Raw genomic sequence first — 57,671 nt, forward strand, 5'->3', positions numbered from 1 at the left:
CACAGCACTGGTGGCCACTCCTGCGGCGCCAGTCACCAACACTGCCTGGCAGTCCGGCACTTGATTGTACGAGGTCCCGCGAATTTGACGCACGCCCTCGAGGATCAAGTTGAATCCGTGCACATATGCTTCAGAGAGCCCGCCTCCGGACGTCAGAACGGGCAACTCTCCCCCAATTTCGATCCTTCCTCCTTCGGTAAACGGCCCGCCTTCGCCGCGGGCACAGAAGCCGTAGTCCTCGAGACCCATGACGACTAACGGCGTGAAGGCATCGTAAATTTGAGCGCAGTCGATGTCGCGAGGGGTTAACTCCGCACGCTGCCAAAGGAGTTGTGCACAAAAGGCGGCGGTGGAGAGCATCTCTTTGGTGTTGTTGTAGTTGGCCAGGTGCACCGGGTTGGGTCCAGACGCTTGGGCTACCGAGTGAACAAGCACGGGCTTTTGGCGTAAATCTCGCGCGCGTTCGACCGACGTCACAACGCAGGCTAGGGCACCGTCGGTTTCGAGACAGCAGTCATATAAGCAGAGCGGGTAGCTGATCATTCGCGCGCCCAGGTAAGTGTCTAAATCGAGCGGTCGGCCACGCATCATAGCGAAGGGGTTATTTTGGGCATGCTTCCGGGCAGCGATCGCGACGTTCGCAAAATGTTCGCGTTTCGTCCCGTACAGGTGCATGTGGCGATGCGCGTACAAACCAATGATGTCCACCGGCCGGATCAGTCCCCACGGCAGGTAAAGCGATTTGTCGTCTCGTGCGATGCCACGTTCCTGTGCCCAGGGACGCGAAGACTTCGCTCCCCGGTTTCGCGCACGGTGACATACGACCACCGAGGCTAGGCCGGTGGCGATCGCCGCGGCAGCGTGCATGATTGTTGCCGCCGAAGCCCCGCCTCCGTAAGAGATTTTGTCCCACCAGCGGAGATTGTCCACACCGAGCCTGCGAGCAATCGTGACCTCGTGGGTCGCTTCCATCTCGAACATGCTCATCCCGTCGACGTCGCGCGCCGATAGACCAGCGTCCTCTAAGGCGAGCTGAATGGCTTCGACGGCGGTGTCGGCGATGGGTCGACCAATGTCCTTGGAAAATGGCAGGTGACCGATCCCGACGATAGCTATGCGGTCCCGAATCCGGCGGAACAGATCACGATCGAGCGGGTCGACAGCGATCGCAGCCACGGCTCGGCATCCCTTGGTTTTCAGCCTGCCGCTCGCGCAACCTCAATCAGTTGAGGGATCTTGGAATCGCGGCGCACGCTTCTCCAAATTCGCTTGAACTGCTTCGATTTGATTCGCGCGGCCGATCAGCGACAACTGCAGCCGCTCCTCCAACGCAAGGCCTTCAGAAACCGTCCCCATCGTTGCCTCGTTCCACAGTCGCTTCGCGGCGCGGACGGCATCGGGCGATCGCGCCGCAATCTCCCGTGCCAAAGTGAGCGAGGCCTCGAAGGGATCGGACGCAGTGCGCGTAGCGAGCCCTAGTTGTACTGCCTCTTCTCCACTCACGATCCTGCCTGTGAAGGTGAGCTCCTTCGCAATATCCAAGCGGACCAACCGCCTCAGCGTCTGGGTGCCAGCCATGTCGGGGATCAGGCCCCATTTGATTTCCATGATGGAGAGTTGGCAGTCGGGAGCGACAATGCGGAGGTCCGCCCCGAGGGCAATCTGTAATCCTCCTCCGAACGCGACACCGTGGACTGCGGCGATGACCGGCACGGGGATCTCTTGCCACACCCAAGCCACCCGCTGGGCAAAGTTGCCGACCTTACCCTGCTCTCGCGTCAGGAGATTTGCCCCGCCGCCACCTGCCATTGCGGCAAAAGATGCAACGTCGAGTCCGGCACAAAATGCGCGTCCTGCCCCACGCAGCACGACGGCGCGAATCTGTGGTTGGTCCGCTAGCGCGGCCGCGGATCGAGTGAGCGCCTCGAACATGGGCAAGTCCAATGCGTTCAGCTTCTCCGGTCGATTCAACGTCACAACGGCAACACCACCTTCGATTTCGGTTTGAACGCGCTCCTCCACGGTCTCTCCTTTCCTCGATCACGTGCTGGCATAGTCCGTGCCCAAAGGAAAGTATGCTCTCGGCTGCCTCCTGTCGTGGTGTCCCGACCCTTACTTGACGAACAAACGTTCATTGGCTTAGGCAACGAAGCCATGACCAACAAGAGAAGAGTGCCGATTAAACCCGGCTATTTTACCATTCCAGAAGATCCTCAGGAGCCACCGCGGTTGTTGGGCAGTCGCTGCCAGCGGTGTGGCGAGCATTACTTTCCGCGGCGCGCCATCTGTGCGAAGGCCGAGTGCTTGTCCGACGATTTAGTTGACGTCGAACTGGGCCCACAGGGAACATTGTATAGTTTCACGTTTGTGCACATGCCGTTGTTTGGATCGAGCAACTTAGAACATATGGACGGCTATGGGGTGGGCCAAATCGACCTTCCCGAAGGTCCAAGGGTGCAGTTGCCGTTGGCTGGCCGCAGGGAGGACTACTACATCGGGCAGCCACTTGTGGCTGAGCTCGATAAGATGCGCGAAGAGGGGGACGCGGAGGTGGTCATTGTGCGATTTCGCCCAACGGGAGAGGCGCGATGAGAGACGTAGCCGTTCTTGGTGTCGGCATGTATCGCTTCGGCATGTGGGATGTGCCGAATGCGGTGATGGCGCGGGAGGCGGGCCTTGCGGCGTTGCGCGATGCCAACTTGTCGTTTCGCGATGTGCAAGCCGCATATGTCGGGCACATTTTTGCTCCGGTCATGAGCGCTGTCCGGGTGATGAAAGAATTCGGGCTAACCGGACTCCCCGTTCAGCATGTAGAGAATGCCTCGGCTACCGGCTCCGCCGCGTTCCGCGAAGCTTGTTTGCAGGTCGCCGCGGGGACGTACGACGTCGTGATGGTTCTCGGTTTCGACAAGATGACGAGTATGATCCAGCAATCGACGCAGGGCACGGCCCCGGAAAATATGGAGGATGCAATCCTACCTGCTGCCTTCTTTGCCTTGTGGGCAACGCGGCGGATGCATGAGCGGGGCATGAAGCCAGAGCACCTGGCGAAAATTGCTGCCAAAAACTGGAATAACGGGGCCCTGAATCCCATGGCTCAACGGCAAGCGCAGGAGGTAACCACACCGGAGCGAGTACTGCGCTCGCGGATGGTGGCCTGGCCTCTGACAACGATGATGTCTTGTCCCATGGGGGACGGTGCAGCATGTGCGATCGTTGGTCGGGCGGACCTTGCAAAGCGGCTGCGACCGGAACGGCCGGTGGTGCGCGTGGTGGCTTCAGCCTTACAAACGGAAAAGTACGCGCCAGGGCACCTCTTCATGGGCCCGGTTGTGGGCCCTCCGCAAATGACCGTGGATACCGCTGCACAGGCGTACAACGAAGCTGGTGTCGGCCCGGAAGACTTGGATCTTGTGCAGGTTCATGACGCCTTCGCGATCGAGGAGCTCGAATACTACGAGCTCCTCGGTTTGTGCAGGCCTGGGGATGCGGAGAAGTGCATTGAAGAGGGAGACTTCGAGCTGCACGGGCGCCTGCCTGTTTCTACCGATGGCGGCCTGATCGCGCGTGGCCACCCAGGAGGGCCGACGGGGCTAGCGCAAATTTGGGAGACGACCTTGCAGCTTCGCGGAGAAGCGGGAAAACGCCAAGTCGAGGGCGCAAGAATAGGGCTTTGCCACATGATGGGCGGTGGCAGTGTTTGCGTGATCCATATTTTGCAGCGCGACTGAGTGATGCCGGCCTTTTGGGGAGTGCGACCTGACGAACGACCGGTGCGTCGGGAACATTTGGTACAGGCCCAACGGACGCTACCCCCGGAGGTGTGGCGGCGGCCTCATGCCCCTCTCGTGCGCGCTGGGATTACGGGATGCGGGGAAGAGTTGCTCGTGTTGGCGTGGTCGGTCCCGATGCTCGCGGCTGAGAAGGCCGCCGGTGTTCGCTTGCTGCGACGGGTGGGCCTTGGACGTGGCTCTCGGGTCGCAAATACGTTGCCCGGTGCGCTGGTTACGCCTGGCAGCCTCTTGGTTGGAGACGTCGTTGAGGAGCTTGGCGCGCTCGACGTTCCCCTCGGTGCGATTGTGTCGGAACAAGCTGCAGCCTCTGCGTGGGAACTCGTGCGTTTGGTTGAGCCGAATGCCTTGGTTCTCGAGACTGCAACCGCAACGCAATTCTGGCGGGCACGGCCGCACGAAACGTGCTTGCCGCTCGACGCGGTGGTTTGGCTTCATCGGCAGATGCCGGCGGCTTGGCCAGAGTTGCCGGAGGAGGTGACCGCAAAAATCCAACTGCACTGGTTTAGCGTGCCAGAGGTGCAGTGCTTTTTCGCACACTCTTGTGGGGATCACTTTCACGTGGATGAGTTGCTGAGGGCCACCGTCGTCGATCCTGCGACCCTCGAAGCGGCTCGATCAGGCTCTCTGCTTGTGGAATGGATCGATGAGGAACAAGGGCCGGTGAGCTACCTCGTACCATGGCAAGCGCGGGCTCTTGATCGATCCTGCTCTGACGGCAAGGGATTGGTGCTTCAGTGGATCGAGGCTCCGCCTTTGCAAGACGGGCAACAGCGGTAAAGGGGGATCGGGAGGAACATTGCGATGGACCTACGCTTGTCGCCTTCGGAAGAGGTATTTCGCCGTGAGGTGCGGGCCTGGCTTGAGCGCAACTTACCTCCCGGATGGGGCACGGCTGACTACCGTCCCCCTCGGACTGCTGAAGAACAGGTCGCGTTCGCGCGGAGCTGGCAACGAAAGCTGTATGACGGTGGTTGGGCCGGCATTACCTGGCCGAAGGAGTACGGTGGCCGGGGAGCAAGTGTTATTGAACAGCTAATTTACAACGAAGAATATGCGCGCCTGGCGGCACCAGATATTTTGTGCCTCAAAATCGGTCTGAGTCTCGTTGGGCCAACACTGATGGCATGTGGCACCGAACAGCAGAAGCGGCGCTTCCTTGGCCCCATCCTCCGCGGCGAAGAAATTTGGTGTCAGGGGTTTTCAGAGCCCAACGCAGGTTCCGACTTGGCTTCGGTGCGTACCCGCGCAGAGCGCTCGGGTGATGAATTGGTGGTGACCGGCCAAAAGATCTGGACGAGCGTTGCTCGCTACGCTGACTGGTGCATGCTCGTCACGCGTACCCGTGCTGACGGGCCGAAACATCATGGGCTCACGTTCCTTTTGGTGGATATGAAAAGCCCCGGCATTACCGTGCGGCCGCTTCGGGAGATGACCGGCGAGGCATGGTTTAACGAGGTGTTCTTCGACCAGGTCAGAGTTCCGTTGGAAAATGTAGTCGGGGAGATCGACCGCGGTTGGGACGTTGTCATGGCGACCTTGGGACACGAACGCGCCGGCACGACGCCCCACGTACGCCTGCAGGCTGAAGCCCGACGCCTCGCGAATCTTGTGAAGACAACACCCTTTGGGCGCGGCAGCGCGGCTGACGATCCGGTCGTTCGCCAGAAAGTGGCACAATCATGGATCGAGACGAGCATCTTGCGCTTCAGCGCCTACCGCAATGTAACCCGTTTGTCCCGCACCGGTGTCCCGGGACCGGAGGGGTCAATCTTGAAGCTGTTTTGGAGTGAGTTGGAACAGAGGCTGAAGGATACGGCGTTTGAAGTACTTGGCTTACGAGGTATGTTGACGTCTGAGGACCGGGGCTGTGCCGACGGAGGCTTCTGGTGTCACGAGCTGTTGTGGTCGCGCTCCGCCACCATTTATGCCGGCACTTCGGAGATTCAGCGGAACATCATCGCGCAGCGTGTGTTGGGCCTGCCTAGGGGCTAGCATGGCCCTGTGGTGGTGCACTAACGCGCCTGGATCGTTCAGCTACGAGATCGTCGATGGCCGTTATGGCGAGCGTGTGGCGCTTCTGTCCGTTTTGTGGAGGAGAATTGGCGGCGGGGCCGCGTTCACCGCATTGGCATTGTTCCCTTTGCGGGCTCACTCACTACCGGAATCCCGCAGTCGGCGTTGCAGTGATTTTGATGGAATCGAATCAAGTTTTGCTCACGTGCCGGTCGCGGGGGCGCTACGCTGGGCTTTGGTGTGTGCCATGCGGCTACGTCGAATGGGATGAAGATGTTCGCCGCGCGGCACAACGTGAAGTCAAGGAAGAAACCGGCCTCGAGATCGTCGTTCTCGATGTATGTGACGTGAGGTCAAACTTCCACGACAGAGACCGTCAGACTGTCGGGATTTGGTTTTGGGGCAAGCGCATTGGAGGCGAGCTCAAGCCAGGAGACGATGCCTCCGATGCCAGGTTTTTCCCACTCGATGCCCTCCCTCCCCTAGCCTTTCCAACTGATTCTGCCGTGCTTGCGGACATCCGGCGCGGTACTTTGGTAGCGCCAACAAGCGGTGAGCATTGACAGCGAAAGAGCGCTTGCGCGTTAGAGCCCTCGCTCGAGTGCTCGCTGGGTGAACTCTTCGTCGCTGAGGTTCGAGTCGTACGAGACTTTTAAGAAGTCCACAATTGTCCGGCTCCCGGTCGATTCGTTCCGCATTTCCATGTGGAACGGGGTCGGGATCGCGCCCACCGGGCGGATGTCGCCGACTAGCAGCGTTTTGGCCACTTGTCCGTTTTTGTCGATCATCTCGTACTTCCGAACGATCAATTCTTTCGCGTCTACCCATGCACGTACCTTGGCGTAACTGATCTCCTTGCCGGTGGGAGTGAATTCCAACACGTGGCAAGCGGCACCGTCGAGGGTCTCCTCCCGCAGATATTCGGCTCGGGCTTCGGTGTCTTCCCAGTCCAGGATTTGCGTGATCACCGCTAAGTCTTCGTAACTGAAGTCCGTACCGACAAAGCTCTCACGCTTTGCCGCCCCGCTGATTTGGCGAGTCTTGCCAAGTTCGGGAAGATACAGCCACTGTTCATCCTTGCCCTTTGGATCTGCCCATTGCAGCATGCCCACGCCGCGGACGTCCTCTGGTGCTGAAAAAAACACGATCGAGCGAGTGCGATCATTGTCATACTTCTTGACCTTGATCAGCAGTTCCCGCGATCGCTCCCCGCCGCGGCGGTCAACGATGCGAAGCTTCAGCTCCTGGGTGCGATCGTTCCACTTCCGCTCACCGTCGGCGAGGCGCCGCGCAGCCTCGAGGATGGAGCGTGCGCGGCTCCCGTCCTGAGCACTCGACCGGAAAGCAACGGTGAACAGGGTCAAAAGCACTGAAACACATGCCAAGGACAAAAGCCTTTTAAGCTGCATGTTTCTTCACCGCGATTCAGCTTGTTTGCCCGTATGGCTGCCATAGCCCTGGACCCACAGCAAGCCGGTGTAAACGTAATGTAAGCCAGAAACGGCAGTGGTTGTGGCCGTGACGTACCAGAGGATCGGGTTCACAACCCCCATGGGCAGATCAGGTCGCGCTAGAGTGAGGAGTGCAAAGCCAATGGTAAGCATACCGAAAAACGTGTTCACCTTGCTGATCATTGAAGGTGCAACCTCGATCGGCTCTGCAAAGAAGTACAACACGATGTAGCCCACGAGGATGACGACATCCCGCGTGGCGACGAGGATGAAGAGCCAGACGGGAAGTATTCCGTACCACGTCAGACTTAGAAAGGAACTTACCACCAAAAGCTTATCGGCAAGCGGGTCGAGGCTCGCGCCGATGCTGCTTTTGCTCTCCATGACGCGTGCGAGTGCCCCGTCGACTGCGTCGGTGATTCCGGCAAGAAGAAATAATGCCAAAGCAGCTGCATAATGCCCACTCGTGAGCGCGATCAAGAAGACCGGTACCGCAGCAATCCGTAGGAGCGTGAGGAAGTTTGGTAGAGTGAGCATGCCGTAGCCTCGTGCGTCTACCCTCCCACCACGACGGAGGCAAGCTAGCGACGGTTGGCCGCTTGCTCTCGGATGTGATGTCTTCGCGGCAGATTCAGGAGCCGCACGCACTTGCAAGCGCTTACCGCCACCTGGCAGGCCCTCGGGCAAAGATCTACAAAGGCGCTAGCTCATGGCGGACGAAAGGACTTCGCAGTTGGCTCGCCCTGCGAGAATTCTGCTCGTCGAGGACAACCCCGACGATGTGGAGCTTGTGAAACGGGCATTGCGTCGAGGTCACGTGGACAACCCGCTGACGGTTATCGGGAACGGGCGAGATGCCCTGGATCTTCTAGTGAGGGAGGCAAATCGCTTCGATCGTGCTCCCTTTGACCTGGTCTTGTTAGACCTCACGCTGCCTGGGCTGGATGGGCGGGTACTTCTTCAGGAAATCCAGGCAGACAAGCGTTTGCGGCGCATGCCGGTGTTGGTGCTTACCGGGTCGGCGCGGGAAGAGGACTGGATCAGCTCTTACAAGTCGGGAGCAGTCGCGTTTCTACGGAAGCCGTTCGATCTGCACGGGTTTCTGTCGACAATTGGCGATCTTTATGGCTATCGGATCGTCATCGTGAGAGACGAAGCCTAGGTTGGAGCGCATCCCCTAGAAGCTGTAGACCGAAGAAAAGCCACCGCTGGCGGTGGTTGGAGTTTAGCGCTCTTCAGCTCAACCCTCTGACCAAGCCACTCGGTTGCATCGGCCCCAAAAAGCAAGGGCGAACTGGAGGCATTCGGCGTATCGTTGGAAGTCGGTTGGCTTGCTCACGAATGCATTGGCGCCGGCAGAATAAGCAGCGCGGATATCCTCAGGGTCCGTTGACGAGCTCAGAATGACCACCGGTAGATGCTCCAGGGCTGGTTCTTCGCGGAGTTTGCGTACGAAGGAGACCCCATCCAGCAACGGCATGCGTAAGTCCACGAACACAGCGGCTGGTAGACGCTTCCACGCAGTCGGACCGGCTGAGGCCAGTTCGCGGAGCCGGTGGAGAGCTGCGCGGCTATCGCGGTGCCATTCTAGCCGTTCCTCTAGGCCCGTGTCCTCGACGATGAGTCTCATCAACTCCCATTCCGCCAGCTCGTCATCAACAAGGAAAATCCGTGTGCCATAGTCCGATGCAACCGCACTTGCTTCCGGCGAAGTGGTCGCGGCATGCCCAAGGTTATTCTCGACGGCGGCGGATGCTGGCAACACAAGTGCACTTGATTCGGCTTGTACCGCTGCGCGGCTTAGGGTGATGGTCAGGCGGTATGGGCTCTGGATTTCAAGCCGCGCGGCCGGATAGTGACGCAAACTTGCCCGGAGAATTCCTAGTTCGACAGCAGGAGCTCCGCGCTGCCGCGGAGTTGCGATCGGGCTTGTGGGTTCGTACGGCTCGATCAGGACCTCGATTCGGTCCTCACCGTCAGTTCGGGAGCAATGTAGGTGCACAGTTCGGGCTGACTCGTCCCGAGGCTCCAATTCCCCCGCGTACCGCCGGAGGGAATCGATGAGCAAGTGAAAGTGTCGGACGTCCCAACCGGTGAGGTGCAACCCATTTGTGGCGACCTGAAGTTGCACTCTTCGCAGGTGACTGGCTTGCGGGATGGGCAGTGCAAGAAGCGCAGCGTTGGTGTCGAAGGATTCCCGTGTTCGAGGCGGGGATAGCGCTTGCGCGAGGCGATGGAGGCACTCGCTCAAGTAGCCGAGCTGTTCTGCATTGGTGGCAATCCGTTCGAGGTGGCGCCGGTGCTCAGGAGGAAGAGAGCCAGACGCTTCTTCAGCGACGGCCGCGGTAAAACCGGCAATTGCCCGAATTGGGGCGCGGAAGGAATGCACGAGCTCATAGAGGAGGTCGGCCAAATCCGATTCTTGCATGACGTCGTTTTGTGGCAGAATTGTCGCAGTTTGACTCCAGTTCTGTGACAAGAACTGCCGCCGTTTTTGTCGGCAAGCAACCGGTTTTTAGCCGCATTCCTGCAGGAGCTGCTATTCCACCGCTTCGCCGACAGCGCTCCTCCGAAGCTGACCCGCGAGCCGGGCCGGAACCAACGCACGGAGCTGGATCGCCTCGGGCGAGTAGTGTTCTTCGATCACTCTTCCAAGTTGGCGCGCTCGAGCGACGAGATCCCCTCGGCTGAAAGGTAATCGCACGCGCACCTCCTCGAACAGTGTTAGCAGTTGCTCTTCGACAATAGAGAGGAGTTGCTTGAGTCCGCTGCCGGTGCGGCCAGAGACCAAGCAGGTCCTGATATCCGGAGGTACAAATGGGGGGCAGGATACAACGTCCATCTTATTGAACACGAGTACCCGTGGTTTCTGGTCAGCACCGAGCTCGCGCAAAACAGCCTCGACCACGGTCTGCTGGTGTTCTGCCTGCGGATGGCTGGCATCGACGACATGGAGCAAGAGATCCGCGGTTTGCACTTCCTCGAGAGTACTTTTGAAAGCGTCGATGAATCCGTGCGGTAGCTTGTGGATAAAACCAACCGTGTCAGCGAGCAGTGCGTTCAGTCCGCTCGGAAGCCGGAATACTCTTACCATAGGGTCGAGCGTTGCGAACAGTTGGTCTGCGACCAGAGCGTGCGCTGCCGTGAGTCGATTCATCAGCGTGGACTTGCCTGCGTTCGTGTATCCAACCAAGGCGACCACGGGCAGTGGTACGTCGGCGCGACTGCGGCGGTGAAGGTGGCGTGTCCGGGCGACTTCACGCAACCGCCGTCGCAGTACGGCTACCCGTTCACGGACCTTGCGGCGGTCGACCTCGAGCTGCGTTTCGCCCGGGCCGCGCGTGCCGACCCCTCCACCGAGGCGCGACAAGTGCTGCCACTGCCTGGTCAACCTCGGCAGCAGATATTGGAGCTGCGCAAGCTCCACCTGAAGCTTCCCTTCCAGGCTACGCGCGCGCTGGGCAAAAATGTCGAGAATCAGCTGACTGCGGTCGATGACTTTGAGACCGATCGACTGCTCGAGGTTACGCTGTTGCGCCGGCGCCAAAGGCTCATCGAAAATGATCACCTGGGCTTGATTTTCCCAGGCGTACCGCCGCACTTCCTCCACTTTTCCAGAGCCGATAAACGTGGCAGGTTGGGGGCGGGTGAGCACTTGCAGTACCCGTCCAACCACGCGTACGCCGGCACTTTCAGCAAGCCGTTCGAGTTCATCGAGAGATTCGCTCCCGCTCAGAAGCTCGCGCTTGTGGCGTTCTACGCCGACGAGAACCGCCCGCTCCGGCTGCTGGCCGTTTCCTATTAGCCAGGAGCCACGCGGTTGCATGGCTGAAGACGGGTCGACTAGATTTCCTTGAGTTGGCCGTGTGGACCCGATCGGTTGTCTCACTGCAGGTAGACTGCCCCCTCGCCAAGCACCTGCTCTACCTCGTTGAGGAACGCTTCGGTTGGCGACACCTTCAAGCTCGGCGGTAGCGCCAGAATGATTTCGCACCCGGCTCCAGTGAGCCACAGGTGGACAAAGGCTTCACAGTTCCCGCGGTGACGCGAACAAGCGGCACGCAGTCGCTGTAAAGTCTCGTCCGTCACGAGTTCTTCGCGCAGGGCCAAACGAACTTGCTTGAACGCTTTTCGCTGCACTTCTGAGAGTAACGTCACCGAGTCAGCAATTAATTGGCAGCGTTCCTCGTCGATCTCAAGAGTCCCCTCCACTAGGACTGGTTCTTCTGCGTGAATGGCTGCCTCGTGAGAGCGATAGGTGTCCGGCCACGCGACAACCTCCAGCGTGCCCGAGCGATCTTCGAGGACAAAGTTGGCGTAGCGCTCGCCCTTGCGGGTGTTTTTGGTTTTCAGCGTGTGGATAACACCGCCCAAACGGACCTTGGCGTTCTCTCCCCAAGCGCGAAGTTCCGCAATCGTGCCATCCGTAATTCGCCTCAGGTGTCGCTCCCAACGATCGAGAGGATGGCCGGTGATGAAGAAGCCCAGCGCTTCGCGTTCCAGCCTCAGCTTGTCCTTCGGCGACCACTCTTCCACGGGGGGAAGTTCTGGTGCCGGCGACGCGGTGGAGGCCAAAGCCTCTGGGGCGAACAGGCTAATTTGACTGCGGGGAGCCTCCACACCTTGCTCGGTAGTGGCCCATCGCAATGTGGGTTCGAGTCCTTCGAGCAGGCGCCGCCGTGGTTGACCACAGAAATCAAAGGCTCCGCAGTTAATTAAGCTTTCAATCACGCGCTTGTTTACTTGTTGTAGGGGGACCCGTTTGCAGAAGTCCGCGAGCGATTGGAACGGGCCCTCTCTTCGTGCGACGAGGATGGCCTCCGCAGCCTTCTCACCAACGCCCTTCACCGCGCCGAGCCCGAATCGAATCGCTCGTTGGCCGCTCGACGTAGGCACCACGGTAAAGTCGAGAGCGCTTTCGTTGACGTCCGGTGCCAGAATGGGAATACCGAGATCACGGCAGGCCGCGATGTTCTTGTATGTTTTCTCGGTGCTGTCCATTTCCAGGGTGAGCAGCCCGGCCATGAATTCTTCTGGAAAGTGGGCCTTAAGGTAAGCGGTTTGGTAAGAAATGAACGCGTAGGCAGTCGAGTGGGATTTGTTGAACCCATAGGCACCGAACGTTTCCATCTGCTCGAAGATCGCTTGGGCCAGTGCCGCTGGCACGCCGCGCGCCACTGCACCGCGCACGAAGCGGCCTTTCTCCCGCTCCATCTCGTCCTTTTTCTTCTTGCCCATGGCTCGCCGGAGGTTGTCTGCGTCCCCCAAGGTGTAGCCAGCTAGCACGCGGGCGATCTGCATAACCTGCTCCTGGTACAAGATGACGCCGTAGGTCTCCCGGAGAATCGGCTCTAGGTCTGGGTGCAGGTATTGGATCGGGACTTCCCCGTGCTTTCGCTTGATAAACTCTTCGACCATTCCGGAGTCGAGCGGACCGGGTCGAAATAAAGCGAGGACGGCAATGAGGTCTTCGAATTTTGTGGGTCGCAGTGAGGTGACCAACTTGCGCATCCCACTGCTTTCGAGCTGGAACACGCCTACCGTATCCCCGCGGCAGATGAGCTGGTACGTCGCAGGGTCGTCGAGCGGGAGTTGCTCGACATCCAAGTGGATTCCCCGACCCTCGCGAATACGCTCGACAATCTTGGCGATCATCGTAAGGGTTTTTAGGCCTAAGAAGTCGAACTTGATGAGGCCAATCGCATCGACGTCGCCGTAAGGATATTGAGTGAGGACGGCGCCATCCTTGTCGACAAACAGCGGCAGCGTTTCTACGAGGGGGCGATCGCCAATCACGATGCCGGCGGCGTGCTTGGACGCGTGCCGCAACAGCCCTTCGAGGCGCAATGCGTAATCAAACAGTTGCTTCTCCCTTTGCCCGCGATCACGCACTTCCCGCAACCGTGGTTCGATCTCTAAGGCGTCCTTCAACGGGAAGTCCTTGCCTTGTTTCGGGGCTGGGTAAAGTTTGGCGATGCGATCAGTCTCTGCGAAGCTGAAATCAAGAACGCGGCCAACATCTTTGATGGCTTGCTTTCCTTTCAGTGTCCCGAACGTGATGATTTGTGCCACGCATTCTTCCCCGTACTTCTGCCGGACGTAGCGAATCACTTCGTCTCGCCGTTCGAAGCAAAAGTCCATGTCGATGTCGGGCATCGACTTTCGTTCCGGGTTTAGGAAGCGCTCGAAGAGCAAGTTGTACGGTACGGGATCGACCGTGGTGATCCCAAGCGCGTACGCGACCAAGCTTCCCGCAGCCGATCCGCGGCCAGGGCCGACCGGAATGCCTTGTTCCTTGGCGTAACGGGTAAAGTCCGCGACGATGAGAAAGTAGCCCGCAAAGCCCATCTTTTTGATGATGCTCAGCTCTTCCTCGAGCCGTTCCCAGTAGTGGCGTTCCCGGTCCTCGCTCCATTCTGCCTCGGTTCGTTTCCGTTGAAGCCGCTGCTCTAGCCCGCTGCGCGCCAACTGGCTGAGGTAATCGTCGAGCGACTCATTGTTCGGTGTCCGGTAGACGGGAAACTGGTAGCGCCCGAACTGCATTTCGAACTGGCACCGGCGTGCGACTTCGATCGTGTTGCTGATTGCCTCGGGCACCTCCGGGAAGGCACGACACATTTCCCCGGGGTCTTTTACGTAAAGCTGGTCGGTTTCGAACCTCCAGCGCGACGGATCGCTCAGCGTCTTGCCTGTCTGGATACAAAGAAGCACTTCGTGGGCAACCGCGTCGTCAGGAGTCAGGTAGTGACAGTCGTTGGTAGCGACGATCGGTAACGAAAGTTCGCGAGCGAGGCGAATCAGCTCAACATTTGCTCGCTCTTGTTGGGGAAGCCGGTTGTCCTGGATTTCCACGTAATAGCGGCCATCGAAGATGCTGCGGTATTCCTCCATGACAGCGCGGGCCCGCTCGATGGATCCGGCGGCAATGGCTTCGTTGACCTCGCTCGCCAAGCAGCCGGACAGAGCGATGAGCCCACGATTGAACTCGCGCAACAGTTCCTTGTCGATACGCGGCTTGTAGTAAAAGCCCTCCTTGTAACTCAAAGTGACGAGTCGGCAGAGGTTTCGGTACCCTTCCTCGTTCATCACGAGGAGGATCAGGTGGTGGTTGCCGGCCGACTCCGAATCGCCCGCTCGCGCTCTCTTTTCCGTGCGATGCCCTGGGGCCACATACATTTCGCACCCGATGATCGGTTGGATTCCGGCGGCTACGGCGCGTCGGTAAAACTCGACGGCGCCGAACAGATTGCCGTGGTCCGTCATCGCGATTGCCGGCATCCCCGCGCTTTTCACCCGCTGGATGAGGTCTGGGATCTTGTTCGCTCCATCGAGCAACGAGTACTGCGTGTGCACGTGCAGATGAACGAAGCTCATCCCCACTCAGCCCTCCGCTCGAAGCTTCTACTCCCACTCTATGGTCGCTGGCGGCTTCGAAGAAATATCATAGACGACGCGGTTGATTCCTTGAACCTCGTTGATCAGCCGCGAAGACAGGCGCGCAAGCAGATCGTGGGGCAGTCTTGCCCAATCGGCTGTCATTCCGTCCACACTTTGAACGGCCCGTACAGCGAGCACATTTTCGTAGGTGCGCGCATCCCCCATGACACCCACGGATTTTACTGGCAAAAGCACCGCGAAGGCCTGCCACAGTTGGTCGTACAAGCCCGCAGCCCTGACCTCTTCTTCGACGATTGCGTCTGCGTGCTGTAGCACCGCAACGCGCTCTGCGGTCACCGGTCCGATGATACGAATTGCTAGGCCTGGCCCGGGGAATGGATGGCGATTGATGATTTCTCGCGGAATCCCAAGGACACTCCCCAGTTCGCGAACTTCATCTTTGAACAGCTCCCGCAACGGCTCGATCAGTTCAAGATTCATGCGCTCAGGAAGCCCGCCAACGTTGTGGTGGCTCTTGATTGTCGCCGAAGGCCCTTTGAATGAGACCGACTCGATCACGTCTGGGTAGAGCGTTCCCTGGGCGAGAAAGCGCACGTTTGGAAGGCTTCGCGCCTCTTTCTCGAAAATTTCGATGAACGTCGTGCCAATGATTCGGCGTTTCTGCTCCGGATCCTCGACACCAGCCAACCGATCGAGGAACAATTTGCTTTCGTCGACCTTGCGGATGCGAAAGTGAAAGGCATCGGTGAGGAAGGCCATGACACGCTCGGCTTCGCGCCGGCGAAGAACACCGTTGTCGACAAAGATGCAAATCAGTTGGTCTCCCACCGCACGGTGGACCAAGGCGGCGGTGACAGTGGAATCCACTCCCCCGCTCAACGCACAAACCACACCGGCGGATCCCACGCGGTCGCGAATGCGTTGGACCTCGCGTTCCACGAAGCCTTCCATCGTCCAGTCTGCCGACGCCTTGCAGACTCGAAACAAGAAGTTCGCCAGGATGTCTTTTCCGCGCGGCGTGTGCGCAACCTCAGGGTGAAACTGAACACCAAAAAGACGCCCCTGCGGATCCGCAAACGCTGCAACGGGGGAGTTCTCGCTACGTGCAAGAACGCGAAAGCTCGGCGGCAAAGTTTCGATGCGGTCTCCGTGACTCATCCAAACTTGGAGCGGCTCTCCGCTCAAGCCGGCGAAGAGGTCATGGTCATCCGTGACAGTGAGGAGCGCCGGGCCGTATTCGCGCTCGCGGGCCGCACACACGCGACCACCGAAATGCTGAGCGATAACCCCCATGCCGTAACAAATTCCTAGAACCGGGATCTCGAGATCAAACAGATTTTTCGCTGGCCATGGTGCCTTTTTGTCATAGACACTTGCCGGTCCACCAGAGAGAATGAGTCCCTTGGGGGCACGCCGGCTTATTTCGTCCACCGGCAGATTGAAGGGATGGATCTCGCAGTAAACTCGCAGTTCTCGGATCCTGCGAGCAATCAGCTGGGTGTATTGGCTTCCGAAGTCCAAGATGAGAATCATCCCGAATCTCCGCTCATCCCGGGCTAACCCTCCCGCCGGTAGTTGGGTGGTTCTTTCGTCATCGTGACGTCATGCACGTGGCTTTCTTCCAATGATGCACGACTCACGCGCATGAACCGTGCCCGTTCGTGGAGCTCAGCGATCGTGCGGCAGCCAGTGTAACCCATCCCCGCTTTCAACCCGCCGACAAGCTGCGTAATGATGAAACTCAAAGGCCCCTTGTAGGGTACGCGGCCCTCGATCCCCTCGGGAACCAGTTTCATCGGTTCTTCGGAGTCCTGCATGTACCGGTTACGGGACCCTTCCCGCTCGCGCATTGCCTCTAGGGAGCCCATGCCGCGGTAAAGCTTGTACGTGCGGCCTTGATACAGAATGGTCTCGCCCGGGCTCTCTTCTGTCCCAGCGAAGAGGCTGCCGATCATCACCGAGTCCGCACCGGCAGCAAGCGCTTTCGTAATGTCACCCGAGTATTTGATCCCGCCGTCGGCGATTACGGGAATCCCGTAGTCGCGCGCGATCCGCGCACATTCAGCCACCGCAGTGAGTTGTGGAACTCCCACACCCGACACCACCCGCGTCGTGCAGATGGACGCCGGCCCCATCCCCACCTTAATTGCATCGGCCCCGGCGCGCGCGAGTGCTCGTGCGCCTTCCGCCGTGGCCACATTGCCGGCCACTAAATCCACCGTCGGATAGGTTTGCTTTACGAATCGAATAGTGTCCAACACAGATGCTGTGTGCCCGTGGGCTGTATCAATCACGAGCACGTCGACGCCGGCACGTACGAGCAGCTCGGTGCGTTCCTCGCGGTCATCCCCAGTGCCAATCGCTGCGCCCACACGAAGTCGGCCGAACTGATCCTTGCTTGCGTTGGGATATTGGGCGGCCTTTTGAATATCCTTCACGGTGATCAGGCCCTTCAACCGGTTCTGACTATCCACAATCAGCAGCTTCTCAATGCGGTGCGTGTGCAAGATCTCTTTCGCTTCTTCGAGGCCGATCCCAGGATGAGCGGTAACCAAGTTTTCCTTCGTCATCACTTCGCTGATCCTGCGATCCAGGCGCTTTTCAAACCGAAGGTCCCTGTTGGTGAGGATGCCCACCAGATATCCGTCCTTGGTAACGGGTAGGCCAGAAATGTTGTAACGGCGCATGATCTCGATGGCGTCGGCAATGCGTTGGTCTGGGTCCACAGTGACTGGGTCGAGGATCATGCCACTTTCCCACTTCTTCACCTTTTCGACCTCGCAGGCCTGCTCTTGCGGCGATAGATTGCGATGTACGATGCCAATGCCGCCTTCTTGTGCCATGGCGATGGCCGTGCGCGACTCCGTGACCGTATCCATCGCTGCGCTGACTAATGGGATGTTCAACCGGATATTGCGGGTGAGCAGCGTGCTGCAGTCCGCATCTTTGGGCATGAAGTCCGACTCCCCGGGAAGCAACAAGACGTCGTCAAAGGTGAACCCTTCGGGTAAATCATGGGAGAACATGACCGACCTCCTCGACGGATCGACGAGCCGATAAACGCGCAAGCCCATCGCCGGTACTCGGTGATGGGCTTGCGTGCTGCCGCAGATCAGTGGAATACAAAACCATGCAATCGTCTATCAAACCGTTGGCAGGGGCCGCAAGTTCCGAGCTCAGTCCAAATGGTTGCGGTTGCAGGATTGGTCGACTACCTGGCCACACATGCTTGTACCCTTCAACGGCACCGCACCCCAGGTAGACCCGTCTGCTTGGGTGCATCCCGCGGCTCAAATCATTGGCGACGTGGTCATCGGTCCAGAGAGCAGCGTATGGCCTTACGTTGTGATCCGTGGAGACGTCCACTACGTCCGCATTGGTGCACGAACCAACATTCAAGACGCAGTGGTGATACACGTAACGACCGCACGTTGGCCCGCCCTCGTAGGGGATGACGTTACAGTGGGGCACCGAGCGGTACTGCACGGCTGCACGATTGGAAACGGGTGCTTAATCGGAATCGGGGCGATCGTGCTTGACGGAGTCGAAGTTGGAGATCACTGCTTGGTAGGAGCTGGGGCTTTGTTGACACCGGGAACGAAGATTCCACCCGGGCACCTGGTGCTTGGTGCCCCCGCAAAAGTGGTGCGGGCGTTGACCGAACAGGAAATCGAGAGCAATACTCGCAACGCCTTACACTACGTGAGCTTGGCAAGCCATTACCGGGAGGCCGGTATCCGCTGAGCGTCACGCCGCCTCGGGCGGGCGCGAAATTCGATTCGCACAGGTACACCAAACCATTTGAATGCCAAGCGGAACTGCGTTTCCAAGTATCGCTTGTAAGGCTGAGGGACACTTTCAGGGTAATTCGCGAAAATCGCGAGCGTCGGCGGCATCACTCCGGTTTGTACGACATAGTAGAAGCGTAACGGTTTCCCATGTACGGCTGGTGCGGGTCGCGCTCGCGTGGCCGCAACGAGGCAGGCATTGAGCTTGGCAGTCGCTGGCCGCTTTTGCGCCCGCTGGTATAGCAAGCGAACGAGCGAAAAGAGTTTTTCGATTCCCTCACCCGTCCGGGCGGAAATGAAAGCCAGCGGGAAGTCCGCCAAGGTTGCATACTCGCTTGCCAGCCTTTGTTGATACCGCTCGGCAACGCGGGCAGGTGGGGCGACTGCGTCCCACTTGTTGAAGACGAGAGCGAGCGCCTTCCCCCGTTCAATAACGTGGTTTGCGATTCGCGCATCCTGATCTGTCATCCCTTCAACCGCATCCATGAGGAGGAGTACCACCTGAGCACGGTCGACCGCACGGAAGGCACGGACAACGCTGGCTCGTTCTACAATCTCACGAACTTTGGGGCGGCGGCGAATTCCGGCGGTATCGATAAGCAAGTAAAGTTGCCCGTCACGCTCTACCGTGCTGTCTATTGCGTCCCGTGTAGTTCCCGGATGGTCGTCAACAATGGCGCGCTCGTAGCCCAGGATTGCATTGAGCAGGGAGGACTTGCCAACGTTCGGCCGGCCAACAATCGCAACCGCGATAGCTTGCTCTTGTGCACCTGGGGGTTGCTCAGCGACCGCCCTTGTTTCCGGGAGGAGCGACTCGATGTGTTCGACGAGCGCGTCTAGCCCGCGTCCATGGGCGGCGGAAATCGGGAAAACCGCACCAGGCCCTAACGCGAAAAATTCGGCAGTGTTGCAGTCAAGCTTTTGGTCGTCGAGCTTGTTGACCGCATACACCACAGGCTTGAGCAGTGTGCGCAAGCGGCGGACAAGTTCTTGATCTAGGGGGTTGAGCCCTTCCCGACCGTCGAACAGCGCGACCACCACGTCTGCCTCCTGAGCCGCCAGCCACGTTTGCTCTTGCACGGCCTTGGCTACGTCGCTGCTGGCCCTATCGTCGATACCACCGGTGTCGACGAGTAGGACCTCCCGCTCCCCCATGCGTGCGACGGCGATATTGCGGTCGCGCGTGACTCCTGGCTGCTCGTCGACGATGGCACGCCGCTCTCCAAGCAGGCGGTTGAATAGCGTCGACTTCCCTGCATTCGGGCGGCCCACTATGGCAACCACTGGGAGCTCAGCAGGTATGGATTCGCGAACGGATAGGTTTGCGTGTGGGTACATGGGTGAGTACTGCAGCAATTTCTGCAGCTTGAAACTTATAGCGAAGCGGCACGCGGTCGGTAACCAGGCGAGCCGCCCTCTTGGTCCTGGAGTTTCGTTCCTGGGAGAACGGCTGGAAGCCAAACGCTGAACCGCGATCCACGGCCAACTTCACTGCGCACCTGGATTGTTCCCCCGAGAATTTCCACCAGTCGATGTACGATGTAGAGCCCTAATCCTACCCCGCCATGCCGGCGAGTTGTCGAGGTGTCGGCCTGCCAGAAGGGCTCGAAAATATGCTCCAGCGCCTCGGGTGCGATGCCGATACCGGTGTCCGATACGACGAGCTCAACGCCATCGTTCAGCGGACGCGCTCCTAGGCTCACCTGCCCCTCGTCTGTGAACTTGATGGCGTTAGTCAGCAAGTTTTTTACGACCACGCCGATTTTGATAGGATCCGACATCACGACGGGTAGGTTGTCCTCTAGCTGCAGGACGACACTCACTGCCGGTTTGCACGACGCGCTTTCCACCTCGTGCTTGACCTGTTCGAGCAAGCTGCGGAGATCCACAGGGTCGCAGCGCACCGCGACCTGCTTGGCTTCGAGGCGGCTAAAGTCGAGCGTCATCGTGATCAGCTCGAGTAGATGTTGAGCGCTCAACTGGATCCTCTGCAGCACTTCGCGCTGGTCGGCTGGAATTTCACCGAACGCACCGTCTAGGAGTAAACTTCCGTACCCTAGGATTACGTTGAGTGGGGTCCGTAACTCATGGGACATCGTGGCGACAAATTCAGACTTTACCCGGCTTGCATGCTCTAAGTCCTCCATGAGTCGAGAATTGTCCAAGGCAAGCGCTCCAAGGTGGGCGATGCCCGAAGCAATCCGCTCGGTGACGTCGTCAAAGGGGGCCGAACGGCCGCGACAGCCTGTGACGAGGATGGCACGTAGTTGACCAGAGGTTCGGATCCCGATGTCGACCATCTCCATCATCCCGTAGCGTTTGCCTAATAGCTGCCAGGGATGCGAGCCATCGGGCGGAATTGTGAAACGCAGCACGGGCTTGTGTTCCAGCCCGCGGAAGATTGGAGCAATGTCCGAAGGTCGCGCGCGAAAAGCGCTCAGCTCTTCCGCCGCGTCCGGCGGCAGACCGAGTGCGGCAACCAGCTCGAAGGCCTGGTGTGTCTCTGACCACAGGTACCCGAGACAGAACTCCGTGCTCAGAATTTCGGTCGTAAGGTGGCAGAGTCGGTCAAGCGTCTCACCTACGTCCCGGATACCTAAAAGCACCTCTCCCGCATGTGCCAGAGCACGGGCTACCTGTGTCTCACGCTGCTGCAGGGATTCGGCGCGCTTTCGGTCTGTGGCGTCCCAGGCCACCCCGATGACACCACCAATTTGGCCACCGGCGTTCCGCCAAGGCTCGACGTGAGCGATGAAAAAGCGATCATGCCATGAAAACTCATAAGATGCTGGTTTTCCGCTGAGGGCGTCGAGGTGGGCGCGCAAGGGGGGGTAGTTTGGTTCGAGGCTGGGTAGGAGCTCTTGGATTCTGGAGCCAGTGATGTGCACGGGCTCGCTACTCGAAGGCAGTTGAGGGCCGCCTAATGCGGTGGTGACCCGGAGGTCGCGATCGGTCATCCATAGGGCGATTGGGGAACGCCGAGCAAGCAAGCGAAGTTGCTGCTCTGCTTCTCGAAGGCGCGCACCCCGGGCAAACACCTCGCGGCGCAGGCGCTCCGAGAGGAAGGCCCCGGCAATCGAGAAAATGCCTGCAACGAGTGGGCCCGCGAGTTGATGGGCGATCGCGCCGGGCTCGATGTTGTGTCCTACGAGGGCAATCCCGAGGTAGTAAAAGCTCAGAGAGTACGTTGCCGCGATTGCCTGGAAGTGCGGGGGCCACGGAAAAAAAAGCGCGGGGGCCAGGATTTTGAGCGAAAGGATGAGTGCGGTGGCAGAGACACCAGTGCTGGGCAGCAAAAACTGCCCGATCAGAGCGAGTGTAAAGGCGAAATCCGCCACTAGGAATAGTACCGGAACACGATACAGGGGAATCCGTCGGCGGATGGCGAGGGCTATGAGCGGGATCGCGAGTTCTAGGGAGTATAGTGGCAGCGATTCATAGAAAACTGAAGGACGTACGAACCATTCCACCAGCCCATACGCCGTAACCGCTGCAATAACCACGGACATTACGGGGCGCAGAGTTTGCTCCGCCAATTCCCCGCGGTACTGCTCGAAGAGATCCCCAGTGGCCGAGTCGGGCCCCTCTTCCGTGCCCGTCCAATTAGAGCCGGGTGGTTCTCGTCGATCCGTGCGCTGTTTCGCTGTTCGATCTCCTACCGAGCCTGCCACCGCGGTTTCCGTTTTTCCACGAACGCACGTGGGCCTTCTTTGTGATCTTCGGACTGTTCCACGACCTCTAGATACCCAGCGGCAATTTCTTCGGCGAGGGGAATGGGCAACCCGATGCCCTGCAAAATGGCCATCTTAGTGCCCCATACCGCAAGCGGAGCGTTGCTCAGAATCATCTCCGCCAGTTCACGGGCACGCGGCATGAGCTGTTCGTGGGGCACCACTTCAGTCACCAAACCGACTTGGTATGCCCGCTCGGCACTCATGCGTTCGCGACTCCCTAAAAGCGCCATACGAAGGCATACCGCTAGCGGTACGCGGCGCGCCATATTCACCATTTCGTGCGACGAGACGTAACCAATCGACACATGCGGGTCGACGAAATAGGCACGCTCTGAGGCGATCGGAATGTCTGCTTCGGTGACCAAATCCAACGAGAATCCTGCCACCACTCCGTTCACTGCAGCAATGACTGGTTTGTGCACCCGTAGCCGGCGCGGCGTGGGCAACTCGACAATTCCCTCGATCATGGCCAGTTCTCGCCAGCGGTCGGGTTTCACAAAACCGCCCGTGGCCAGAGACTCGACGTCAGCGCCACTGGAAAATGCATCCCCAGCCCCTGTAATGATGGCAACCCAGATATCGGGGTCAGCCTTCACTCGTCTCCAGCATTCCCGAAGCTCGTCCTTGAGCTGTTGATTCATGGCGTTTTTTCGTTCCGGTCGGTTCAGGGTGATCGTTGCCACGCGATCTTTGACCTCGAAGAGAACTGTTTGAAAATCGCTCATTTCCTTGTCTCCCTCTCTGCGGATTATCGAGTCGTTGGTGGATGTTACGAAATCCCGACCTTTCTGTCTAAGACAAGTGCTGATTCGCCGAAAGGCTTTTGGAGATTGGTGCTGGTGCATCATTAAATAAACCGTCGTCAGCACTTGTTGGCCAACTTGGCGGACGCAAACGCGCCGTTGGGTCCCTAGGCGAGGTTTTGGTTCGCGTGGCTCGGATACGGTAAGTGCGGTCGGTTAGAGGGACGGAGCCTTCGTGCGGGTGAGCGCACTTTTCCAGCGCCTCAAGGCTTTCCTTCCGGGCTAATGCATACTAAAAGAATCAGCCTATGAGTTCGGACGGACCGAGTAGACTCGTGTCGGTGGACGAGCATCAGTAGGTCCCGTCTTGCGCTGGTTTCACCTCTTGCCCGCGCAAGGCGGGTGGGAGGTGTGACCATGGCTCCAGCGGTTTCCGGCCCGCAGTTTTCCAGCGAAGCGTCGCCTTCTGCCAATCATCCCTTGGACCAAACCGGCGAAGAGCTCGATGCTAAGGAGCTCCTCGAGGCTTGGCCTGTGCTCTCCGCGGAGGATCGCCGCAAGGCGTTTGCCTTATTGCCACGTCCGGCGGCCGAAGACTTGTTTTTGGCACTGCCAACGCGCGATCAGGCCGAGCTGATTCTCAGTTTGCCAGTTGCCGAGCGCCGGTCTTGGATTCGCTTGTTGCCGCCCGATGATGCGGCAGACTTAATTCAGCACGTTCCCAAAGAGGAACGTGAGGTACTGCTGGCGCTCTTGGATGATGCAACTCGCTCGCAGGTGAGTGGGCTGCTTGCGTATGCGGAAGACGCAGCCGGCGGACTCATGAATCCGCACTATGCACGGCTGCGTCCGGACATGACCGTCACGGAGGCGATCACTTATCTCCGGAAATATGCAGCGGAGCATAGAGATACGACGTATTACGCTTACGTTTTGGACGACGAGCAGCGGCTGCTGGGGGTGTTGTCTTTTCGGGAGCTGTTTGCAGCCGGGCCAAATCAGTGCGTGGCCGACTGCATGCGCACCGACGTGGTTTCGATCACGGAAGATCAAGACCAGGAGGCGGTGAGCCGCTTGTTCCAACAACACCACTTCCTTGCCCTGCCGGTGGTCGACCGTGAAGGGCGGATGAAAGGCGTAGTTACGATCGACGACATCGTCGACGTTTTGCAAGAGGAGGCTACCGAGGACATCCAAAAAATCGGTGGTAGCGAGGCGCTGGACGCCCCGTACTGGGAGACCGATTTTGTTTCGATGGTGCGTAAGCGCGGCATGTGGCTGGCCGCGCTGTTCTTAGGCGAAATGCTCACAGCCACCGCCATGGGCTACTTCGAAGAGGAAATTGCCCGGGCTGTGGTGTTGGCTTTGTTCGTACCCCTGATCATCAGCTCTGGCGGGAATTCCGGTTCACAAGCCTCGACCCTCGTGATTCGCGCGATGGCACTTGGCGAGGTGCGCTTGCGCGACTGGTTCCGGGTTCTGATCCGCGAGCTTGGTTCTGGGCTAGCTCTTGGAGCTATTCTCGCGTTCATCGGTCTTTTGCGAATCGCCATTTGGCAGTGGGCATTCGGGATGTACGGCGATCATTGGGGATATATTGCCTTTACTGTTGGCTTGAGTCTCATCGGGGTGGTGACCTGGGGGACCCTCATGGGGTCCATGTTGCCGTTCATCTTGCGGTGGCTCGGTTTCGACCCGGCAAGCGCATCAGCTCCGTTTGTGGCTACTTTGGTCGACGTCACTGGTTTGATCATTTACTTCACGATTGCCAGCGTAGTTCTTCGGGGAACCCTTCTCTAGTGGGCCTGCTGGAAGCTGTGCGAAAGGTCTGTTCGCAATGAGTCACCGCCAAGGCAGATGCTTGGGCTTCGCAAGGCGGCGCCTCTGGGCCGACCGACAACGGACAGTTGCTGCAGCCCATGAACCACGCCATTCGTGCGTTGCTACGGAGTCGCTTACTGGCTGTGCTAGCGGGCCGCACTTTGGCAAGGCGCGGAAGGAGCATGCCCTCGGCGCGATTCGAACGCGCGACCCCAGGATTAGGAATCCTGTGCTCTTTCCAACTGAGCTACGAGGGCACGAGATGCGGCCTCAATAAGACAAGGAACCATCCGTCCGTCAACCGGTTGGTGGATCTTGATCCTGTGGGGAAGCGGGTAGGCTTTGGCCCGCCGGTTCCTTCCCGCAGAAGGTGCCGATCCGCTCTCAGCCTTATCAGGTTCGAATGCGAGGCCTAAGCTTTCGGGTCCAATCATGAGCTCCTCCGTAGCGCGGTGTTGACCTTTGTCGTCACTTGTCGCCATGCTTGGCGTCCATGTCCAGGTGTGCACGACAGCTCGTGAAGCAAGCGGCAAATGGGAGCGCTGGCCAAAGCGGTGGTTGGAGTCGAGCAATTGGAGGCCGCTTTCTGGCTCTGCTGTTGCTCATAATGGCTGCTCACAGCGTCGCCACATTGGTCGGGGCGGTCACGCTCACGGTAGACTCCATCGCGGACCTTCCCGATGCCCGACCCGGCGACGGTTTGTGTTCTGTTGGGAGTCCTGATGTCTGCACGCTGCGGGCCGCAGTGCAGGAGGCCAATGCTACGCCGGAAGAGGACGTCATTCGCGTGCCGAGCTTGCAGCCGCGGTTTCGCCTGACGATACGAGGCTCGGATGCCGAGGATGCAAGCCAGGGGGATCTTGACGTACTCGCCGACCTGGTCATCGAAGGCGTGGGACCTGGAGTGGCGACCATTGATGGCGACCGGGGGGATCGCATCTTCGACATTTTCAGTCCTGCCCGTGTGACGATTCGGAACTTGGTCTTGCAGTCGGGCCAAGTCGAGGCCGCAGGCGGGGCGGTTCGGAACGCGGGTGTGCTGCGGCTCGAAGGTGTTACCCTGCGAGACAACTCGGTTTCGACGGGTTCAGGTGGCGCCTTGGCAAATCTACCTGGAGCCGTAGCAACGGTGATCAATAGTACGTTCTTCAACAACACGGCAGCGCCAAACGGGCAAGGTGGTGCGGTGGCGAATCTACCGAGCGCGGTTCTCGAGCTGGATAGCGTGACGTTCAGCACAAACGGCGCAACCGCTGGCGGGGCAATTCACAACTTGGGGACGGCGACCATCCACAATTCCATTGTGGCGCACAGCTCTCTGGGCGCAAATTGTGCGGGCGTCCCGCTCCAATCGCTCGGGTACAACTTGGACACTGGTACTTCCTGCCTCCTGGATCAATTTGGGGATCTGAATAACGCAGATCCGAGGTTAGCTGGACTCACGTTCAACGGAGGCCTGAGCCTGACTATGGCGTTGCAGCCCGGTAGCGATGCAATCGATCGAGGCGATCCTATGCGTTGCCCTTCACGGGATCAACGGGGCTTCCCACGGCCCGCGGATGGCAATGGCGATGCCTTCGCTGTGTGCGATATCGGCGCTTTCGAGGTAAACCCTCCGACACCGACACCAACGATCTCCTTTACGCCGACCCCGACTGTGCCCAGTCCGACGCCCCCACCCAGCGCAACTTCCACGCCTCCTTTGCCGACCTCATCCCCGACACGGACGGTGATCGCAACTGAAACACCCACGGTATCTCCGACGGCTTCCCCAGGCAGCGCGCCCCCGACTCTTACAGCAACTAACACCGTACCGACCCCTACAGCATCAATGCCCCCTGAGCACCCAATCCTCCAGGTGGACACGGTTGCAGCGGTTCCCGGTGCTCACGTGCCGGTTGCAATACGCCTCCACACTGCCGGCCGGCCCCTGGCGGCAGTACAGGCAGAGCTCAGTTTCGACCCAATCAATGCCCCAATCGCTCCGCGGGAAACGGGCATACCGGATTGTTTGGCCAACCCCGAGCTGGGCAAGTCCTTTGAGGTGCAATACCGTCCTGCTGCTTGCGTTGGCGAAGCGTGCATGCGAGTGGCTGCGTTCTTGTTCTCGGAATTGCCCCCGTTGAGCATTATCCCGGACGGGAGTGTTTTGTGGACCTGTACCGTGGCAGTGAGCACGAGGGCAGCAGCGGGAGCATATAGCTTGACCATTACCGATCAGTTTGTGGCGGACGACGAAGGTGATCGCGTAGTCGACGTGATTCTCCATCACGGTGCGGTCGTTGTGGTCTTACCGACAACGACGCCCATGTTCACAGCCTCGCCGACACCATCGCCAACCTCGACGCCGCGGTGTGCGGGCGACTGCAACGGCGATGGCTTGGTGACGATAGAGGAGCTCATCACGCTGGTCGGCATTGGGTTGGAGCTCCGGCCTGCTCAAGATTGCCTGGCCGGAGACGGGAACCAGGACGGGCAAATTACGGTGGAGGAAATTGTTGCGGCAGTGAACCGTGCTCTCGGTGGCTGTAGTGAACACCGGTACAGGAGGTGAGGTGTATGGCTAGCGTATTTACGCGCATCATTCGTGGCGAGCTCCCCGCCCGTTTCGTATGGAAGGACGAACAGTGCGTGGCGTTTTTGTCGATACACCCACTGCGTCCGGGGCATACGTTGGTTGTACCCCGCGAGGAGATTGATCATTGGCTGGATTTGCCCGCTCCGCTGCTAACGCATCTGACCTTAGTAGCTCAAAAGATCGGCCACGCTTTGCAGCGCGCTTTCAAGCCGACCAAGGTGGGGCTCATGTTGGCTGGCTTGGAGGTGCCCCATGTGCACTTTCATGTTGTGCCGATTGACTCCGTGTACGATTTGGACTTCGCCCGACAGGATCTGAACCCCAAACCGGAAGCTTTGGATCAGGCCGCTAAGGTTATTCGCGAGGCGTTGCGAGAACTGGGTTTTCCAGAAGTAACTGAGTAAGGCCGAGTTCATCTCGAGTGTTCGTCAGAGTCTTGGTTGAACGGAAACGTCAAGTGTCACAGAAAGGAGGTCTTCGATGAGTTGGGGCGTTCGTGTTGTTGTTTGGACGCTCTGTGTTGCGACGGTCGCTGGGACTGCAGCAGCGGAGCAGGTTTACGAGATCGATCCGGCGCATACCGCAGCACACTTTGCTGTTCGTCACATGATGGTGTCCACCGTGCGGGGCACCATGGGAAAGGTGACTGGGGTTGTGTATTTCGACGAGCTGGAGCCGACGCGCTCTCATGTTGAAGCGGTCATTGACGCTACTGGGATCGACACGAAGGAGCCGAAGCGGGACGAGCACCTTCGCTCGCCGGATTTTCTGGACACTGCGAAATACCCGACCATCACGTTTAAGTCGAAGCGCGTGGTGAAGCTCGCGGACGACAAGTACCAAGTTGTGGGCGACCTCACGATTAAGGGGGTGACTAAGGAGGTCACTCTGGATGTTGAGGGAGTCCCGCGGCCGTTTACCGACCCCTTCGGGAAGATGCGCATGGGAGGCAACGCACGGACAAGGATCAACCGTCAGGACTTCGGCGTGAACTTTAATAAGCTGATGGACAACGGCGGTCTTGTGGTCGGGAACGACGTAGACATCACAGTCGATGTCGAAGTGGTTCGGCAGAAGTGACTGGTGGGTGTGAATGAGAGTGAGGACGTGTTGCTGGGGGCCGTGGCCCCGTTCTCTGGAGTGGCAGCGCTTGTGGTGGCTGGGCGTACCGGTGTGTTCCATATGCGGCCGAACTTGCCGCCCGCGTTGAGGCAGAATTGGAAGCAGAGGGTCTGGTAAGAATCGGCTTCTCCCGCTGGAAGGCCAGTCCGAGCAGAGTTGGACGGTGCCGGCTCGGCTGCGCTGCCGGCTCCAGAGTGGCTCGATCTCGGTGCGGCTGAAGGCTACTTGCCGTACCTCGTCAGGGTCATGGAGTCGAACAAGCCCGGGTCGAGCGGCACGCGGCGTTGCGCCGGCGCCTGCGGATCCGCTCGCAGACCGCCGAGTGTGGCACGATCCAGTTTGAAATTTTCCGCACACGCCCAAAGAATCGTGCTTGCCGGGAGCCACTCGGGATCCTTTGGATCTCCGGCCATATGGTTTACTCGCGCTTGCATCTGGTAGTTGTGAACGAGCTCTCCATTCCAGGTAAACTTCCGGTTCCACGCACCGTCCCACGTTTCTGCATCGATCCAAAGCTCGATGCGGCCGTAGAGGTAGTACTTATCCCGGGGGATCGCCTCGACGATCCACATGGGCCGTTTTGCGAGAGCGGAGTCCGTTGGAGCCCAGGGTACACCCTTCCATCCGGGTAACCAGAAGCCGGCGGTTGGCGGGTTTAGGTCGGTCACAATGTTCCAGCCTCCACCAGGAACCGGCGTGATGGGAATAGGGCCGCTCACAGCGTTGGGGTCAACGATGCGTAACGCGTCGCGTTTGCCGATGAGCTTGAACTGGAAATCTTCGGGCTTGCCGTCAAAAAAGAACCCGTCGTCTCCGCTGATATCGGAACCCAAGTAGCCATCGGAACGGTTGGCGGGGCTCACTGCACGGACGCGTCGGAGCGCGGGCACGTACGCCCAGACGGAGTCTCGCTTTTGCGGATCCCGATAGCGCCAGGTGAGGGAAGAGGTTCCTTGCAGATCGGCGGGAGATTTTGTCACGCCCAAGAACTGGCTCTGCAAATGATTCGGGTTGGGTTGCCGGTATTTAGGCGGAACACCGTCGTAAAAGTTGAACCAACCATCGGCCACAATGCCGCGATCAAGCCCACGGCGGCTCATCATCGCGACCAGCGTGCGGTTGTAGCTCGAGCCCCCATACCAATACGCAAGAAACTGGTTCCAAACAATTTTGACGCCGGCCTTCGGATCGTTCGGATCGATGTTAGGAAAAGGAATTCCGTAGTAGAAATCAGGTTGCTTGCCAGTGGCCTTATCGACGATGGTTCCCCGCTCGTCGACGTCCAGGGTCGTGGCATTCTTCTCGGTGGCCTCCAAGAACGACTTCTCCCACTTCGCCGTGCCGACGGGATACGAGACAATGCGGTTGCGGTACTCTCCCCTCTCGTAGTGCCTCAGGATCTCGGGAGGGAGCAGGTCCTTGGCCAAATGCGCGTTCGTCTGATCGAGGTAGTCTCCGACGCGTAAACCGGGCGCCACCTCGTCGCTGGCTCGTGAGGGACCGCCAAGCAATGGCAAAAAAGCGAGAATAAGGGTTAAGACACGACTCCAGATCCGCAACGGACTTGATTCTCTCGGCATTCTTCCCCTTCCTTTCTGACAGATTGTTTTTTGACCCTGCGGCCTCGCCACGCCGCTTGCAATTCCCTTCCATCCCTCCGAGCGGGTACTCCCTCTAGCATGACCTTCCTTGACAAACAAACGTTCGTTGGAATAGATGCCCCGACCATGCGACTGACGGAGTTGACGATTGAGCCCATGACGCAGCGCCAAGTCATGGAGTTTCCCTACAAGCGTTCCACCGGTCCGGTTGTTGGCCGGTTCCTAGCCGCATTGCGGGACCAACGACAAATTTGGGGACAACGCGTGCTCGGGGGCGCCGTGGTGGTCCCGCCGCAAGGCTACTCTGAGTGGGATGGAAGTGCCGCCACGGAATGGGTGCCCGTGGCTGATGAAGGAACTGTCGTAGCGGTTGCTCGGGTGTGGGAGCCGATTGAACGGCTCCATCCATTTACCGAGCCTTTTGCTTACATTTTGGTTCGGCTCGACGGGGCCGACACCGCTCTCCTGCATGTTGCCAAATCGGATCAGGAGCATATCCGCATTGGTTCGCGTGTACGGGCTGAGTGGGCTCCTGACGGAGAGCGGAAGGGGTCGATCTGGGACATTCGCGAGTTCCGCCTCGTTCGACCTACTTAAGGCTTAGCGGAGGTACGGCAATGAAATTTGCAGCCCCGCCGGACGATCCGGTGAAGTACGTCGATTCGTTAGTTTGGCTTCCCTACCACTACGTTGCGGGAGACTACCGTGCGGTCTACCTGCGGGCCCTCAAAGACAAACAGATTTTAGGGTCGCGCTGCGATAAGACGGGAAAAGTCTTCGTCCCGCCGGTGATCAACTCTCCGGAGAGTTTTGCCCCGTGCTCCGAAATCGTGCAGGTGAGTGACCGAGGTACGGTGACCACGTTCTGCATCGTGAACATCCCAGTCATCGGACGAAACCTGGAACTCCCGTATGTGGCTGCGTCGGTTTTGCTCGACGGCGCCGACATCCCAATCTTTGCACTGATCCAGGAATGTCGTGCTGAGGATGTCCACATGGGTATGCGCGTGGAAGCAGTGTGGAAGCCCGACGGCGAGCGGCAGGGAGACCACGAGGACATTTTGCATTTCAGGCCGAGCACCGAACCGCCTTCTACGGACTGGCCTCGGGCACTTTGAGGGGAAAGCCATGGCACAGTTGCGGAACATCGCGATCGTCGGCTTTGCTCAGTTGCCCGTTGTTGCGCGCGATGAGCATCGTACCGCGACGGAAATGCTGTACCCTGTGGTGCGGGAAGCGTTGCAACAGTGCGGGGTCGAGCGCGACGATATTGACTACCAGATTGCTGGATCCACCGACTATATGGATGGTCGTCCCTTTGGCTTCGTCGCAGCCCTGGAATCCATGGGTTCGTGGCCACCGCGCGAAGACCTGCATTTGGAAATGGACGGGACGTTTTGTGCCTATTACGCCTGGCTGCGAATGCAGGCCGGCTACTGCGACACGGCGCTGATTGTGGCGCACGGGAAGGTCTCCGAGGGGGAACCACGAAGGGTTACGAACTTGCAGATCGACCCGTACTACCACGCTCCGCTCGGCATCGATGGGGTGGTGTCAGCCGCTTTGCAGGCAAGCATGTTCATGGCGCGCTCTGGAGTGAGCGATCGGGAACTCGCACAAGTGGCTGCCCGCAACCGACTCCACGGCGCCAAGAATCCTGACAACCAGCTTCGCTCGCCTGCATCAGCGGAGGAACTGCAGCGGACCCCGTACGTCGTGGAGCCCTTGCGAGCTGGCTACCTGCCGCCGGTCGGTGAATCGGCGACGTGTTTGATTCTCGCTGCCGAGGGCAAGGCGGAACGGATGTGCGAGCGGCCGGCCTGGATTCACGGCGTCGAGCATCGGTCGGAGTTGCAAACCCTTGGAGCACGGGACCTCTCCCGTAGCTTGGGGGCAAAATTGGCTGCGGAAAAGGCGCTGGCGATGGCTGGACTCGATCGGGCCGACCAGGTCGACCTTGCCGAACTAGCTGCCACCAATCCGGCTGAGGAAATGCTGCTATGCGAAGCGTTGGGCTTAGACCCATTTGCGAGCCGCCCGGTCTTGAACCCGTCGGGCGGCCCGCTGTGCGCTGATCCGGTTATGAGCACTGGGCTTATCCGCTTGGGAGAAGCGTTCCGGCAGCTTTCCGGACGTGCTGGTGAGCGCACTGTATCTGGTGCCGAACTGGCTTTGGTGCACGGGCAACAAGGGCATTGCTTACAAACCAACATCGTCTGGATTTGCGGAAGCAGGAGGAGATGGTCATGAGACGCCCGGTGGCTGTTGTCGGTGTTGGACAAACCCATCACGCGTCGAGACGCTCCGACGTAAGCATCGCCGGGCTTGTCCGCGAGGCAGTCGAGCGTGCGTTACTCGATGCTGGCTTAGAGCACAAGGACATCGATGCCGTGATCATCGGCAAAGCTCCGGACATGTTGGAAGGCATCGCTCAACCGGAGCAGTACCTCGTTGGTGCCGTTGGCGCCCACTTGAAACCTATGCTCCGCGTGCACACCGCCGGCTCGGTCGGGGCGTCGACCGCGATCACGGCAGCAACGCATGTGGTCTCGGGGCTTTATGACCGAGTTCTGACGGTAGCATTCGAGAAGCAGTCGGAGGGCAACACGATGTGGGCACTCTCGCCCAATCTGCCCTTTACGCCACCGCTCGTGGCCGGAGCCGGTGGTTACTTTGCCCCATACTGCCGAGAGTACATCGCGCGAAGCAAGGCACCCCTGCACATCGGTCCGCTCACGATGGTGTACGCCCGCGAGAACGGTGCGCGGAACGAGTACGCGCATTTAAGGGAACCAGTGACCATTGAGCAGGTAATGGACACGCCGATGTTGTGGGACCCGATTCGCTTTGGAGAAACTTGCCCGGCCTCGGATGGTGCCGTCGCAATGATTTTGTCTTGCGAAGAGCTCGCCAAAAAGGGCCCACGCAAGCCAGCGTGGATCAAGGCCGGGTACACGTTTGCCGAAGCCATGTGGGTGCCCAATCGCGATCAAGTGAGTCCGAAGGCTGGGCAAATGTGTGCGCGGAAGGTTTATGAAGCCGCCGGGATCACCGACCCTTGGAAGGAAATCGACACGGCAGAGCTTTACGTGCCGTTTTCTTGGTTTCAGGCGATGTGGTTAGAAAATCTCGGGTTTTGCCCAGAGGGTGAAGGATGGAAGGCAATCGATCGCGGAGACACGCGATTCGGCGGACGACTGCCCATCGACCCTTCGGGTGGCGTACTCTGTACGAACCCCATTGGCGCTTCCGGGATGCTACGGCTCGCAGAAGCTGCCTTACAGGTGATGGGCCGTGCAGGAGCGCATCAGGTAGAAGGTGCGAAGACGGCTTTGGGCCACGCCTATGGGGGTGGCGCGCAGTACTTCGCCATGTGGATTGTGAGTAGCGAATTGTGATTGAGTGGGGGGAGGCCTGAGTCAATGAGTGGAACAGAACCAGCAGTGCTGTTTGAAAAGCGCGATGGCGTTGCAGTGGTCACCATGAATAGGCCAGAGGTTCGCAACGCGATCAACCCGGAAATGTTGTGCCGACTGGCCGATGCTTGGGAAACCATCAACGAGGATCCTGAGATTCGGGTGGCGATCCTCACGGGCGCTGGAGATAAGGCTTTTTGTGCCGGGGCGGACCTCAATAAGCTTGTGCGGATGATGCAGGGACTGCGGCCTCCGGAAAACGAGTTCGACGAGCGGATCAAAAACGATGTCAGCATTATCTACAAAGGGTTGCTCCGGAACTACCGGGTACACAAACCGTTGATTGCGGCCGTGCGGGGCTTTTGCGTGGCCGGAGGCACCGAGTTGCTGACGACTACGGATATTCGGGTGGCGAGTGACGATGCTCGGTTTGGTCTGGCCGAAGTGAAGTGGAGCCTCTTTCCCATGGGCGGGTCGACCGTGCGCCTCCCGCGCCAAATTCCCCTCTGCTTTGCGATGGAAATTCTGCTGACGGGAGAGCAATTCTCTGCGGCCGATGCCCTGCGGATGGGCTTGATTAACAAGGTCGTGCCGGGGGACCAGGTGATGCCTGAGGCTTGGAGGTATGCGGAAATCATCCGGGACAACGGCCCACTCGCGGTTCAGGCAGTGAAGCGCTCGGTCCTCGACGGATTGGACTTACCGAGCGATAAAGCGTTAGAGCACGAACTCGAACTCGGGATCCCGGTGTCGATGTCCGAGGATTGCCGCGAGGGGACGAAGGCGTTTAACGAAAAACGCAAGCCGGTCTTCAAGGGCCGTTAGTTATGTTGGCGCACTTGGCGCGAATCTTCGATCTGATCGCCCAGGATATCGGGGAACGAGAGGCGCTGATTTGGCGAGGTCGTCGCTTCTTGTACCGGGAGCTGGCGGACCGCAGCAAGCGTTTTGCGAAGGCTCTGCTTGCCCAAGGGCTGGGTTGCAAGCGGGAACGGTCTGGCTTGCAGCCGTGGGAGTCAGGCCAGGACCATATCGCCCTCTACTTGTACAACGGGAATGAGTACTTGGAGGCCGCATATGGCGCCTACTTCGCCCGCGCTGTGCCGATCAATGTCAATTACCGGTACGTTGAGGACGAACTCCTGTATGTTTTAGAGAACAGCACAGCCCGCGCGATTGTATACCATGCGTGCTTCGCGCCGCGGGTGCAGGCAGTTCGCCAGAAGCTGCCGCAACTGCAGTTTTTCATTCAAGTGGCGGATGACTCGGGAGAGGAGCTGCTGCCCGGAGCGGTGGAGTACGAGGATCTGTTGGCTCAGCATTCTCCTGATTTGCCTCCCCTGCCCTATTCGCCTGACGATTTGTACATCCTCTACACAGGCGGAACGACCGGCCTACCGAAAGGGGTCGTTTGGCGGCAGGAAGATGTCTTTTATGCAGGCCTGGGCGGCCATTTGCCAGGGTTCCCTCGCATCGAGACCGACGAGCAACTTCTAGAGCTGGCTCGAGCTGGTCTGGGAGGGCGGCCCGTGGTTGCCGCACCGTTCATGCACGGTGCCGGGCACTGGACCTGCTTTAACACATTTCATCGCGGTGGCACGGTCATTCTTCCCGACGAGACTCGCCATTTCGATCCGCACGCCGTTTGGCGGGCGGTTCAGGAGCACCGTGCGGATGCCTTGGGTTTGATCGGCGACGCCTTCGCATTGCCTCTTCTCGATGCGCTCAAGCAACAGAGGTACGATACCTCCTCGATTCGCGTTTTGGTCAGTACGGCCGCTGTTCTATCTCCGTCCGTGCGAGAGGAGCTGCTGCGGTACTTACCGGAAGGCGTCTTCGTGATCGAAAATATCGGCGCGAGCGAGGCTGGGCTGCAAGCGCTGAGCTTCGACACACGTTCAGGGTACCAGGGAATCCCTGGCTATCAGTTGCGCGAGAATACAGTGCTCTTGAACGCGGAGCGTACGGGAGTGCTCGACCCGAATCACGTGCGTTTCGGCCCGTCCGGGGACGTCGGTTGGGTCGCCACCAAAGGTCATATCCCCCTCGGCTACCTCAGTGATCCAGAAAAAACGAGGGAGACCTTCCCTGTGATTGGCGGGGTGCGGTACTGCGTGGGCGGGGACCGTGCTTGTTACGCGGAAGATGGGCGCGTGCTGTTTTTGGGGCGTGAAAGCTTTTGCATCAACACCGGGGGCGAAAAGGTTTACGTGGAAGAAGTCGAGCGCGTTCTCAAGAGCCATCCGGCAGTCTACGACACGCTGGTGGTCGGCCTGCCAGACCCACGTTGGGGCCAACGGGTCACCGCAGTGATCGTGGTTGCTCCTGGGCAGCGCCAGCCCACTCTGGAGGAGATCCGGGCTCACTGCGCAACTTATTTGGCTGGGTATAAAATTCCGCGCACCCTGGTTTTCGCTCCGGAAATTGTTCGCAGCCCGAGCGGAAAGCCCGACTATCACTGGGCCCGAAAGTACGCTCTCGAACACAGTAGCTGAACGGGGAGGGAAGCGGGGCACGCTTACGGGCTGCCAATGAAGGAAGTTTTTGTTTGACAAACAAACGTTTGTTGGGTTAATTGGGGGTCGTGCAGCGGAGGCGCAACCCGACAGCGATGGAGACGAAGTCAACGCGGGACGTGATCCTCGACGTTGCCGAACGACAGTTTGCAGAGCGCGGGTTCCGTGGTGTTTCCGTGCGGGAAATTGCGGCTGAGGTCGGGCTGAAAAACCAGGCCAGCTTGTACCATTATTTCCGGAACAAACGCGCGCTGTACGAAGCGGTGCTAGCGCGTGGGGTATCCACGCTCGTGGAGCTTGTGGCCTCTGGGGCACCTACGGAAGAGCGCACGCAAGACCATCGTGCTGTCGTAGAGGCGACGATCGATCGGGTTGTCGATTACCTCGTGCTCCATCCGCACCTTCCCCGCTTGATCCAAAGGGCAGGGATGGACGATGTGCAGGCCTTTCGAGGGACACTGGTGCGTCTTTTACGTCCGCTCTTTCAGCAAGGAATCGGCGTGCTCGCTGTAGCAGGGGCACCGTGGCGGCGGGAAGAACTGCCGCACTTGGCTGCAGGGATTTATCATTTGATTTTTGGTTACTTCGCTAACTCCCCGCTGTTGTCGGTAGTGACTGAGAGCAACTGGCTGGATGCCGCGTCGTTGGCGCGGCAGCGCCGCTTCCTGAAAGCTGCCGTGAGCGAGCTGCTCGGGTTCCGTCGTTCGGGTGAGGTCCGGCTGCTCGGTACCGTGGCGAGTGGGCAAACAGCCGTGAAGTAGGAAGGAGGTCAGGCGATGAGACTCGAAGATGTGGATCTCTACAACTTGGATCTTTGGGAACAACGGGTCCCACACGAGATGTTCGCTCTGTTACGGCGCGAAGCGCCGGTGTTTTGGCACAAGGAGCCCAAGGGTGGGCCTGGCTTCTGGGCGGTCACGAAGTACGCGGATATCGTACATGTCTCGAAGCACCCTAGGCTCTTTTCCTCTTGGCGTGGCGGCACCAACATCTTCGATTTGGCTCCGGAGGAGCTCGCGCAGACGCGGATGATGATGCTGAATATGGATCCGCCGCAGCACACGAAGTATCGCCGGCTGGTTAGTCACGGTTTCACGCCGCGTCGGATTGCGGAACTCGAGCCTCACGTCCGCGAGTTGACGCGCCAGATCATCGATCGCGTCGCGCCAAAAGGCGAGTGTGATTTTGTCACGGAGATCGCCGCGGAGTTGCCCCTGCAGGTCATTGCAGAACTAATGGGCATCCCTCTGGAGGATCGCCATTTGGTCTTCGAGTGGAGCAATCGCTTAATTGGCTTTGACGATCCGGAATTTCAGACCTCGATGGAGGACGGGAAACAAGCTGCAGCGGAAATGTGGGCGTATGCCCACACACTTGCGGAAAAGCGGCGGCGGGATCCGAAGAACGACCTGATTTCTCGCCTGCTCCACGCGGAAATCGATGGGGAACGCCTGAGCGAAATGGAATTTGACTCGTTCTTCTTGCTTCTCGCGGTGGCGGGAAACGAAACGACGCGGAATCTGATTTCTGGTGGGATGTTGGCCTTGTTCGAACACCCCGATCAGAAGGAAAAGCTGCTCAAGCACCCCGAGCTGTTACCCACGGCAGTGGAAGAAATGTTGCGCTGGGTCTCCCCAGTGATTTGCTTCCGGCGAACCGCTACCGAGGATACGGAAATTCGCGGGCAGCGCATTCGTGAGGGAGAGAAGGTGGTGGTGTTTTACATCTCGGCGAATCGAGATGAGGAGGTATTTGAGCGTGCGGACCAGTTCGATATTGCTCGTTCGCCTAACGAACACATCGCGTTCGGGATTGGCGAGCATTATTGTCTGGGGTCCAATTTGGCGCGGATGGAAATCCGCGTGATGTTCGAGGAGATTTTGCGTCGCTTGCCGGATATCGAACTTGCCGGCCCACCGCGGCGGCTGCGTTCGAACTTTATCTCTGGGATCAAGTCCATGCCTGTGCGATTCACACCGGAGCGGCGCCGTGCGGTTGCGCAGGCCTAGTCGCTGCTGCTTGACGCTATTTGGACTTCGATGCAAGCTGACACCCTAAGGAGTGGCAAACGATGAAAATCCGCATTGACTACGACCTGTGCGAAGGCAATGCCGTGTGCATGAAAGTGGCCCCCGAGGTGTTCGTTGTAGGCGACGATGATCGCGCCCATCTCGTTGACCCAAATCCATCCGAGGAGCTGCGGGCAAAGGTGGAACTTGCAGTGCGACGCTGCCCCCGCCAGGCATTGTCTTTGGAGGAATAAAATGTTGGCCCTGCGCGGCCACTGAGCTGATTTTGAACGCGTAAGACGCATGGAGCGGATTCGGCAGCTGGGACGTGAGCTATCGAATTGGGGGCGATGGGGTCCGGACGATCAGCGGGGAACACTGAACTTCATCACGCCAGAGGTGGTGCGGAGGGCAACTGCTTGTGTGCGCTCGGGGCGCGTGTTCAGCTTAGGTCTGCCGTTGGGCCCGGATGGCCCGCAGATTGGGCAAGGTGGGCGTGTGAACCCGTTGCACTTCGTCACGGCACTGCACGCTGGCTATGGCTCGCCCGACGGCTTCCACTACAACGACGATGTGCTCCTGCTTCCCCTACAGGCGGCTACCCAGTGGGATAGCTTGGCTCATGTGTACTACGACGGCACGCTGTACAACGGCGTGTCTGCGAGTGCGGTAAGTTCCAGCGGTGCGGCGCGGAACGGGATCGATGCGGTTGGCAACGGCGTACTGACCCGGGGAGTCCTCCTCGACATTGCGAGATTGGAGGGGGTCGAACGCCTGCCGCCAGGCTTTGTCATTCGACCAGAGCACTTGGAAGCAGCGGAAAAGGCGGAGCGCGTTCGCGTGAGTTCAGGGGACGCGTTATTGGTGCGCACGGGGCACATCACCGTGTTTACCCGAGAGCAGAATCGTGAAGGATACATGCGCCAGATGCCGGGCTTAGGTCTGGATTGCGCTCGTTGGCTCCACGCGCGGGAGGTCTGCGCAGTTGCGACGGATACGAACGCGGTTGAGGTCATCCCCTTCGAGGACCCGAGCACTCCCTTGCCCTTGCACCTGGTGTGCATCCGGGACATGGGCCTCACGCTGGGGGAGATGTTTTACCTCGAGGAATTGGCTGAGGCCTGCGCAGCCGATGGGGAGTGGGCGTTTTTACTCGCAGCCCCCGTATTGAAGGTGCGAGGTGGGCTCGGGACGCCACTGAACCCTTTGGCGGTTAAGTAGCGTCCTCACGTGAATCCTCCGGGTGAGGCTACCGCCAGAGCAAACGCTTGATCCATTGTTCGACTTCCTCCAGCAAGTGCTGCGGATCGCTCCGCATGCCCCCTTCGACCCAGTTGGCCAATAGTGTCTGATTCACCGCACTGAAGAGCCGAGCGAGCAACAAGGGTGGGGCCTCAACAAAAATCCCCTCGGCGATACCGCGGGCAAAAATGCTTGCTTGTAGCCGCTGGATCTCAGCCCACACGGCTGCCCTCTTCCCCGTCCCGTTTTCCGGACTGTGCATCCACGCCGCTCCCAGTCGCAGGTGCATCCGCAAGAAATGGGGCCGTTCGGAAAAGTACAGCACGTAATCGCGCAGCAACTCGAAAAAGGCAGTCGTAGCCGACCCCTCACGCGCCGCTGCCCTGCGCACGAGTTCGAGAATCTCTCCACCACGAGCTTCGAGCAACGCCTGAAGCACCTCTTCTTTGCTACGGAATACCGAGTAAATCGTTCCCATTGAGAGAGCGGCTCGTCGGCCAATCTCCTGCATCGAGGCAGCAGAGAACCCCCTTTCCGCGAAAACTTGCTCCGCAGCCTCCAGGATGTGCTGCCTGTATACTGCTAAGCGAGCTTCCCGAGCGCGCTCTCGAGGGGACCGCGTCACTTTCTTCACGAGCCCACCCCTACCATCGAAATACCCGATTGACAATGCGCGATAGCGAATGATAATTCGGGGACCTGAAATATCGGTTCGGAACGAAGGGACGGGAGGGCTGAGCGATGGAGTTTGGCATTTTTTCTCAAATGCATGTGCCGCCGTGGGATGATGAACACTCGCGTTTCATGAGGGAATTGGAGGTGGCCGAGGCGGTGGAAGCAGCCGGGTTCAAATACGATTGGGCACCGGAGCACCACTTTCTGCAACACTACTCGCATCAGCCCGCGCCGGAGGTGTTTCTGAGCTGGGTGGCAGCGCGGACAAAACGGATCCATGTCGGAACAGCGATTACGAACATCACCGCGCCGGTGAATCATCCCGTTCGCGTGGCGGAGCGCATCGCAACGATGGATCATTTGTCCGAAGGCCGGGTTGAGTTCGGCACCGGTCGTGGCTCGTCTTCAGCTGAATGGGCTGGGTTCTGTATCCCCTCTGCCGCCGAAACTAAACCCATGTGGCGTGAGTCTTTGGAGCAGATTCCCCGTATGTGGCAGGACGGGGTGTACGAGTACGAGGGTAAGTATTTTCGCGTGCCGCCACGCAATGTGTTGCCGAAGCCGTACACGAAACCGCATCCGCCTCTGTGGTTGGCTTGTTCAAGTCCGCAAACCTTTACAGAAGCCGGCGAGCTTGGCCTTGGAGCATTGTGTTTCACCTTCGGGACACCAGCAGAAATTGCCCACTTGGTGCGCGCGTACAAAGAGGCGATCCAGCGCTGCACGAACCCCATCGGGGGTTACATCAACAACAATATCGCCGTGACGACCAACATGTTTTGCTTACCGGACGGGGACGAAGCCCGGTATCTGTATGCGAACGCCAAAGTCGAGCGATTTACTGAGTATTTCTTTCAGTGGCTTGATTCCATCCCCCGCCCAAAAGGCCTCCCGAAAGAGGGCCCGATCGGCCCATTGCCTCCGACGACGCCGGAGCAATTAAAAGCTGGGCTTGCAGCGGGTGGCCGGCAGGTTGGTGCTCCGGAAGAGATTATCCCTGTGATCCAAATGTACGAGGAAATCGGCGTTGATCAGCTCATTTACGCTCCGCTGACCCTGACGATGGACCAAAAGCATGTGTTGCGGTCAATCGAAACCTTCGGCAAGTACGTGCTTCCGAAGTTCGATAAAGACCCAGTTCACAGCACAGTCCGGCAACGAGAAGCCCAGCTCAAGGCCAAAGCAGCATAACGGAGTTTCTCTGTGCGAGAGACGGTGGTGCAGCAGTTCCAGCCGGTCACAGCGGACTCCGTTTTGGTTGGTGGCCAGTGGGTGAAGGCAGAGCGGGGCACGTACCCGATCATCGACCCGGCTACGGAAGCTGTGGTTGGGTATGCTCCCCACGCGAGCTTAGATCAGGTACGGGAGGCAGTAGCCGCAGCGCGTCGCGCATTCGACGTTGGGCCGTGGCCACGCTTCTCTCCGGCTGAGCGGGCGCGACTTCTGCGCCGGGCGGCGGATGCACTCCGGAAACGTAGCGAGGATTTGGTAGAACTGGTCGTTGCGGAGACCGGGGCGTTGCGCGCTGTCGCTGTTGCCCAGCAAGTTGGTGCCGCGGTGGCACGGCTTGAGCGTTATGCGGAGTTAGCCGAGGACCCTGGGGAGACCCCGTTTGCTCCCCGTAGTGTCCCCTTGCGAGGTGAAGAAAGGCTTGTGGCTGGCATCGCTGTGCGTGAGCCGGTGGGCGTGGTCGCAGCCATCACGCCGTTCAATTTCCCCATGACCAATTGCGCGGGAAAGATCGGCCCTGCCCTAGCCTGTGGAAACACGGTGGTGGTCAAACCCGCACCACAAGACCCGTTAGCCGTGGTCGAGATGTGCCGTGTGGTGGCGCAAGAACTCCCCGAGGGTGTGCTGAACTTTGTTTGTGGGCCTGAGGCGGACATCGGCCAGGCACTCTGTGCTGACCCCGACGTAGACATGATTTCTTTTACCGGCAGCTCCGCGGTGGGGCGGGCGATCCAGGCTACGGCAGGGCCACAGATGAAGCGGGTGCTCCTCGAACTTGGCGGAAAATCAGCGTGTATCGTATTTGCCGATGCTGATCTCGAGGCAGCCCTTGGCGGGGCAATGCAGACCTGGACGTTTCACGCTGGCCAAATTTGTATTGCGGGAACGCGTCTGTTGATTGAACGACCGATTTACGAACAGTTCGTCACTCGACTGGTCGGTGCCGCGCGGAAGCTGACCATTGGAGATCCGCGGGATCCTGCTACCGTCGTGGGGCCACTGATCTCCGCTGCCCAACGAGATCGTGTGGAACAGTGGATCGCTACTGGCTTGCGCGAAGGGGCTCGGTTGGCCTGTGGGGGACAGCGGCCAGCGCATAGAACAAGAGGGTTTTTCATCGAGCCGACTCTGCTGGTCGACGTCCGCAACGAGATGTCGGTGGCGCGGGAGGAAATTTTCGGCCCGGTGTTGGTCGCGATTCCATTCGCAGGAGAGGAAGAAGCAGTCCACATCGCCAACGACTCACCATACGGCCTCTACGGCTATGTGTGGAGCGGAAATCTGCGCCGGGCGTTGCGAGTCGCCCGCGCCCTCCGCACAGGCACGGTGCAGATCAACGGTGCGCCACCGAACCCGGAGGCACCCTTCGGCGGATTTAAGCAAAGTGGCATCGGCCGCGACGGCGGCCGGTACGCGCTGAGTGCGTACTCCGAACTCAAATTCATCGGTTGGACCATGTGAGCGCCTCATCATGATCCGCGTTCGCGCAGCAGTTCTCGACAAGCCGGGAGGGGACGTGAGCATCCGTGAGGTTGAGGTGCGTGATCCGGGTCCGGGTGAAGTGCGCGTGCGCATCCGTGCGGCTGGGCTTTGCCACTCTGACCTCAGTGTGATCGACGGTACAATCCCTTATCCAACCCCCGTGGTTTTGGGGCACGAAGGCGCGGGCGTAGTCGAAGCGGTGGGCGTAGGAGTACGGAGCGTTCGGGAAGGCGACCATATCATTGTTTCCACGCTGGCACACTGTGGCCGTTGCGTGGCTTGCGAATCCGGCCGGCCCACGCAGTGCCGCCACGCGCCAAGCCCGAAAGAAAGCCGGCCGTTCCTTTGCGATGGAGATGCGATTTACCAGTTCGCAAATGCCTCGGTATTTGCCGAGGCGACGTTGATCCGAGAGGAAAGCGCCATTCCGATCGATGCGCGGGTACCGTTTGACCGAGCTTGCCTGATTGGCTGCGGTATTGTCACCGGTTATGGCGCTGTCGTGAATCGGGCGAAGGTGGAAACCGGGGCCACGATGGCGGTGTTTGGCGCGGGTGGAATTGGTCTGAACTGCATTCAAGGGGGTGTGCTTGCCGGTGCGAGCATCATTGTCGCGGTCGATGTTGTCGAACAGAAGCTGGCATGGGCAAGCGAGTTCGGCGCCACCCACGTGGTCGATGCGCGTCGAGAAGATCCAGTGGAGGCAATCCGCGCGCTTTGTGGGGGAGTCGATTATGCCTTCGAGGCCGTGGGCTCGTTGCCAGTGATCCGGCAGGCGCTCGACTCGCTCGCACCAGGGGGAACCCTCACCATCGTTGGTGTTCCACCGGTGGGCAGCCAATTCTCGTTCGTCGTGCACCAGCTTTACCAAAACAAGGCCATCTTGGGTTGCCGTTATGGTGCCGCTCGCCCTCGGGTCGATTTTCCCTTGCTAGCCAACCTCTACTTGAGTGGCCGCCTCAAGATCGACGAGCTCGTCACACGCGAGTACCGGTTGGAAGACTTTCACCAAGCACTTGCTGACTTGAAGGTTGGTGCGCTGGCTCGCGGCGTGTTTCGTTTCGACGAAAAGGCCTGAAAGGATCAACCCAAAGGGGAAAAGGGAGGAGAATATGGGTCGATACGGATACTATGTGATCGATGCTGATGGTCACGGCGGTGACTTACCGAATTGGTGGGAGCGCTTGCCGACGCAGTTTCGCGATAAGTGGGAAGAGCGGCGCGAGCGACTTCGGAAGCACTTTGCCAACCTCCCCGGAGTCGGTGTGCGGGCAACGCGGGGAACCGCCAAGGTTGACAGTCTTGAGCGCGCAGGCATGACCGATCCGAAGGCTCGTCTCGAAGATATGGATTTGGAAGGTATCGACCGCACCGTGATGTTCCCGGGTGGTGCTGGAGAGGAGTGGGCCGGACTCGATCGCGATTTCGCGATCGCCGTGTGTCAAACTCTAAACGATGCGCGCGCCGAGTTCCTGAAATACAACCCAGAGCGGTTGATGTCGGTGGCGAAGCTCCCAATGATCGATCCCGAGGCTGCTGCCGCAGAGCTCCGCCGCTGTGTCACGCAGCACGGCATGGTGGGCATGGTGACCCCTCAGCACATCCGCGACAAGAACCTCGACCATCCGAGCTTTTACCCCATTTGGGCCGAGGCTGAGCGGCTTGGAGTGGCGGTGTGTGTCCATGGGGGAGGCCAAGCCCTGGATCAAATCCCGATTGGGGTCGATCGGTTCTCGACCCGACTGGAAACTCACGCGTTCACGCACCCAGTGGGGCAAATGTTGGCGGTGATGAACTTCACCGTTGGCGGCATCTTGCACAAGTTTCCCAACTTGAGGGTAGCCTTCCTCGAGGCGAACGTTGGTTGGCTGCCGTTTTGGCTCGAACGGCTCGATGAACATTGGGAACTTACCCCGGAGCAGGCGCCGCTCATTGACCGCAAACCGAGCGAGTACTTCTTGTCGGGCCGCTGCTTCATCGGGTGTGACCCTGACGAGTCCACGATCCCGGCGGTGGTGAATGCTTTAGGGGAGGACGTTATCGTGTACGCCTCCGATTATTGCCACTGGGATTGCCGCTTCCCCGACACGGTAAAGATCATCGCAGAACGCAACGACTTGTCGCGCTCAGCGAAGGAGAAAATTCTGTCAAAGAATCCAGCCCGTCTGTACAACTTGAATTGAGCAACGGCTTCCGATGTTACCGCCTCTGTCGACTTTGCTCGAGCCAGCACGCAGCGCTGTACTGGTGATGGAGTGCCAGCGCGGAATCCTCGAACCCGAGGAAGGCCGCTTTCGTCAGTTGGCTGAGTTGGTGGAACGGAACGGTACGGTGCCAGCAATCCGCCGTTTAGTGGAAGCTGCGCGCCGAGCTCGGGTGCCTGTAGTTTTTTTGACCGCTTCGCGACGCAGCGACGGAGCTGGCTCAGCGCGTAACTGCCCTCTTCTAGCGGCAGGGGCGCAGACTGCCCCGATGATTCCGGGAAGCACTCGTCACGCAATGGTGGCTGAGCTCGAACCGAAAAGTGACGACTTCATTGTCAATCGGATGCATGGAGTCTCGCCGTTTCACGGAACAGAATTGGATCCACTTCTGCGGAACCTCGGGGTGACCACCGTCGTTGCCACAGGAGTGTCGGTTAACGTGGGCATCCTCGGCTTGGTGATGGAAGCCGTCAATCATGGGTACTACGTTGTTGTGCCCAGAGAAGCAGTCGCTGGAGTGCCCGAAAGTTACGTAGAGCAAGTATTTCAGTACACGTTACGCCTCCTCGCAACGGTGACGAAGGTCGACGAGGTCGTCCGACTGTGGGAGCAATCGACGGTGTGAGGTGATGGAGGGATTGCGGCGATTCGCGAACAAAGTTGCCTTTGTCACCGGAGCCGCCTCGGGTATCGGCCGCGCAATTGCTGAACGCTTGGCCGCGGAAGGTGCGGCAGTGGTCATGACGGATGTTGCCAGCGACGGTTTGGCCCAAGCGGAGGACGCAATTCACAAATGCGGTGGGCAAGCATTCGCCGTTCCCTGCGATGTGACGGACGAGCGGTCCGTACAACAGGCAGTCACTGCGGCGGTGGATCGGTTCTCGGGGATCGATGTGTTGGTGAATGCCGCGGGGATTGGCCGGGCTGTTCGATTCGAAGACCTGGCTGTCGAAGAATGGGAGCGGATCTTGCGCGTGAACTTGTCTGGGCCCTTTCTGGTGATTCGTTCTGCCCTGCCCTTTCTCCTTGGGCGCAACGGTGCCAACATCGTGAACATCTCTTCGATTGCCGGGTTACGGGGACAAGCGTACAACGCCGCGTACTGTGCATCGAAGGCTGGTTTGCTGAATTTCACCCGCGCTCTAGCCCTGGAGTTCGCAACAAGGGGATTGCGTGCCAATTGTGTCTGCCCGGGCGGTGTGAAGACTCCATTGGTGAAAAACTTCGTACCGGACGGAACGATGGAGGCCCACCTGATTGCCTATGCCATGCCGCCGATTCCAGGGGCCTGGGGTAAGCCCGGGGACATCGCCGCCGCGGTGGCGTTTTTGGCGAGCGACGAAGCACGAATGATCAACGGAGCTGCACTTGTTGTGGACTTCGGCGTGCTGGCTTGAGGAGTGATGGGAGTAGAGCTGATCACGGAATTGATTGCACGGCGTGCTCGCGAGCAAGGGGCACAGACGTTTATTTACCACGAGGGGCAGCGTTGCTCGTATGCTGAGTTCCACGCTTTGACGAACCGCTTCGCAAACGCGTTGCTCGCGTTGGGTATCGACAAGGGAGACCGAGTCACCCTGGCCATGGGTAATTCAGTGGAGTACCTCGTGGCCGCGTTTGGGATTTTGAAAGCTGGTGCCGTGCTCCACCCGGTCAACCCAGCGCTCGGGAGCCGTGAGCTCTCCTACTTATTGCAGCATGCCGAGCCGAAACTGGTGGTGACGAATTCCGAAACTGTGGAGAAAATCCCGCGAGGGGAATTGCAAGTGCCAGCAGGATTGCGTTGGGTGAGCTTTGGCGGCGGTCCAGATGTGCTCGCACTCGACCGCTTGCTCGCCGAGGCCTCTGGAGAGACTGTTCCTGTAGAACTTTTGCCCGATGATTCTTCTACCTTGTTGTATACATCCGGCACCACGGGTCACCCGAAGGGTGTGCTTTTTCGCCACAGCAGCACCGGAGCAGCCGGCCAGCATTTCGTTCATGTTCTCGGCATTCAGCGCGATGACACGGTGCTCGCTGTAACTCCTCTGTTTCACGGGAACGCCTGGGGCGCGGTGGTGACCGCTTTGCAGGCGGGCGCGGCTGTAGCGTTTCCGAAGATGTTTTCGGCCTCGCAGTTTTGGCCGCTCGTCCACGAGGTGGGGGCTACCGTCCTTTATACGCTCGGCACGATCTTGGCCATTTTGCTCGCTCAACCGTCAAGCGAGTTGGAGCGCACAAGCCGGCTGCGGGTGATCTTAGGCCTAGGTAGTGCCCCTTTGCGCGAGCAGATTCGACTGCGCTTTGGCGTAACCCAAGTGGTGGAGTGCTTTGGATCGACGGACGCCGGCGTGGTGACCATTGAGCCTCCTGGCTCCTCGCCGCGCCCTGGCTCGTGTGGGCCGCCTGTGCCGGGCGTCCAAATCCGCATCGTGGACGACGAGGGTCGAGAGTTATCCCCACGCCAGACGGGGGAAATTGTTGTGCGTTCGCCGCACTGTCTTGCAGAGTATTTCCGGGATCCCGAGCAAACTCGCGCCGCGCTGCGCGACGGTTGGTTTTTCACTGGCGACTTGGGATATTTGGACGAAGATGGGTGGCTCTACTTTGTGGATCGCAAGCGCGACGTCATTCGCCGTGGCGGCGAAAACGTCTCCAGCGCTTACGTTGAGAAGATCCTACGCGAGCACCCAGCAGTGGCCGAAGTAGCCGTAATCGGCGTGCCGGACCCAGTGCTAGGCCAGGAAATCAAGGCTTTTGTGGTGCCTTCTCGGGAAGTGACCGAAGAAGAACTCCGCGTCTTCGCTGCAGCCCGGTTGGCGAAGTTCCAGGTGCCGAAGTACTGGGAGTTTCGCACATCCTTGCCGAAAACGCCGACGCAGAGAATCGAAAAGTATAAACTGCGCGCCGAAAGTGGTCCTGGGGGACCGCTGATTGGTTGAGGGCTAGAGGGTGCTTGTGTTCTGTTCCGTTCCGTGGCGGAACACTGCGATCAGGAGGAACCGATGGGCTTTACCCTGCCTGAGATTCACGACGGGATTGCGGCGCGGGTGCCGGATCGTGAGGCGATCGTAACTGCCGAGCGGCGTTTGCTCTGGTCGGAATTTACCCGCCGCTCGCGACAACTCGCCTGGGTCTTTCACCAGGCAGGTCTGGGCTGCCATCGGCCAAGGGCGGAGCTCGCTCCCTGGGAGTCCGGGCAGGATCACGTAGGAATTTACCTGTACAATTGCCCCGAGTATCTCGAAACCATGGCCGCCGCCTTTCGCGCTCGTGTTGCTCCGTTCAACGTGAATTACCGTTACGTCGACCAGGAGCTACTCCATCTCTTTCGCGACGCACACGCGCGCGCCATCGTGTACCATGCAGCGTTCGCGCCCCGACTGGCTCGTCTGCTTCCTCACTTGCCCGAAGTGCGGCTTTTGCTCCAAGTGAATGATGGCAGTGGCGAACCCTTGTTGCCAGGCGCGCGCGATTACGAAGATGCGTTGGAGGCGGCGCCCGATGATCCCCTCCCTCTCCAGCCGCATCCCGATGACCTTTACATCGTCTACACCGGCGGTACGACGGGTGCGCCAAAAGGGGTACTGTGGCGGCAAGAAGATATTTTCTTTGCAGCACTGGGTGGACGAATTCCGGGCGGAACGCCGGTGACGTCGCTTGAGGAGCTCTTCGAGCGCGTTCCTTACGGGGCGTTTATGCGCATGTTGCCTGCACCACCCTTCATGCACGGTGCCGGGCATTGGACGGCGTTTATGATCCTTCATCAAGGAGGAACGGTGGTGTTGCCGAAAGAGGTCAGGCACCTGGACCCGGACGATATCTGGCAGACAGTGGAGCGAGAGCAGGTCTTCTCGCTTTCGATCGTTGGCGACGCCTTTGCAATTCCGTTGTTGGATCAGTTGCAGCGCAAGGACTACAATTTGTCATCGCTCCGCGTCATCGGTTCTGGGGGCGCCTTGCTCTCTCCTTCCGTCAAGGCGGCGCTGTTGGAACGGTTACCTGATGTCACCGTAGTGGATGGCTTTGGCTCGTCAGAAACCGGAGCTCAAGGTGCAGCAGCGGCAGCGAGCGCGAGCGATGTCGGAGCGCGGTTCCGGATGGATCCGGACACGGTGCTGCTCGATGAGCTGCGCCAGCGTGTGCTTCAGCCGAACGAACGGGAAGTAGGGTGGATTGCACGACGAGGGTATGTGCCGTTGGGTTACCTTGGCGATCGCGAGAAGACCGAACGAACCTTCGTCACCATTGAGGGAGTTCGGTACGCCGTTCCGGGCGACCGGGCTCGCTACGAGGAGGATGGTTCGATCGTCGTCCTTGGGCGGGACTCAGTGTGTATCAACACCGGTGGTGAGAAGGTGTACGCGGAAGAAGTGGAACAAGTACTGAAACGCCACCCTAGTGTCTACGACGTGGTGGTGGTGGGAACCCCGAGTGAACGTTGGGGACAGCAGGTCACGGCCGTGGTCGGGTTGCGGCCTGGGATGCAAGCGACTGCGGAGGAGCTGCGCGAATTTGCCGCGAAGGATTTGGCTAGATACAAACTGCCGCGTGCTGTGGTTTTTGTAGAAACCGTCGTCCGCAGTCCGACTGGCAAGCCAGATTACCGGTGGGCTCGCGAGGTGGCCATACAGCGGCTGGGTTCACAGGATTGATTCTCGCGGTGTTCGCAAAGGACTCCAACCCTGCTCGACGAAAGGGCGTTGACCGTTCGGGAGGACTACGCCTATAAGTTCAGCGAGCGCCCCGCAACTTAAAGTGTCGGCAGAGGTGCGGATGCCCGTAGATCGGCGGCGTCAACTCCCTTTGGTCAGCGCTTCGACGCCGGACTCGTCACTCGTCAGAGTAGCAGCCGATCGCGCCTGCGGTTCGTTACTCCCGTCTTGCTCTGGACGGTTCATGCTGCGTTAATGCGAAAGTGAACAATTATGGAGGAGTCATGACGAGGATGTCGATACTGATGAGGAAGTTTCTCGCTGGCGCGGTTGCGGTCGTGTTCGTGCTTGGCGGGTGCGCGGCGTACGAAAGGGCACCGCGTACTGTTAAGGGTGCAGGAATCGGCGCGGCGGCTGGTGCAGCAACGGGGGCCGCGGTTGGAGCGATTGTTGGCGGCGGCAAAGGTGCAGGACAAGGTGCCGCCATCGGAGCCGTTTTAGGAGCAATCGGTGGTGGTTTGATCGGGAACTACCTGGATCAACAAGCGAAGGAGATGCAGGCCATTCTCGCCGAGCAGGACCGGCTACGACGTGAGCAAGAGCGCCTCGATGTTGCCCTCTCGACCGACATTTTGTTCGCCTCGGGCAGCGCAACGTTGCAACCAGGCGCGCGGGACAAAATTCGCCAGCTTGCGGCTGTGCTCAATCGCTACCCCCGCACGTACATCCAGGTGATTGGGCACACCGATAGCCGTGGTTCCGAGGAGTCCAATCTCGAACTTTCGCGGCGCCGTGCTCAGGCTGTAGCTGAGGAATTGGTCTCGGCGGGCGTTTCCGCTTCGCGGATTACCACGTTCGGCCGGGGTGCCTCGAGTCCCGTGGCAACGAACGATACCCCTGAGGGGCGGGCGATGAACCGCCGCGTGGAAATTGTCATTCAACCTGATGAGGGGCTTCGTCGCGAGCATGAGCAAGGCGGAGCGTACGAAGATCCTCGCTAAAAATAAATACCCGTGGGTCAGCAGCCTGTAGAGGTCAGGACTCTCGCCGATTTGCCCCGTGCGTGGCGGGTCCGATGGGGCTCGGCCATTGCCGTTGGCGAGGCTCGAGAACGATGCACCTTCGAAGAGCTCGACGGTCGTGCGGAATGTTGGGCTAGGGCGTTGCGGCACAGCGGCATCGAGCCCGGAGCCCGCGTTGCCCTATGGGGCGGAAATAGTGTGTCATGGCTCACGCGTGCGTTTGGGGTGTGGAAGGCAGGTTGTACGCTGATCCCGCTTTCCACGTTCGCGACGGCTCGAGAGCTCGGTGAGATTTTAGCGAGTGCCCAAGCCGACATTCTCCTAGCCGACCGCTATTTGAGGAACCGCGACTTGGCGCAGCTCTTATCGGAGCTTGCATTTCCGCATCGTCTGAAGCGAGTGGTGGTCAACGCCGCTGGCGACCTTCGGGGTGTGGAGGACGAAAGCGAGTTTTTGCGCTCTTACGGCAAGGTCTCTTCGGCCGAGAGCACCCTCGCTCGCCCGGAGGACGTCGCCATGATTCTTTATACCTCTGGGACCACGGGCAAGCCGAAGGGGGTCCGCTTGCAGCATCGTGCCGTTTTGAGCACGGTTCGTGCGACGGCGGCACGCGGCGGCCTTCGGCCTGGAGACTCTGTGGTGTCGAGCCTCCCACTGTTTTGGGTTGCCGGGCTTTGCATTCGCGCCTTGCCCACTTTGGCTAGCGGAAGTGCCCTCGTGGTCATGCCGACCTTTGAAGTCAACGAGCTTTTGGAAATCCTTCAGCATTGGCGCCCAACGGGCCTACATTTGCGCCCCCCACAAGTCAGCGCCCTACTCTCCCACCCGGGCTTCCGGCCCGAGCTGGTGCGCACAGTTGTTCGAGGCGGAGGTCGCACTGAGTGGTTCGGCCCGTACCTTGCACGCGCACGTTTGATCACTGGATACGGCATGACTGAAATGTCGGGATACGTTACCGCGGTGAGTTGGCGGGATCCTGCGTCCGTGCGATCCACGAGCATAGGAAGACTGCTTCCGAGGACGCAAGTGCGCATCGTGAGTGAGGATGGCCGCGAATGTCGGCCGGGAAGCGTTGGCGAAATCCGGGTGCGAGGTCCGGGCATGTTTGAATCGTACGAAGGCCAACCTCGCGGAGTCGGCATCGATCCCCAAGGCTTCTTTTGCACCGGTGACCTCGGCTATCGTGACGACAACGGGCAGCTGCATTTCGTCGGCCGCAGCAAAGACCTCCTGCGCTGTAAGGGCATCAACGTCTCTCCGGTGGAAGTGGAGAGCGTTCTGGCCCAACATCCAACGGTGGAGGCTGCATACGTCGTTGGTCTGCCGCCGGATGGGTTCGATCAACAGTTGGTCGCGCTCGTTGTCTCCCGGGACGGTCGAGACCACGAAGCGTTGTGGCGGGAGTGGTGTGAGAAAGCGCTGTCCTCTTACAAGCGGCCGACGGCTTTCATCCTCTTGCGACGCGACGAAGTGCCCTTTGGCCCTACGAGCAAGCCTTTGCGCGACCGACTTGCGGCGCTCGCAAGCGCCCGTTTGCGTCGGGAAGGTCCAAGTGGGTAACCCACGGACCCCTTCTCTTCGTAAGGAGTTCATGCGAAGCAAGAGGTGAAGTATGACGCGAGGCTCAGACGCGGAAACACGTGCGTGGGCCGCCTCGTGACCCGTTGACGAGAGAACTTTCTGCTGTCAGGTCGTGGGCTTTTCTTGCCGATCTCTCGCGTGGTAAAGAGAGCTTTTAGTGAGTGCTTTGCCGAGGAGAACGCGGTTATGAGCGAACTACAGCAAGGGGTGCCCGCGGGGCTGCAGCCGGTGGGACCAGGTGCGAGCGAGTTCCTCGAGTTGTACGCGTTCGAGCGGCCAACAGAGGCTAAGCCTGTTGGCGTGTTTCTCGAAGAACTGCGAGCATTGATCCGGCAACATGTGGTTTCTCCTGACTTGGCGGAGGCGCTCAAGTACGGGCGAGTCGATCGGGAGGGGATGCGGCGGTGGATTAAGGATTACTACCAGTTTATCCGCCTGGATGCGCAAGGAAGCGCCGCCATGATCGCCCGCTGCTCCAGGCGGGGGCTGTTCCTTGCTCTGAGCTCTATCGTGAATCGGAAGACGGGCTTTTATCAGGTCACCGCCCCGCCGCGCGATTTGTTTGTTCGCTTCGCCGAAGCCTTTGGTGTCGGCTTCGATGAGCTCGAGGCCCACTATCCTTGCCCCGAGACATTGCAAGCGAAGTATGCGCGCTTGCAGTTCCAGTTTGACACCTTTGAAAGCGGGTTTGCCGTGACCGCGCTGGGAGCCGAAGGAGTATTGCTCGATGTGGTGCGCGACGAACGGCCATGGCTCTGCCAGCGGGGAATTGCAGAGTACATGAAGCGTGCCTTTGGCTTGAACGACGATGCCGTTGCCTACTGGCGTGCGTACGAGGACTTTCGCAGCTTTGTCTGTGAGCCGGTGTGGGAGATCGCAGCCGAAATCGCCTGTGATGCGAGCCAGCAGGAACGGTTGCGGACCACACTCCACCATTGGCTCCTCTTGTATGGGAACATGCGGCGCGCGTGGGCGGACATCGTTTCCGGAACTTATGCGTTCCCAGAGATCACTTGGCCCCCAGCCGGCCGTAGCTTCCAAGCTGGACGGGAACAGAGCCACGAGGAAATGGTCGAGGAGCTCGGGGAGTTTTGTCTGACTTTGCCCCAACCAAAAGAAACTGCCTTTGGTTTGCTCCTTTCCGGCAAGGCGTCCTTGGCGGCTGCGAAGGAACTCATCAAGGATTTCATCCACATGGACGCAACCCGGAACATTGCCGGCCAGTTTAGCCGCATCCCCCACGGCAAGGCTCTTCGCGCTATCAGCCAAGCCTTTGCAACCGAGTCGGGAGGTTACCTAACCCGGAACCACATGGAGATTTGGGCGGACTTCGCGGAGCGTGCTTGCGGAATCACGCGGCGAGAATTGTTCGAATGGCAGCCCCCTGCCGAGACGATTGGAAGCGGGTACGTAACCAGATGGTTTCTCTTGCATTGCCCCCCAGAGGAGGCCATTGCAGCCTTTCACTTGGGGCCGCCTCCCGAAGCGAAGGCAAAGTTGGGGAAGCGAGCCCTCGGGATCGGCCAGGGAGGAGCTGCCGGTGAGGGGTTGCTGGAAGCAAAGCCTGGTAGACATCCGCTCACACAAGCCCTAGAGCGGCTCGGTCTGGATGCGGATCTGGCGGATTACTTTTTCCAACTGCACCGCGAGATCGAACCCTTCGAACAAGAGGAAGGTTGGGAGTACGTTCCGGAAGTGGTGCAGACACACGAGCAACGGCAGCGGTTCAAGCGAGCTTACATAGAGAAAATTCTTGCCGAGTCGCGAAAGGACGAGGCCTTGCTTCGCCGCATGAAGCAATTGTCAGGTTTGCCGAGCTGAATCGCACCCGGTTCACGATTCCGGTTGGCCCACTGCAACCCGCTCTAGGACCTCCACCTCGTTGTCGCGAGTCCAGGCTGCGAGTCGCCCGCGTGCGACAAAGAGTCGAAAACCAAATCCGTTAAATCCCTCATGTTTGCGGCGAAACAGTCCCAGGAGATGGAACTCGGGGTGAAATAAGGGTTCCCCATCGGGGTTGTAAGCCGGTCGACCCGTCCGCCACTTGAGGACAAAGAGATTCTGTTCCTCGTCGCAAGTGAGTTCGGACTCCCACCAAACGCTGGGCAACAGCTTAGTGGTTACGAGCTGGCCAGCAGGTGTGTAGGTGAGCAACTCGGCGAGGTCACTGTCGAGCACATGGATGTGGGTGCCGCAACGTTCGACGGCCACGGGCCGCCGAAGCGGGCGGCCAAGGCGATTTCGCAGCTCCAGTTGCGCCCCGCCTTCCAACCATAGGTTGGAGTTGTCGCACAAGGCTGTGAGGGGGCCCTCTGCCTTCGCGAGTGCGCGGACCGCACACGGGATCTGGCTAACGTCGCGAATATTCTCTGCGCTCCAACGGAGCCAGCGTCCGTCCCTCCCCACAAGATCAATGCCATCCGCCGTACAACGGAGTGCAGGGTCGGGCAAGCTCACTTGTCCTAACTCGCGGGCCTCACCGGAGTTTAGATCGATGCGGTAAATCTGATTGCGAATGAGACTCACAAGGGACTGATCGGGACAAAGCGCCATGTCCCAAATCAACCCTGGTACGGTCAACTGATTTCGTAGCCTCCATTCGTTCGCTGACGGGCGAGCCATCTTCCGTAGGTACGGCGCAAGAACACTGGCAATTGCCGGCTTCTCAACCGTGACCAAGTAATGGTCGATGGCTTCCCAGTCCATGCCCGGCCGCCGAACCTGCCAACCGGTCCAGGTCCAACCAAAGTCGTCGAGGACGATCTGGTAATAGCCGCTCTCCAGGAACGCCGGACCCTCGCTCCCCAGAGTCCCAGCGGAAGGGGGGCTCGTAACGCTCGGAACAAAGCGGCGAAACTCATAACGGCCGGCCGCGGGCGACCAGAACACCGTGGCTCGTTCCGCAGCCGAAAAAGGGGAGACGAAGCGCTGCTCAAGATCGGTCCAGGGAATCTCCACCTCAAGGGCGAGCTCGCGCGGTTCACGTTGGTCCCACGGCGGAGGAGCCGGAATTTTCCGAGCGGTGAGCTGCGCGTAGAAGCGACGCCAATCGGGGAGTAGGCGGTCGGTAACGTAGGGCAAGTCGGGCAGAATGAGCCGAAGGGGTCTACCGGAGATGAGACGAATTGGGGGAAAGAGCACAAGGTCAGACAGCAAACTGCCGAGACCATGCAACCAGCGGTACGCTGGCAAAGTAACGCCGAGGGAAAGCGCTTCTCCTTCGAAGTCGCGCCCCGGCTCATTGCCAGGGACCAGACAGCTCGCTTCACGAACACAGCGTTGCCAGTGCGGCAGCAGGAGAAAGGCGAGTCCCTGTGGGTGCTGAGGGGACCGGAACATGGAATATGCCCACGTCCCGAAAAATTTTTTCACGCTGGCCTGGCCAAAATAGATCCACGAAGCAAGAAAACTCGCAGCAACCACCCACCCGAGCACGCGTGAGTTTGACCGCGCAAGTTGGAGCAACGAGGCGTAACCGTAACCTGCCAGGACAAAGGCGGGCAGAAAAACGGCAATTACGTAGAACTCATTCGTGATCGCGGCAATCAGACCGAAAAGATTGATCCCGAGAACGACCAATATGGCGGCCGAGCTTGGCTCGAACAGCGCCCGACGTAGTGCCGCCCCCATGCCGAGCACGAGCCCTCCGCGCACAAGGGAGTCTACCAGGGTCGGAGGCAGGTTGGCCTGCCGGGCTTGCGGGAAGAAGGCCTGTTGCAAGAACGAGGCGTTACGCGCCGCTTTTTCCCCAACGGATTCTGCTCCGACGCGAACCGGCTGCAAACCTCCGAAGACATAGGAAAAGCCCTCAGGTGCACGAGCGGTGACCACGACCGCTGGAACACTCAAAGCGACCGCTGCCACGGCGGCAACCGCTACTGCAAAGCGGAGGCGCTTCCACTCCTCAGGCCGCTGCCAAAAGAACAACGCGGTAACGAGTACGGCCGCCGGGACCATGAGGTACAACGCCCAGTACGCGTGGAGACCGCCGGCAATGCCGAGGGCGGCAAGTGCCAGGCCTGACTTCCGTTTGTCTCGCAGCCCTCGGATTAAGCCGCCGACGACCAAAGCCTGAAACAGCGGAGTCAAGAACTGGTGGTACCCGTTGCGCGTTGCCCACAAATGCCACCAAGAGGTGGCAACAAAAGCGGCCGTCATCCAAGCGGTAGTGCTCCCAAAGAGAATCCATGAACACCAGGCAATTGCTGTCACCGTCGCCATGCTGATGAGCTGTTGGGCGATTCTCAAGGCGACCAGGTTGTCGGGAACGAAAACACCTACGACGGCAATGACGTACGAAAAAAGCGTATGCGCATACCAAGCGTAGGGTTCGTAGGGAAAACCCCGTTCGCGCAACTGCGCGGCGAAATTGACGAAGTTTAGGACTTCCCCCAGGTATCCTGCCGGTACCGTTTTCCAGTGCTGCACCCGAAACCAAAGGGCGACCGCAAGGGCAGCGATCAGCCCACACCACGGTAGCCAACGAGGTTTTGTTTCGAACTCTGCCTGCCCGGGCGCAGAGAGAGTTGCCAGTCCGAGTGCCAGCACCGCCAATCCCAAGGAGGCCATCACTGACTGCACCCAGGGACTGACGCTGACGATTGCAAGAGCCAGTGCAATTACGGAGCCGACGAGCTGCAACATTCCCTGCCCCTCATGCAAGCCCGCCTGGCCTCTTGGCGGGGACGTTTAGGCTGCATTTCAGTGAGCGGCACTGAGGAAAAAGCACAGCAACATGGATTGGAGATCCTGAACAGTTTGTTGGTCACCGAGCTAAGGGGTCGCCCGAGCCACCGCTGCCCGAAGCGGGTCGAGGGTGAGGCTCGCGAAAGTACTGCTCCCGGTAGAAGCGGAGTTCGTCGATTGACTCGCGAATGTCACTCGAGGCGAGGTGTACTTTGCGCTTCTCTGGTGGTGGCGGACCACCGGGATACCAGCGCCGCACCAACTCCTTCACCGTGCTCACATCGATGATGCGGTAGTGGAGAAAATGCTCCAGCTCCCGCATGTAGCGGGCAAGAAAACGCCGATCCTGCCACACCGAGTTGCCGCACAGTGGCGCGGTGCGCGGTTCACAATAAGTGCGCACGAAGGCGAGAGTCTTTTGTTCGGCCTCGTGGGTGGTGACGTTCGAGGCGCGGCAACGGGCAAGCAAGCCGGATTTTGTGTGGTGATCACGGTTCCACTCGTCCATACGGGCGAACACCGTTTCTGGATGGTGAATGGCAAGCACGGGTCCTTCGGCGATGACCTGGAGGTCGTTGTCGGTAATCAGGGTTGCGATCTCCAGTATGTGGTCCCGCTCGGGATCGAGGCCAGTCATTTCGAGGTCCATCCAAACGAGCAGGTCGCGGCGTGGTGTGGTCACACCCCGGGCGTTACCACGACCGCATAAGTGCAACAAGCGTTCGGCGACGCCCTCTCACGGTCGACGTCCGAGGCTAAATGCTTGGGGGAGGAAACGGCCAATTGGAGGTTTCGGTTCCCCCGTCGACTTCAAACACCTTGCCGGTTACCCAGCTCGAGGCAGGAGAGACGAGATAAAGCGCGGCCAAGGCAATGTCTTCCACAGTGCCCAGGCGACGCATCGGCGTGAGCGCCTCCATTTTGGCCCGCA

49 protein-coding genes and 1 tRNA gene (2 of these 50 cut by a window edge) are annotated in these 57,671 nt (G+C 59.4%); 32 read left to right on the forward strand and 18 right to left on the reverse strand.

The window, feature by feature from the left end; genetic code table 11:
• Together N3C12_03150 and N3C12_03155 are read right to left on the reverse strand one after the other, a co-directional pair.
• A protein-coding gene (locus N3C12_03150) for a lipid-transfer protein (protein ID MCX8071439.1) crosses the window boundary here: on the reverse strand, nt 1-1,176 show its 5' portion. 18 nt of this gene lie to the left of the window's left edge; only the first 1,176 of its 1,194 coding nucleotides appear in the window; its start codon is at nt 1,174-1,176; its stop codon lies off the left edge, out of view.
• A gap of 42 nt (nt 1,177-1,218) precedes the next feature.
• Nucleotides 1,219-2,022, reverse strand: coding sequence for a crotonase/enoyl-CoA hydratase family protein (locus N3C12_03155; protein ID MCX8071440.1), 804 nt, complete (start codon nt 2,020-2,022; stop codon nt 1,219-1,221).
• A 132-nt stretch (nt 2,023-2,154) separates the two neighbouring features.
• Between N3C12_03155 and N3C12_03160 the strand changes: the two genes are divergently transcribed.
• Genes N3C12_03160 through N3C12_03180 form a run of 5 tightly spaced genes read left to right on the forward strand, consistent with a single transcriptional unit; the run spans nt 2,155 to nt 6,370 of the window.
• On the forward strand, nt 2,155-2,592 hold the full coding sequence (locus N3C12_03160; protein MCX8071441.1) for an OB-fold domain-containing protein: 438 nt from the start codon (nt 2,155-2,157) through the stop codon (nt 2,590-2,592).
• Nucleotides 2,589-3,731 carry a thiolase family protein gene (locus N3C12_03165; GenBank protein MCX8071442.1) on the forward strand — a complete coding sequence of 381 codons (1,143 nt, stop codon included), beginning with the start codon at nt 2,589-2,591 and terminating at the stop codon, nt 3,729-3,731. Before N3C12_03160 ends, N3C12_03165 begins: the two co-directional genes overlap by 4 nt.
• Nucleotides 3,732-3,734: 3 nt before the next feature.
• The gene (locus N3C12_03170; GenBank protein MCX8071443.1) at nt 3,735-4,571 is read left to right on the forward strand and encodes a hypothetical protein; all 837 of its coding nucleotides are present in this window, start codon (nt 3,735-3,737) and stop codon (nt 4,569-4,571) included.
• A 24-nt stretch (nt 4,572-4,595) separates the two neighbouring features.
• On the forward strand, nt 4,596-5,786 hold the full coding sequence (locus N3C12_03175; protein MCX8071444.1) for an acyl-CoA dehydrogenase: 1,191 nt from the start codon (nt 4,596-4,598) through the stop codon (nt 5,784-5,786).
• 56 nt (nt 5,787-5,842) lie between these two features.
• Nucleotides 5,843-6,370 (forward strand): NUDIX hydrolase, encoded by a 528-nt coding sequence (locus tag N3C12_03180; GenBank protein MCX8071445.1) that lies wholly within the window; start codon nt 5,843-5,845, stop codon nt 6,368-6,370.
• A 21-nt stretch (nt 6,371-6,391) separates the two neighbouring features.
• Here N3C12_03180 and N3C12_03185 read toward each other — a convergent pair whose 3' ends face one another.
• Together N3C12_03185 and N3C12_03190 are read right to left on the reverse strand one after the other, a co-directional pair.
• Nucleotides 6,392-7,216 (reverse strand): outer membrane lipoprotein-sorting protein, encoded by an 825-nt coding sequence (locus N3C12_03185; protein MCX8071446.1) that lies wholly within the window; start codon nt 7,214-7,216, stop codon nt 6,392-6,394.
• A 6-nt stretch (nt 7,217-7,222) separates the two neighbouring features.
• On the reverse strand, nt 7,223-7,795 hold the full coding sequence (locus N3C12_03190; GenBank protein ID MCX8071447.1) for a CDP-alcohol phosphatidyltransferase family protein: 573 nt from the start codon (nt 7,793-7,795) through the stop codon (nt 7,223-7,225).
• Nucleotides 7,796-7,967: 172 nt separating this feature from the next.
• On the opposite strand from N3C12_03190, the gene N3C12_03195 reads away from it, so the two are divergent.
• Complete coding sequence (locus N3C12_03195) at nt 7,968-8,420, forward strand: response regulator (protein ID MCX8071448.1); 453 nt, start codon at nt 7,968-7,970, stop codon at nt 8,418-8,420.
• A gap of 78 nt (nt 8,421-8,498) precedes the next feature.
• Here the strand turns inward: N3C12_03195 and N3C12_03200 are convergent, their stop codons facing one another.
• The 5 genes from N3C12_03200 to guaB form a co-directional block, all read right to left on the reverse strand.
• Complete coding sequence (locus N3C12_03200; GenBank protein MCX8071449.1) at nt 8,499-9,686, reverse strand: response regulator; 1,188 nt, start codon at nt 9,684-9,686, stop codon at nt 8,499-8,501.
• A gap of 111 nt (nt 9,687-9,797) precedes the next feature.
• On the reverse strand, nt 9,798-11,084 hold the full coding sequence (gene hflX / locus N3C12_03205) for a GTPase HflX (protein MCX8071450.1): 1,287 nt from the start codon (nt 11,082-11,084) through the stop codon (nt 9,798-9,800).
• A gap of 59 nt (nt 11,085-11,143) precedes the next feature.
• On the reverse strand, nt 11,144-14,632 hold the full coding sequence (dnaE, locus tag N3C12_03210) for a DNA polymerase III subunit alpha (protein ID MCX8071451.1): 3,489 nt from the start codon (nt 14,630-14,632) through the stop codon (nt 11,144-11,146).
• Between the two features lie 27 nt (nt 14,633-14,659).
• Nucleotides 14,660-16,189 (reverse strand): glutamine-hydrolyzing GMP synthase, encoded by a 1,530-nt coding sequence (gene guaA, locus N3C12_03215; GenBank protein ID MCX8071452.1) that lies wholly within the window; start codon nt 16,187-16,189, stop codon nt 14,660-14,662.
• Between the two features lie 23 nt (nt 16,190-16,212).
• Nucleotides 16,213-17,682 (reverse strand): IMP dehydrogenase, encoded by a 1,470-nt coding sequence (gene guaB / locus N3C12_03220; GenBank protein MCX8071453.1) that lies wholly within the window; start codon nt 17,680-17,682, stop codon nt 16,213-16,215.
• A 199-nt stretch (nt 17,683-17,881) separates the two neighbouring features.
• On the opposite strand from guaB, the gene N3C12_03225 reads away from it, so the two are divergent.
• Nucleotides 17,882-18,400, forward strand: a complete 519-nt coding sequence (locus N3C12_03225) for a gamma carbonic anhydrase family protein (GenBank protein MCX8071454.1) — start codon at nt 17,882-17,884, stop codon at nt 18,398-18,400.
• Here N3C12_03225 and der read toward each other — a convergent pair.
• Genes der through N3C12_03240 form a run of 3 tightly spaced genes read right to left on the reverse strand, consistent with a single transcriptional unit; the run spans nt 18,376 to nt 22,903 of the window.
• Nucleotides 18,376-19,782 carry a ribosome biogenesis GTPase Der gene (gene der / locus N3C12_03230; GenBank protein ID MCX8071455.1) on the reverse strand — a complete coding sequence of 469 codons (1,407 nt, stop codon included), beginning with the start codon at nt 19,780-19,782 and terminating at the stop codon, nt 18,376-18,378. The two genes, N3C12_03225 and der, sit on opposite strands and share 25 nt — an antisense overlap.
• Nucleotides 19,783-19,817: 35 nt before the next feature.
• Entirely contained in the window at nt 19,818-22,115 is a 2,298-nt protein-coding gene (locus N3C12_03235; protein ID MCX8071456.1) for an ATP-binding protein, read from the reverse strand.
• On the reverse strand, nt 22,100-22,903 hold the full coding sequence (locus N3C12_03240; GenBank protein MCX8071457.1) for an enoyl-CoA hydratase-related protein: 804 nt from the start codon (nt 22,901-22,903) through the stop codon (nt 22,100-22,102). Before N3C12_03240 ends, N3C12_03235 begins: the two co-directional genes overlap by 16 nt.
• Nucleotides 22,904-23,338: 435 nt before the next feature.
• Here N3C12_03240 and mgtE point away from each other — a divergent pair, with 435 nt between their 5' ends.
• A complete protein-coding gene (gene mgtE, locus N3C12_03245) occupies nt 23,339-24,721 on the forward strand; it encodes a magnesium transporter (protein MCX8071458.1) in 1,383 nt (460 codons plus the stop codon).
• A 204-nt stretch (nt 24,722-24,925) separates the two neighbouring features.
• On the opposite strand, the gene N3C12_03250 is transcribed toward mgtE, so the two are convergent.
• Nucleotides 24,926-24,999, reverse strand: a tRNA-Arg gene (locus N3C12_03250).
• Between the two features lie 260 nt (nt 25,000-25,259).
• Between N3C12_03250 and N3C12_03255 the strand changes: the two genes are divergently transcribed.
• The 3 genes from N3C12_03255 to N3C12_03265 all read left to right on the forward strand — a co-directional run bounded on the left by N3C12_03255 (nt 25,260) and on the right by N3C12_03265 (nt 28,400).
• A complete protein-coding gene (locus N3C12_03255) occupies nt 25,260-27,296 on the forward strand; it encodes a hypothetical protein (GenBank protein MCX8071459.1) in 2,037 nt (678 codons plus the stop codon).
• Nucleotides 27,297-27,301: 5 nt separating this feature from the next.
• Nucleotides 27,302-27,724: an HIT family protein gene (locus tag N3C12_03260; protein MCX8071460.1), complete on the forward strand. Its 423-nt coding sequence runs from the start codon at nt 27,302-27,304 to the stop codon at nt 27,722-27,724.
• A 76-nt stretch (nt 27,725-27,800) separates the two neighbouring features.
• Nucleotides 27,801-28,400 (forward strand): YceI family protein, encoded by a 600-nt coding sequence (locus tag N3C12_03265; GenBank protein ID MCX8071461.1) that lies wholly within the window; start codon nt 27,801-27,803, stop codon nt 28,398-28,400.
• A gap of 263 nt (nt 28,401-28,663) precedes the next feature.
• On the opposite strand, the gene N3C12_03270 is transcribed toward N3C12_03265, so the two are convergent.
• The gene (locus N3C12_03270; GenBank protein ID MCX8071462.1) at nt 28,664-30,022 is read right to left on the reverse strand and encodes a DUF1329 domain-containing protein; all 1,359 of its coding nucleotides are present in this window, start codon (nt 30,020-30,022) and stop codon (nt 28,664-28,666) included.
• 147 nt (nt 30,023-30,169) lie between these two features.
• Between N3C12_03270 and N3C12_03275 the strand changes: the two genes are divergently transcribed.
• The 10 genes from N3C12_03275 (at nt 30,170) to N3C12_03320 (ending at nt 39,205) form a co-directional block, all read left to right on the forward strand.
• Nucleotides 30,170-30,640 (forward strand): OB-fold domain-containing protein, encoded by a 471-nt coding sequence (locus N3C12_03275; protein ID MCX8071463.1) that lies wholly within the window; start codon nt 30,170-30,172, stop codon nt 30,638-30,640.
• Nucleotides 30,641-30,660: 20 nt separating this feature from the next.
• The gene (locus N3C12_03280) at nt 30,661-31,161 is read left to right on the forward strand and encodes a Zn-ribbon domain-containing OB-fold protein (protein MCX8071464.1); all 501 of its coding nucleotides are present in this window, start codon (nt 30,661-30,663) and stop codon (nt 31,159-31,161) included.
• 10 nt (nt 31,162-31,171) lie between these two features.
• Nucleotides 31,172-32,293, forward strand: coding sequence for a lipid-transfer protein (locus N3C12_03285; protein MCX8071465.1), 1,122 nt, complete (start codon nt 31,172-31,174; stop codon nt 32,291-32,293).
• Nucleotides 32,290-33,441: a thiolase domain-containing protein gene (locus N3C12_03290; protein MCX8071466.1), complete on the forward strand. Its 1,152-nt coding sequence runs from the start codon at nt 32,290-32,292 to the stop codon at nt 33,439-33,441. Before N3C12_03285 ends, N3C12_03290 begins: the two co-directional genes overlap by 4 nt.
• Nucleotides 33,442-33,465: 24 nt before the next feature.
• Nucleotides 33,466-34,284: a crotonase/enoyl-CoA hydratase family protein gene (locus N3C12_03295; GenBank protein MCX8071467.1), complete on the forward strand. Its 819-nt coding sequence runs from the start codon at nt 33,466-33,468 to the stop codon at nt 34,282-34,284.
• 2 nt (nt 34,285-34,286) lie between these two features.
• Nucleotides 34,287-35,954 (forward strand): acyl-CoA synthetase, encoded by a 1,668-nt coding sequence (locus N3C12_03300; protein MCX8071468.1) that lies wholly within the window; start codon nt 34,287-34,289, stop codon nt 35,952-35,954.
• 116 nt (nt 35,955-36,070) lie between these two features.
• Complete coding sequence (locus N3C12_03305; GenBank protein ID MCX8071469.1) at nt 36,071-36,736, forward strand: TetR/AcrR family transcriptional regulator; 666 nt, start codon at nt 36,071-36,073, stop codon at nt 36,734-36,736.
• 15 nt (nt 36,737-36,751) lie between these two features.
• Entirely contained in the window at nt 36,752-37,984 is a 1,233-nt protein-coding gene (locus N3C12_03310) for a cytochrome P450 (protein ID MCX8071470.1), read from the forward strand.
• A gap of 62 nt (nt 37,985-38,046) precedes the next feature.
• Nucleotides 38,047-38,238: a ferredoxin gene (locus N3C12_03315; GenBank protein MCX8071471.1), complete on the forward strand. Its 192-nt coding sequence runs from the start codon at nt 38,047-38,049 to the stop codon at nt 38,236-38,238.
• Between the two features lie 49 nt (nt 38,239-38,287).
• Nucleotides 38,288-39,205 (forward strand): cyclase family protein, encoded by a 918-nt coding sequence (locus N3C12_03320; protein MCX8071472.1) that lies wholly within the window; start codon nt 38,288-38,290, stop codon nt 39,203-39,205.
• A 28-nt stretch (nt 39,206-39,233) separates the two neighbouring features.
• On the opposite strand, the gene N3C12_03325 is transcribed toward N3C12_03320, so the two are convergent.
• The gene (locus N3C12_03325) at nt 39,234-39,851 is read right to left on the reverse strand and encodes a TetR/AcrR family transcriptional regulator (GenBank protein MCX8071473.1); all 618 of its coding nucleotides are present in this window, start codon (nt 39,849-39,851) and stop codon (nt 39,234-39,236) included.
• Between the two features lie 116 nt (nt 39,852-39,967).
• Here N3C12_03325 and N3C12_03330 point away from each other — a divergent pair, with 116 nt between their 5' ends.
• From N3C12_03330 to N3C12_03380, 11 genes are all read left to right on the forward strand, one after another.
• Nucleotides 39,968-41,092, forward strand: a complete 1,125-nt coding sequence (locus tag N3C12_03330; GenBank protein MCX8071474.1) for an LLM class flavin-dependent oxidoreductase — start codon at nt 39,968-39,970, stop codon at nt 41,090-41,092.
• A 12-nt stretch (nt 41,093-41,104) separates the two neighbouring features.
• Nucleotides 41,105-42,592, forward strand: a complete 1,488-nt coding sequence (locus N3C12_03335; protein ID MCX8071475.1) for an aldehyde dehydrogenase family protein — start codon at nt 41,105-41,107, stop codon at nt 42,590-42,592.
• 10 nt (nt 42,593-42,602) lie between these two features.
• Nucleotides 42,603-43,691, forward strand: coding sequence for a Zn-dependent alcohol dehydrogenase (locus tag N3C12_03340; GenBank protein ID MCX8071476.1), 1,089 nt, complete (start codon nt 42,603-42,605; stop codon nt 43,689-43,691).
• A gap of 34 nt (nt 43,692-43,725) precedes the next feature.
• Nucleotides 43,726-44,796: an amidohydrolase gene (locus tag N3C12_03345; protein ID MCX8071477.1), complete on the forward strand. Its 1,071-nt coding sequence runs from the start codon at nt 43,726-43,728 to the stop codon at nt 44,794-44,796.
• Between the two features lie 13 nt (nt 44,797-44,809).
• A complete protein-coding gene (locus N3C12_03350) occupies nt 44,810-45,442 on the forward strand; it encodes a cysteine hydrolase (protein ID MCX8071478.1) in 633 nt (210 codons plus the stop codon).
• 4 nt (nt 45,443-45,446) lie between these two features.
• Nucleotides 45,447-46,214 (forward strand): SDR family oxidoreductase, encoded by a 768-nt coding sequence (locus tag N3C12_03355; protein ID MCX8071479.1) that lies wholly within the window; start codon nt 45,447-45,449, stop codon nt 46,212-46,214.
• A gap of 6 nt (nt 46,215-46,220) precedes the next feature.
• Nucleotides 46,221-47,738: an AMP-binding protein gene (locus N3C12_03360; GenBank protein MCX8071480.1), complete on the forward strand. Its 1,518-nt coding sequence runs from the start codon at nt 46,221-46,223 to the stop codon at nt 47,736-47,738.
• Between the two features lie 63 nt (nt 47,739-47,801).
• On the forward strand, nt 47,802-49,451 hold the full coding sequence (locus N3C12_03365) for an acyl-CoA synthetase (protein ID MCX8071481.1): 1,650 nt from the start codon (nt 47,802-47,804) through the stop codon (nt 49,449-49,451).
• A 305-nt stretch (nt 49,452-49,756) separates the two neighbouring features.
• On the forward strand, nt 49,757-50,452 hold the full coding sequence (locus tag N3C12_03370; GenBank protein MCX8071482.1) for an OmpA family protein: 696 nt from the start codon (nt 49,757-49,759) through the stop codon (nt 50,450-50,452).
• Between the two features lie 12 nt (nt 50,453-50,464).
• Nucleotides 50,465-52,033: an acyl--CoA ligase gene (locus N3C12_03375; protein MCX8071483.1), complete on the forward strand. Its 1,569-nt coding sequence runs from the start codon at nt 50,465-50,467 to the stop codon at nt 52,031-52,033.
• Between the two features lie 207 nt (nt 52,034-52,240).
• Nucleotides 52,241-53,875 (forward strand): hypothetical protein, encoded by a 1,635-nt coding sequence (locus N3C12_03380; protein ID MCX8071484.1) that lies wholly within the window; start codon nt 52,241-52,243, stop codon nt 53,873-53,875.
• A 12-nt stretch (nt 53,876-53,887) separates the two neighbouring features.
• Here N3C12_03380 and N3C12_03385 read toward each other — a convergent pair whose 3' ends face one another.
• From N3C12_03385 to N3C12_03395, 3 genes are all read right to left on the reverse strand, one after another.
• Nucleotides 53,888-56,698, reverse strand: coding sequence for a hypothetical protein (locus N3C12_03385; protein ID MCX8071485.1), 2,811 nt, complete (start codon nt 56,696-56,698; stop codon nt 53,888-53,890).
• 121 nt (nt 56,699-56,819) lie between these two features.
• Nucleotides 56,820-57,422 carry an oligoribonuclease gene (gene orn, locus N3C12_03390; protein MCX8071486.1) on the reverse strand — a complete coding sequence of 201 codons (603 nt, stop codon included), beginning with the start codon at nt 57,420-57,422 and terminating at the stop codon, nt 56,820-56,822.
• A gap of 73 nt (nt 57,423-57,495) precedes the next feature.
• A protein-coding gene (locus N3C12_03395) for a glucose 1-dehydrogenase (GenBank protein ID MCX8071487.1) crosses the window boundary here: on the reverse strand, nt 57,496-57,671 show its 3' portion. It continues 616 nt past the right edge of the window; the window shows 176 of its 792 coding nt (coding positions 617-792); its start codon lies off the right edge, out of view — the gene reads right to left on this strand; the stop codon is at nt 57,496-57,498.

The sequence above is a fragment of the Candidatus Binatia bacterium genome, from assembly GCA_026415395.1.
GTDB lineage: Bacteria > Desulfobacterota > Binatia > HRBIN30 > HRBIN30 > HRBIN30.

Bases quoted from the DNA above. Each gene is read 5' to 3' on its own strand.
- N3C12_03165 (MCX8071442.1), top strand. From the start codon at position 2,589: ATGAGAGACGTAGCCGTTCTTGGTGTCGGCATGTATCGCTTCGGCATG.
- N3C12_03300 (MCX8071468.1), top strand. From the start codon at position 34,287: ATGTTGGCGCACTTGGCGCGAATCTTCGATCTGATCGCCCAGGATATC.
- N3C12_03240 (MCX8071457.1), bottom strand. From the start codon at position 22,903: ATGAGCGATTTTCAAACAGTTCTCTTCGAGGTCAAAGATCGCGTGGCA.
- N3C12_03225 (MCX8071454.1), top strand. From the start codon at position 17,882: ATGCTTGTACCCTTCAACGGCACCGCACCCCAGGTAGACCCGTCTGCT.
- N3C12_03320 (MCX8071472.1), top strand. From the start codon at position 38,288: ATGGAGCGGATTCGGCAGCTGGGACGTGAGCTATCGAATTGGGGGCGA.
- N3C12_03280 (MCX8071464.1), top strand. From the start codon at position 30,661: ATGAAATTTGCAGCCCCGCCGGACGATCCGGTGAAGTACGTCGATTCG.
- N3C12_03270 (MCX8071462.1), bottom strand. From the start codon at position 30,022: ATGCCGAGAGAATCAAGTCCGTTGCGGATCTGGAGTCGTGTCTTAACC.
- N3C12_03265 (MCX8071461.1), top strand. From the start codon at position 27,801: ATGAGTTGGGGCGTTCGTGTTGTTGTTTGGACGCTCTGTGTTGCGACG.
- N3C12_03185 (MCX8071446.1), bottom strand. From the start codon at position 7,216: ATGCAGCTTAAAAGGCTTTTGTCCTTGGCATGTGTTTCAGTGCTTTTG.
- N3C12_03380 (MCX8071484.1), top strand. From the start codon at position 52,241: ATGAGCGAACTACAGCAAGGGGTGCCCGCGGGGCTGCAGCCGGTGGGA.
- dnaE (MCX8071451.1), bottom strand. From the start codon at position 14,632: ATGAGCTTCGTTCATCTGCACGTGCACACGCAGTACTCGTTGCTCGAT.
- hflX (MCX8071450.1), bottom strand. From the start codon at position 11,084: ATGCAACCGCGTGGCTCCTGGCTAATAGGAAACGGCCAGCAGCCGGAG.
- guaB (MCX8071453.1), bottom strand. From the start codon at position 17,682: ATGTTCTCCCATGATTTACCCGAAGGGTTCACCTTTGACGACGTCTTG.
- mgtE (MCX8071458.1), top strand. From the start codon at position 23,339: ATGGCTCCAGCGGTTTCCGGCCCGCAGTTTTCCAGCGAAGCGTCGCCT.
- N3C12_03360 (MCX8071480.1), top strand. From the start codon at position 46,221: ATGGGAGTAGAGCTGATCACGGAATTGATTGCACGGCGTGCTCGCGAG.
- N3C12_03190 (MCX8071447.1), bottom strand. From the start codon at position 7,795: ATGCTCACTCTACCAAACTTCCTCACGCTCCTACGGATTGCTGCGGTA.
- N3C12_03275 (MCX8071463.1), top strand. From the start codon at position 30,170: ATGCGACTGACGGAGTTGACGATTGAGCCCATGACGCAGCGCCAAGTC.
- der (MCX8071455.1), bottom strand. From the start codon at position 19,782: ATGTACCCACACGCAAACCTATCCGTTCGCGAATCCATACCTGCTGAG.
- N3C12_03315 (MCX8071471.1), top strand. From the start codon at position 38,047: ATGAAAATCCGCATTGACTACGACCTGTGCGAAGGCAATGCCGTGTGC.
- N3C12_03345 (MCX8071477.1), top strand. From the start codon at position 43,726: ATGGGTCGATACGGATACTATGTGATCGATGCTGATGGTCACGGCGGT.
- N3C12_03290 (MCX8071466.1), top strand. From the start codon at position 32,290: ATGAGACGCCCGGTGGCTGTTGTCGGTGTTGGACAAACCCATCACGCG.
- N3C12_03260 (MCX8071460.1), top strand. From the start codon at position 27,302: ATGGCTAGCGTATTTACGCGCATCATTCGTGGCGAGCTCCCCGCCCGT.
- N3C12_03365 (MCX8071481.1), top strand. From the start codon at position 47,802: ATGGGCTTTACCCTGCCTGAGATTCACGACGGGATTGCGGCGCGGGTG.
- N3C12_03175 (MCX8071444.1), top strand. From the start codon at position 4,596: ATGGACCTACGCTTGTCGCCTTCGGAAGAGGTATTTCGCCGTGAGGTG.
- N3C12_03195 (MCX8071448.1), top strand. From the start codon at position 7,968: ATGGCGGACGAAAGGACTTCGCAGTTGGCTCGCCCTGCGAGAATTCTG.
- N3C12_03330 (MCX8071474.1), top strand. From the start codon at position 39,968: ATGGAGTTTGGCATTTTTTCTCAAATGCATGTGCCGCCGTGGGATGAT.
- guaA (MCX8071452.1), bottom strand. From the start codon at position 16,189: ATGATTCTCATCTTGGACTTCGGAAGCCAATACACCCAGCTGATTGCT.
- N3C12_03310 (MCX8071470.1), top strand. From the start codon at position 36,752: ATGAGACTCGAAGATGTGGATCTCTACAACTTGGATCTTTGGGAACAA.
- N3C12_03180 (MCX8071445.1), top strand. From the start codon at position 5,843: ATGGCCGTTATGGCGAGCGTGTGGCGCTTCTGTCCGTTTTGTGGAGGA.
- N3C12_03370 (MCX8071482.1), top strand. From the start codon at position 49,757: ATGAGGAAGTTTCTCGCTGGCGCGGTTGCGGTCGTGTTCGTGCTTGGC.
- N3C12_03305 (MCX8071469.1), top strand. From the start codon at position 36,071: ATGGAGACGAAGTCAACGCGGGACGTGATCCTCGACGTTGCCGAACGA.
- N3C12_03355 (MCX8071479.1), top strand. From the start codon at position 45,447: ATGGAGGGATTGCGGCGATTCGCGAACAAAGTTGCCTTTGTCACCGGA.
- N3C12_03340 (MCX8071476.1), top strand. From the start codon at position 42,603: ATGATCCGCGTTCGCGCAGCAGTTCTCGACAAGCCGGGAGGGGACGTG.
- N3C12_03285 (MCX8071465.1), top strand. From the start codon at position 31,172: ATGGCACAGTTGCGGAACATCGCGATCGTCGGCTTTGCTCAGTTGCCC.
- N3C12_03200 (MCX8071449.1), bottom strand. From the start codon at position 9,686: ATGCAAGAATCGGATTTGGCCGACCTCCTCTATGAGCTCGTGCATTCC.
- N3C12_03160 (MCX8071441.1), top strand. From the start codon at position 2,155: ATGACCAACAAGAGAAGAGTGCCGATTAAACCCGGCTATTTTACCATT.
- N3C12_03385 (MCX8071485.1), bottom strand. From the start codon at position 56,698: ATGTTGCAGCTCGTCGGCTCCGTAATTGCACTGGCTCTTGCAATCGTC.
- N3C12_03170 (MCX8071443.1), top strand. From the start codon at position 3,735: ATGCCGGCCTTTTGGGGAGTGCGACCTGACGAACGACCGGTGCGTCGG.
- N3C12_03295 (MCX8071467.1), top strand. From the start codon at position 33,466: ATGAGTGGAACAGAACCAGCAGTGCTGTTTGAAAAGCGCGATGGCGTT.
- N3C12_03350 (MCX8071478.1), top strand. From the start codon at position 44,810: ATGTTACCGCCTCTGTCGACTTTGCTCGAGCCAGCACGCAGCGCTGTA.